This is a genomic window from Pseudoalteromonas sp. GB43 (assembly GCF_054923805.1).
The window spans coordinates 1-57,671 of record NZ_JBPCHJ010000002.1; the positions used below are offsets into that span (position 1 = coordinate 1).

Below are 57,671 nucleotides of genomic sequence, written 5' to 3' on the forward strand. Positions count from 1 at the left end.
TGCGAAGAACTGGCTAATTTCACGAAGAATATTATTAAAGCTACGTGTTTTATAACCTGAGCTCGCTTTCTCAGTATTACCATGCATTGGATCTGAGCTCCAAATAACTTTACGGCCTTCTTGTTGTACTTTACGTACTAGTGCCGGTAGTTTCTCTGGCAGTACATCAGCACCCATTCGCGTAATTAACGTTAAGCGACCTGGAATGTTATCTGGGTTAACTGCATCGATAAGTTTGATTAGCTCATCTGGGTCCATACCTGGCCCAACTTTAACACCAATTGGATTTTTAATACCTTTAAAGAATTCGATGTGTGCATGATCAAGTTGACGTGTACGTTCACCAATCCAAACAAAGTGTGCAGAACAATCGTACCAGTCACCTGATAAGTGGTCGCGGCGTGTTAGTGCTTCTTCGTAGCCTAATAATAATGCTTCGTGTGATGTAAATAAGTCTGTTTCTTTTAAGCTTGGTGCAACAGTTGAGTCGATACCGCACACTTCCATAAATTCAAGCGCATCTTGAATTCTGTCAGCTAGCTGTTGGTATTTCTCTTTAAGCGGATTTGCTGCAACAAAACCCATGTTCCAGCGGTTTACTTGATGTAAATCGGCTAAACCACCTTGCGCGAATGCGCGTAATAAATTTAGCGTTGCTGCACTGTGATGATATGCTGTCATCAAACGCTGTGGGTCGGGTACACGTGCTTGCTCAGTGAACTCGAAGTTATTGATGATATCACCACGGTACGAAGGCAGAGATACACCATCGATCGTTTCGTAATCTGATGAGCGAGGCTTAGCGTACTGACCTGCCATACGCGCAATTTTAACTACAGGGCATTTACCACCATAAGTTAAAACAACGGCCATTTGTAAAAGTGTTTTAAATGTATCGCGGATATTTGCTGCATTAAAGTCACTGAATGACTCTGCGCAATCACCACCCTGTAATAAGAAGGCTCTGCCTTCACATACAGCTTCTAGTTGTTTGTATAAGCTACGCGTCTCTTCGGCAAATACCAGAGGTGGTGCGCTTTTTAATTGCCCTTCAACTGATTTAAGGGCTTCTTGATCTGGGTACTCTGGCTGCTGAAGTATCGGCAGTTTTCTCCAGCTGTCTGGGTTCCACGATTGCATGTTGTTTCCTCATTCCTAACATAGACCATTTACGAAAACTAACTTATTGCACGTACTAAGTTCAAGGACAATATTCAGCTATTTACGATTATTTCGTTATTTGATAATCAGATTCGATATTAACTAGCAGATACTTAGCATCTTTCCATTTTGAAAGATGTGAGTTATAGAGCTTTTTTTGTTTTAACAATTAACCCAAAGGCCAAGAACACATCTTACCTAGATTAAGGCCTAGTGTAACCTCTGCTTTACACACTTATATTGAACAATTTATATCTAACATTGATCAAGTTGAAAACCTGTACTAAGTAGCATAATAGAGAACACATCATACTTAAATTAATTTATAAGTAAGGTCAGCATTGAAAAAAAATTTATCTATTAATTTTCAGAAGATAAGGTTAAAATTGAATAAACGTTAAGTAAGATGTGTTCCTATGAGTGCAAAGTTAGAGATACGCAGTCAGTTTGATTTAGTCAGTGAATTGACTCATTTGTTTTGTGAAAAATTAAAAGAAGTGGGTTTTGATAAGGCTTCATATTATCAACTGCCAGATATCGATGTAAACGACGAAAAGAAAGTTCCTTCTTCAATTAGTGTACATAAAATTGAAGGCGATGATGCTCATAAATTAATTCTAAATTCCTTTGGTGATTTTTATAAAAAGTCAGGATTAAGTAGTCGAGTATTAAAAAGGCATCCAGGCTTATTAGTTTTAAAAGATGTCGATAAGCAACATTTCATTGCAAGGATAAATCAATTAAATAAAGCAAAAGCTGATTTTAAAAATAGTGTTATAGCTATCGATAATAATGATGCGCGGTTTGAAGCTGTTCACAATGCTGTTCCAAATCTCATTACCCTTGCAGCATATCGTAAGATCCATTTTGAAACTGAATCGCCCTACTCTGTTCGTTTTACTTGGATGCACAAACACGCAACTAAAACGCTAACAAAAAAAATGGCCTTAGCAATGTTGGATAAATCGGCTAGTTATTCTAACCCAAGAATGATTGACCAACACGCTTGGCAAGCGCTAGTTGCACAAGAGCAAAGTCGTGTTGCAAGTTTAGGTGATAAAGAAAAATTGCGAATTCGTAGACCAACAAGAGTTAGCCCACAAGTTAATGTAAGATATACAGCTAAAAATCGATATCATGTTAGTGCTGCTTTACCTTTTATTTTGATAAACCCAGAACCAGATGTAAAACTGGGTACATTAACTGATTATCAAAAACCTGAAAGCCACCCTCGAAAAAGAGAATATGATTTCTTAGTTGATAGACTTTACTTAGAACAAGTGACAGATTGATTATGTTAAAAAGGCCACATATGTGGCCTTTTGTATATAGTAAGTATAAAAGAAATTAGTCTTCGACTATTTCTTCAATTTTATCTTCATCGATTAATACCGCATTCTCAACAATGCGTTTCCCACCTTGAATTTCGATTCGTTTATTATGCTTATTAAGCGTAAGAATCTCATCACAAAATTGATCAGATGGATGCATTTCATATGTGTAATCAATAATATTACCCGTTTTGTCATCTTTGACATTGGTAATGTTATATTCAGAGATTGCACCTTTCTCAATTAAGTCTTTCATTGTCGTAGTCATATCACGACGCAAAGCTTTTAATTTATTCTCGGTAATTTCGTCTGTTGAATAAATAGAGCCATATTTTTCCATAATCGATAATAGTCGGAAATGGTAGGTCTTACCCGGTGCCGCATAACGCCATAAATGATATAAACGAAGCATCATCCAACGAGATAAACCACGTTTTAATTCTTGAGCACTATTAAAGTAGTAACCTTTGTATTCAAGGTTATCGATCATGTTATGAACGAAGGCATTCAAACAAGCTACACATTTTACGTTACCACCTTGACCTTTTTTTCCACTAAAATGAAGTGACGATAAAAAGTTCATGTTTGATTCGTAAAATGAGTCATCAATATCAGAGTTACGCGTATCTGTTGCTGAATATTTAAAAGAAAGTTTAGAACCTTGTAATGCTTCTAATGATTCTTTGATTTGCGGATAAGGCATCGACTGACCAACAGCTTTCAGCTCTTGCGCTAATTCATTCATTGAAAAAACAACTGCGTATTGAATGCCAGACTTAAAATTGATTTTTACAATTTTACCTTTAGAGGCTAAACGAATTAAGGCACGTTCGACTTTTTCTTCTCGATCAGATGACCAAACAAGATATTCAACATCTTCACCATCTTTTCTTGTGCTTACTACCGCAGGTGTAATTTTGATTTCGCCATCATAAAGAATGCCGTCTACTTTTTCAGAGATTCTTCTTGTGACGATGGTTTTCTTTGGTGCTTCTTCAACCGGAAGCTTCTTATGACCAGAACGGACAAAACGTCCCCATAAATCATAATGATTAAATGTATTTGAGTAAGCTCTCAAACCATGTGCAGCATTTTCAATTGAAACACGCACATCTTTGTTGTCTGTAAATAGTGCAAGACTTTCATTATCTATTGCACTTTCCACCCCGTGGATTTGCCCGCGTAATGTATCGGGTAAGTTATCTACCGAGATGTTGACCTTTCGGCTCATTGTTCTTATTTCCAATTTTTCTTCGACAGTTAATAACAACACATAAAACTTCAAAAGTTAAATGTTTAAGTTAGTATAAACTTGATCCGATCATAATTTATTTCTTCGGATCAGTTTTATACTAACTGTTTCGTAATTGCTGATTTTCAGATCAGATTTTTACTAAGTTATAGTTGATAGGTCGCAATTTTACTAACTCAGTTCAATTTATGTCCTGTTAATCACCTTTTTAAAGCAAATTAACACGACAAAAATTGCTTTTTTAAAACAGCATGTGGATAAACAGCTCTTTAGTTAGCATAGATCTGATCTGTACCAACTATAGATTAGATCCATACCAACTTATTGAGCATTTTAGTTATCCTCTCAGTGTATAACTTTATAATTTAGTTAGTAAAAGTTTGATCTACACAAGCATTTTTGTGTGTAAAGCAGTGACTAAGCTGTGCATAAGTCGAAAGCTCATTTTTTGCTTAGTAATATGCTGATCTGCGAGTCATTATAGATCTGATCTTTACCAAGTAAAAACACGATCTGGCTTTTTAGTAAATATTCAATAAAATCAGTAATATATTTCACAATTTTATCATCTTAACCTTATATACCTATATACTTAACCGATATTAAACTTACTTATTTATACTTAGCATCAGTAAAGTTACAAATTTTTATTAAATGTCTTATAAATAAAAGGTATGTCGTCTTAAATACTTGTTTACAGCAATTTGAATGGACATTATACTTAAAGCATAACTTTGAGGAAGAAAGTATGTCTATCAATAATAATGCGCTAGCCACTTACAGGTTACTAAAAGCGACAGCAGAAGTTGCTGAAAAATCGCTAGAAGGACGTATTCAACATTATCGTGCCCATTTAAAGTCTGAAGAAAAAGAACTTCGTACTTACACGCAAAAAGCAGCCGCTGACTTATTAGGCTGTAATAATCGCACCTTGAAACGACGTCATGATAATGGTGACTTTGATGAACTAAATATCAAACGTGGTGCTAATGGTCACTACGCATATACCTTGGTAAATATTTTTGCTATGGCTGATATCATGGATATAAAGCCAGATCACCGTACCGTTGATGATAAATTACAAGTTATCGTTATTAACTCATTAAAAGGTGGTTGTGGTAAAACGACCAGCATGGTGAACATAGCCGCTGCACTTGCTACTACCAACATTAAACGATACAGAATTGGTATCATTGACCTTGATCCACAAGGTTCTTCATCAAGCTTTTTCCCGCCTAGTGAACCAGATCCAATCACTGTTGGTGACTTAATGCGTGACTGTATTGAACTCGATGAAAACGAAACCTGGGATGAGTTAGTAACTAACTCTTTCTTAGCTACTCATATACCTAATATCCGTATATTGCCTTCAGGCATGGATGACTTTTATTTTGAGCATGAAACAGCAACTTTATTAAAAGATAGCTCTAGTTACGATAAAACACGCCACTATCATAAATTGCTCGAAAAAGTAATTGAACCGGTAAAAGATCAATTCGATATTATTCTAATTGATACAGCCCCTTCTCTTAACTTTATGTTTTATAATGCATTAATGGCTTCTACCTCGATGCTTATTCCAGTTCATCCTGAAGCTGTAGACTTTGATGCAAACAATAAATACTTAAAACGATTAGGCGAGATTTACCATACAGTTGCTGCGCTTGGTCACCAAGGTTGGGATTTCATGCAATTCTTAGTGACTAATTATGTTAAGGGTAACCATTCACAGCGCGATATTGTTAAAGATGTTCGTAGTGCATTTGGTCGTCAAGTAATGAGTTACCCAATCAATCATAGTTCAGCCATTACCGCCAGCTCATCTTCTTTTAATACTATTTTTGATCAAAAAACGTCAGACAGCTTAGCTAGTCGTGAGTCACTACTTCGTGCGCAAGAAAATATCAAAGATGTGGTTGATGAACTAGAAATGTTGATCCGTTCTAATTGGCAGTCAACTCAATCAACGCTAAATTCAGCTAAGTAAGGTAATTAATAAAAATGGCTAAAAAACGTAAAAACGATACCAGCTTAGACCCTTTTTCAACGTCTATCGAAAGCAGTAGTTTAGATGCTTTGCTAGAACAGGCTTCTGCTGGTGATGTTATCAGTATGCCTGCTCCAAGTGATCCTACTCGTCAAATTACTTTGGTGTGTAAGGTTATCCCAAGTTCAGAAATTGAAGCTAAAACAAAAGTTTATGGTAAAAACCGCCGTGTGCAATCATTATTAAATGAAAAGTCAGTTGCCGATATCCTACCTGCAATTGCCGAAGACGGTCGTAATCAGCACCCTGCCCTATGTTGGGATAAAGGTGACGAAATGCTTGTATTAGCAGGCTCTCGTCGTCGTAAAGCATGTATTTTAAGCAATTCTGATTACTTAGTTTTAAGCTCGGAAGACTTTACAGATCAAGATGCTAAAATACTTGCTGTATCATCTGATCAATACATTGCCCCGAGCCTATGGGAGCTTGGTCAAGCGTATCAACAAACCCGTGATGAGCTTATTGCTGAAGGTAAAAAAGGCTCTTATCGTGAGATTGCGGCAATTGAGGGGGTATCACACACAGCTATTGCTGATGCTATCAAAGCGTATGAGAACCTACCTTCAGAGGTTTTAAGCCTTTACCCAACAGCAAATCATGTTGGCCGTGAAGTAGCTAAAAAGCTTATTAGTGCCAAAGAACGAGATGAGCAGTTGTTTACCAAGCTTGTAAATGACGTTAGTAGTGATAGCGAATTAGCGCAAATCAGCAGCGATGATAAACGCGCTCTGGCAATTACTAAGCTATTAACTGCTGAACCAGCAGCGCCTAGCCGTCGTGAAGCACTTATCGACAGTGAGTTTGTTAGCGTACAGCGTAATATTAAAAGCGGTGATTTATCTGTCAAAATCGATAATAAAGTGATGACAGACAAACGCTTAGAGCAGCTAACTAAATTGTTAAATAGCTTTAATTAGTTAGTAAAATAATAATCTCTCACGCTTTTACAGTTAGTAAAAGCGTGATCTCTCCTCCCCTTTCGTTAGTAAAATAGTGATCTTTGGTTGGCTAATTTGGTCATTCTTACACTCTCAGATCAGTTTTTTACCAACTAATCGCCCCTTTACAGTTCTGTTACCCTGTAAATTTGTTTGCTTAGTAAAAAATCGATCTGTAAAGCCCCTTCCTTGTTATTAACCTGTTTATATCTTGTGCGATTGTTGTTTGTTAAATGCTCAGTATGTCACTTTTCAACTTTGATTTTATTATAAAGCACTTTTTTACTAACTAATCAGCTCCAACCAGTCCAATATTGCCCAATAGTGCTTTAGCTCTGGGCCGATAGATTATATACTGGCAGAATTATTTTTTGTTTTTACTGTCAAAAGCGTTATGTCTGCTAACTTATCCAAAAATGACTTATTAGCTATCTTTGAAGAAATCAAACAAGAGCAAGAAACTCAGTTTCCTCTGTCTGAGCGCTTCATTAAACAGCTGTTTAAGCCACATGTGTTAAGTAAAGCAAAAGAGTATCACCAGAACGGCCAAATCAATTGGTTAGAACATAACAGTGATTTTAGTGTTATTGATGCATCTATGTTTGGTAACGAAGGAAATACCTTCACTCAGCATATTGAGATCAGCAAATTACCAAGTGGCTTTTCGGTCGATTCGCATTGTACTTGTGGCTCTAAAACCAAATGCCGTCATATTGCGGCTGTGCTCCTAAAGCTGAAAATTGAACATTCAGGTGACTATGGCGAAGATTACATCATTAATGATTGGTTTAGTGAGCTAAAAACGCTTAAGCAAGTTGCTAGTGACAATGCCAAACAGGTTTTATTATTCGTCCTTGATGTAGAGAAGTCTGTTGTAACCCTTACTCCTAAAATTGCTAATTACGATCCTGAGCATAACTATACGCTTGGTCGTAACCTTACCGAGCAGCAATTAAATAGTTTTGTAACCCCCACTGATTTATTAGAATCGGATTTTCGTTTATATAGCTGGATCCGTTCTCAAAATGCCCTTGGAAAACTGGAGCTTAAAGGTCAATGGGGCTTTGCAGCACTACAGCAATTAATTGCCACCCAGCGTTTGTTTTTAGGCCGTTCGCGCCAAGCAATTAAAGCTGACAGTATGCAAGCGTTAGAGTTTGATTGGAAACAAAACAAAGACTTAACATCATTGAGCATGACGCTTGCTGGTCAAGATAATTGGTTATTGTTAAAAACAACCCCCCCTACTTACCTTGACCCTGAAAAACTAAAAGTGGGCCGAATTCGTACTCCGTTAACAGCCGATGAAATAGCGTTACTAGCCAATATGCCTGCTATTCACACAGAGAACTTTGATCGCGTTTATCAACAGCTCAATGATAATTTTGGTGAAGGTGTGATCCCTCATGCATTTAAGGAAAGCAAAAAAAGCCTAGCTCGAACTGTATTCCCTGTCATCAGTATTAATAATGACGAGGGCACAATCCGCTTAGGATTGCAGTTTAATTATCAAAACTCTTTGTATGATTTAAGCCAGGCGCCAGCTGATATATTAAACCAGTCATTAGAAAACACCGTTGTAAATGAATTAACTAACCTTGGTTTTGAATTATGTAAAGGGGCTTTACAAACTGACTTTATCTTTAATAAACAATCAGTTATTCATGAGCACTGGTTAAAGTTTGAAATAATTCCAAACTTATTAAAACGCGGTTGGAAAATTAATGATGAGTTAGACGTAGGCAAAGTTCTAAAACAACTTTCACTGCAAGTTGAGCGAGGTAAAGGTCATCAGATAGTTAGTAAAATCGTGATCTCTGGTGTCAAAACTCAGCAATTGTTTGTCACTGATAACAATACCTATCAATCGCTTAATCGACAAAGTGAGCGCTTTTATTACTTTACTGTAGGAAAACGCTTTGCTGTGGTTGAAAAGGCCGCGATGATGCAGCTTAATGATTATCGTGAACGTTTTGAGCATATTAAAACCCGTGACGAAATCTTAATGCCTTTGTCGTTTTTGCCTAAGCTTATCGAGCAAAAAGCAATTAAGGTTAATATTGTTGACGATGCACTCGATGCTTATTTATCTGAACTGAATAGCTCGCAACAGCTTATTAAAAAGTCCGATATTCAAGGCTTAAATTCTGGTGTGCAATTACGTGAGTATCAACAACACGGTGTTGATTGGCTTAACTTTTTAAAACGTCATCAACTTGGTGGTATTTTGGCTGATGACATGGGGCTAGGTAAAACCTTACAAGTTATTGCCTTTTTAGCTAATGCTAAGCAATCACCACAAGCAGACCACGTTAATTGTTTGCCCAACCAGCTTGGTCGGTAATTGGCAAAGCGAAATCAATAAGTTTGCGAGCAACTTAAAAATCACCACCGTCTTCGGTGCTGCGCGCAGCGACCAATTACAACAGTTGTCGCAAGCAGATTGTATCTTAACCACGTACCCACTGTTGAAACGTGACATTGCCTTTTATTCGCCGCTGTATTTTGAAAACATCATTCTTGATGAAGCGCAATATATCAAAAACGATGCCGCGCAGGTTTCGCGGTTAGTTAAGCGCCTTAATGCTGACTTTAAGCTCTGCTTAAGCGGCACGCCTATTGAAAATAACTTATTTGAGCTTAAATCTTTGCTCGACTTTGCAATGCCCTCTTTGCTTGGTTCGCAAACACATTTTAAGAGTTATTTTCAAACGCCTATAGAGCGTGATAACGATGTTGTCCGTGCAGATGAACTTAAATCGTTGATCATGCCATTTATCTTGCGTCGTACTAAAGCTCAGGTAACGCAAGAGCTCCCAGAGAAGACTGAGCTAGTTAAAGAGTTTGAATTTGAGAGCAAACAAAAAGAAATTTACACCGGTATCACTGAATCTTTAGAACAGAAATTAGTTGACCTATTTGCGCAGCAAGGTGTGCAAAAAAGTAAGCTTGCCTTTTTAGATGCATTATTAAAGCTAAGACAAATCTGCTGTCATCCAAAATTGATCGATCCTAGTTCACAGGCTGGCAGTGCTAAGCTTGAGTGGTTATCAAAGCATTTGCCTATTATGCTTAGCGAAGGACGTAAGGTGATTATATTTAGTCAATTCACCATGGCACTTGATGTGATAGCTGAGCGATTAAATGAACTTGGCATCCGCTTTAGTATGCTTACAGGGCAAACGCGACATCGCGACCGTGTAATTGAAGAGTTTACTCAAGGTGATACATCCGTATTCTTAATCAGCCTTAAAGCCGGCGGCACCGGATTAAACCTAACTCAAGCCGATACAGTGATTCATTTTGATCCTTGGTGGAACCCTGCCGTTGAAAAACAGGCGACAGATCGTGCCTATCGTATTGGCCAAACTAACCCTGTGTTTGTTTATAAATTGATTATGGCTAACTCAATCGAACAAAAAGTATTTAAAATGCAGCAGCATAAACAAGCCCTTGTTGATGCATTATTTACCGAGAAATCAATGAGTTTTACTCAGTTTGATGAAGAGCAAATGCTTGCACTGATAAAAAATTAAATTTTTTTAAAGTTTTTTTGAACTAATCAAATTTTGGGGCGTCTATTATTATGCTTGTTGTTAAATTGCAGTTTACATAAGCATTATGTTGATTTCCCATTTGGTTACTAAATTTTAGTAATGTTAGAGCCAGCTCACCTTGAGCTGGCTTTTTTTATGCCTAAACCCCCTACTCTGCTGAGCGCTAATTCGTTATGATGATGTGTCTTTAAGTTATTGAGTTTTCATTATGATTACAGAGCTAATTGCACAGATTAATTGGCAAAGTGGTGTGCTTGGTGCTGCTGTAGGTGCTGTTGCAAGTGGTGTTATTTTTGCCCTACAAAATAGTCGCTTAAAAAATCAGTTAACCGAACTTCAAAATAGCCAGCAAATCCTGCAAAATCATTTAGAACAAAAGCAGCTGCAACTTGAACAAAGCCAGCTTACACTTTCGCAGTTACAGCAAGATTACGCAGAACAACGTGATGAGTCTCAACACTTTAAAACTCGCTTTGTAGAACAAGAAAAACAAGCACAACAATATAGTCAGTTTTGGCGCAAGGTCGAAGCTGAGCTTGCTGATACAAAAGCTGCACTTAATCAGCGCGATGTTGATTTAAGTACCTTACGAAGCACAGTTGAGCAAAAAGAACTGCATTTTAAAGAGCAGCTTAGCCATATCAAAGAAAGCAAAGAGCAACTCAAAAAAGAATTTGAAAATCTCGCTAATCAAATCCTTGAAGAAAAATCGCAACGTTTTAAAACCTTAAATCAAGAAAGTATTGAGCAACTATTAAAACCTGTTCAGGGTGAGCTAAAAGGCTTTCGCGATAAGATGGAATTGATCCACGTCGAAGATCTAAAGCAGCGTGCAGCGCTAAAAACTGAGTTATTGCATTTACAGGCTAAAAGCCAAGCTATCACTGAACAAGCCGATAGGCTGAGCACCGCATTACAAGGGCAAAAGAAAACCCAAGGTAATTGGGGTGAGTTAATGCTTGAAAATGTACTCGACAGCGCTGGGCTGCGTGCTGGAGTAGATTATCAGCGAGAAGTATCGTTTAACACCGAAGATGGCCGTTTACGACCAGATGTTGTGGTGTATTTGCCTCAGCAACGTCATTTAGTTATCGATGCTAAAACCTCTTTAAACGCGTATACACGCTATGTAAATGCCGATACAGAGCTTGAGGCGCAGCAAGCGCTAAAAGAGCATGTTATGGCGGTGCAATCACGTATAAACGAGTTAGCAAGCAAAGCCTACGACAGACTACCCGGTATTAACTCACCAGAAGTGGTGATCATGTTTGTACCCATAGAATCTGCATTTGTTGAAGCGCTTAAGTACCAGAGTGATATTTATCAGCAAGCAATCGAAAAAAATATCTTAGTTGCAACTCCAACGACCTTATTGACTAGCTTGAATATCGTAAAACAACTGTGGCGTTTTGAAGAGCAAACTAAATACTCAAAAGAGCTTGCCGCCCGTGCTGAGCGTTTTTACAACAAGCTCAATGGTTTCCTAACCAGTATGGAAGGGGTTGGTAAGCAGTTAGACCGCGCCAAAGAAAGCTATGATAAAGCGTTTTCTCAGCTGTACCGCGGTAAAGGAAACTTGATTAAGCAGGCCTCTGAGTTCAAAGAGTTGGGGGTTTCTGTTCAAAAAGAGTTACCCGCGGAAACTGTTGAAAAAGCCCAATTAGAGTTAGATTAATATGCAGGTTTTAAAGCGCATCGCGTTTGTTGTTTTGGCATCTGTATGTTTTGCAAGTAGTGTCAAAGCTGAAAATTATGATTACGACAGCCAACTTAATAAAGCGTTACACGCTAATAAACTCGTTGCGATTGGTGATGTTCATGGCAGCGAGCATGTTGTTACTAGGCTTATAAAATACTTAGATGAGCCTAGTAACTGGCAGCAGCTTGATGATCTTGTCGTTGAATTTGGCAATGCGCGGTATCAAGATTTAGCTGATCAATATTTGTTGAGCAAACAGAATATAAGCATTGATGACGTAAGGCACATTTGGCGCGACACCTTGTATTTTATGGCATGGCAATATGATGTTTATGAGCAATTAGTTTTAAAGTTAAAACAGCTTAATAGCACCCGTGAACATAAAGTTCGTCTCGTCCTTGCTGAGCCTGCAATGAACTGGCAAACCCTCTCTAAAGAGGATTGGCAAAAGCTAGAGCGTAGCCGTGAAACTGGCTATTTAGAGGCTATAAATCAGCATGTTGTCGCTAAGCAGCGCCGTGCAATCTTACTCTTTGGTGCATTTCACACGTTTAAAAAGCCGATAGTTATAAGCAATCAAGCTTCGCCTTTTAGTTCTGTTATTGCATTACTTGAGCAGCAAAAACCGGGCTCCACATACACTGTTTCGCGTTTGCGATGAAAAACGATGGTCTTGCATCATCATACCCTGCGGACAGCTTGATCCCTTTATCGGCTAATAGTTCGTTGAATAAGCCGTTAGCGTCAATGTCTAAACGCTTTGCTACAAGCAATAGTATTAGCCTTGCGGATGTTGCAGATGCCTATTATGTGCTAAAAAACACAGATAGAAATGCACCATTAAGTGATGCGGCTTTAAATGATCTGGCGTGGCATAAAGAGTTAAAACGTCGTGCTGAAATAGTGTCACCAAGAAGTGCTAAACAAATCCACTCTTGGCTTAGCCAACAAAACTAATAAAAAGCCAACGTCATGTTGGCTTTTTATTAGTTAATAAGTTCTGCTGAAACAATATCGTTGAGCATCAAAAAGTGGTTAAGTACAGACTCTTCAAGCTCGAATACCTGCGCGATTTTTTCACCACTTGCTGACATCCCCGTTTGCGCACCTGCAAACTCGATATGTAACCCTAAACGTTTCAGGGTTTGGGCGTCGTAACTATAAATAGCCGCATCACGTTTCTCGGTAATACCTGGCATCATCCCTATGATAGTAACCGCTTGTTCAACATTGATGATATCGAAAAATTGTCGCTCTGCAGTTTGCCATTTAGCTATATAACTAGCTACCTCGGGCGGCTGCTCCATGGGCACGTATAATGGCTGTAATGAGCCGCCATGCCAGCCAATAACGGCTTGTGCTTCAACGAGGACATGTGGACTTGCAGTAACGACATAATTGGCGCAGGAGGATGCACAAAGCTCACGCACTACAACATTGAGTTGATATTCATGAACTAAGCCTCCGAAATGGAGACCTGCCATCACATCACCACCTTGGCTATTAATTATTAAGGTGTTGATTTGTTGATCGCTATTTACTAATAATTGTTCAAACTTTTCAACATTTTGCTTTGATGTTTTGCCGTGAAAATAAATAGTGCCCGGCGATACTTCACTAATTTCAGCAACGCTTTGCTGTGTTGTTTTACAACCAACCAGCAGCACGCTCAATAATAATAAAAAACGCATTAACAATGCCTTGAAGTTTTGTTTGTATACAGTGCGCAATTTAATAATTTGTCATTAACGAACTGCAAAAATGGCATAGTACGTTTTTTTACTTGAGAAATAAATCCACATAATAGGAACAATTGTATGAATATTGGAATTTACATCTATGATGATGCCGAAGTGCTCGATTTCTCAGGTCCGTTTGAGGTGTTTAGTACGGCTAAGCGCCTAGCGAATAATGACTGGCAAGTGAGTTTAATTGCTGAAAATGATAGTCCTGTTCTTGCCCGCGGCGGTTATAGTGTAAACCCCCATTACAGCTTTGCTGACTGCCCTTTGCTTGATCTGCTTGTTGTGGTTGGGGGTGACCATACACGAGAGCTGGAAAAAGTAGAGGTTATTACTTGGTTAAAACACACAGTCACTAACACCAAGCGTGTTGCGAGTGTTTGTACGGGGGCGTTTTTGCTTGCTAAAACTGGGCTTTTAAGCGGTAAAAATGTCACGACTCATTGGCAAGATCAACCTGAGCTGGCTGCTATGTTTTCTGATCTCAACGTGATTGCAGAAACTCGTTGGGTCACCGACGGTAAGTTTATCAGCTCTGGGGGGATTTCTGCAGGCATTGATATGAGCCTAGCATTAGTCGCTGAGTTTATTAGTTACGAACACGCCCTACTAACTGCTAAACAGATGGAATATAAATGGCAGACGTTATAATTTCTCAGCCATGTAGTCGGTTATAAACTGTTTTAAACATACAGCCTTTTTACTCAGTAAACGTGCGCTTGACCAGATAGCATTAATGTCGCGGTTTTCCCCTCGCCAGTGTGGCAGTACTTGAACTAGCTGCTGAGATTTTAATTCATCTATAACCTCAAACCGAGGTAACAAGGCGATACCTTGCTCATCACAAACTAAGTATTTTACAAATCCAGTATCGTTAAAAGTACTAGCAAATCGGCACATGTGAGTATAAGTTGCATTCGTTTGTGTATTGGTTAGCTGCCACTTATTTCGCAACGTGGTACCAATTAATCTATGTTGTTTTAAATCAGCAGGCTCTTCTATGGCAGATGCCGAATTAAGGTATACTTTAGTGCTTACAAATAAGGTATCAACACTGCCTAACTTTTTCTGATGGAGCATAGAATCAGCCTGCGGCCCGACTCTTATTGCTAGATCAGCTTGGCTTTTACTCAGATCTTCAAGTTTATTATTAAGCAATAACTCAAGTTGAATATCAGGGTACTGTTTAGTAAATGCGAGCCACATCGGCTTTAAGAAACCATGACTAATATTCAGAGGTGCTAAAACTTTAAGCTTTCCTGATAATTGTGCTTTTTGATCATTGAGCTGGCGGTGAGTTTGTTCAAACTGCTCAATTAATTCAACATAACTTTGAAAATATACCTCTCCTGCTTGTGTTAACGTGCATTGCCTTGCTGAGCGATTTAAAAGCTGCTCGCCTAGGCGTTGCTCAAGCCGTTGCAAGCGCCTCGACACTGTCGCGGTAGGTAACGACAAGCTCTCAGCCGCATTACTTAGGCCGCCTTGTTTAACAATCTGTATGAATAGGGCAATATCGTCAATCATGTTCTCATTTATGCAATCATAGTTTGTTTATCTTGCTATTTTTAGCATTTTTGCAATTAGATATCATGTCTTTTATTAAATCATTTAAGAGCATCTAATTATGAGTGTTAATGATATTTATGTGATAACTTTTGTAGGCATAGCGGCGACTTTGTTCATTGATCTTTATGCTTTTCTGCTGGCTAAAGTGTTTAAGATACCGTCATTAAACCTTTGTTTAGTTGGCCGTTGGGGCTTGGGGTTATTAGCTGGAAAGTTTATGCACCAGAATATAACAAGCAGCCCTGCTAAGCATTTTGAGTGCGTGTTTGGCTGGTGTTTACACTACTTTATTGGTGTTTTATTTTCGTTTCTATTTATATTACTGGTCGGTATTGCTTGGCTTGAACAGCCCACCTTAATTGCTGCATGTATATTTGGATTAGCTAGTGTATCTATGCCATTTTTTGTTATGCAGCCCGCTTTAGGGATGGGGATAATGGCTACGAAAACAGCAAACCCACTTCAAGCCCGCTTAAAAAGTGCTGTAACTCACCTACTTTTTGGTGTCGGAATATATTTATCAGCTCAATTCATTCAATTTATTTAGGAGTAAGTAATGGACGCAAAGCATTGGCATCAACGTTGGGAAAATAACGAAATTGGTTTTCATGAAGGAGACGTTAACCGTTATCTAGATCAGTTTTTTACTAACTTAAATTTACAGCAAGGCGATACTGTTTTTGTGCCACTGTGCGGAAAAACTCACGACATTCATTATTTGCTCGCGCAAGGTATGCGTGTTGTTGGGGCAGAACTTAGTGAGATAGCCATTAAGCAGTTATTTGATGAGTTAAAGCTAGAACCCGAAATTAGCCAACACGGCGAACTATTACGTTATCAAGGCGCAAATCTAACCGTTTGGGTAGGTGATATTTTTGCACTTACCGCGAATGAACTTGGCACTATCAACGCGGTTTATGACCGTGCTGCCTTAGTTGCGCTGCCAAAGCCCATGCGCATTCGCTATACCCAGCATTTACTTGAATTAACCAATAGAGCTAAACAATTAGTGGTGGTCTTTGAGTATCAGCAAAGTGAGTTTTCGGGTCCGCCGTTTAGTGTGGTCGCCGATGAGCTACATCAGCACTACGATGCTTTTTATCAACTAACATTACTGTGCAAAGAACCTCTCGAAGGTGGCTTAAAAGGGCAAGTCCCGTCTATGAACGTAGCTTGGCATTTAAGTTAGTACTTACAAACTAGTGGTGTGTAAATTCACACCCTAGTTGTGCGTTTTTGTCGCTAGTTATTCTACCTCTGTGCGTGCACTATAGTGATTACTGCATTTAAGGAGTACATTTATGCAAAAGCCACGCGTTTTATTTGTTTCACATGGCGGCGGTCCTATGCCTTTACTTGGCGATCCAAGTCATGCTGATATGGTTACTTGTTTGCAGTCTATTGCTGCAAAAATTCAAAAGCCGTCAGCTATTTTGATGGTGAGTGCGCACTGGGAAGCGAACCCAATTAGCATCACTTCGAGCGCTGCTCCTGAGCTAATTTATGATTACTATGGTTTTCCTGAGCCTGCTTACAGTATTGAGTACCCAAGCCCAGGTGAACCAGCCCTTGCCGAAAAAGTACATCAAGCATTGGCAAAGGCTAATATCGATAGCACTTTAAACCCATCTCGTGGCTTTGATCACGGTATGTATGTGCCTTTGAAGATTATGTATCCAGAGGCAGATATACCTTGTGTGCAATTGTCGTTACATCCAAGCCTTGAGCCAAACTTACACCTAGCGATAGGTGAGGCTTTACAACAGCTTGATTACGATAATTTATTGATCATTGGTTCTGGCTTTACTTTTCATAATATGCGCGCATTTTTCACCCCTGAAACAGCTGAAATTAAAGCGCAAAATATGGCTTTTGAGCAATGGTTAGTCGATGTCTGTGGCAATACTGAGCTGAGTGAACAGCAGCGACAAGCTAAGTTATTAGAATGGCAAATGACCCTGCGGCGCGTTTTAGTCACCCTCGTGAAGAGCACTTATTGCCGTTACATGTTTGCTATGGTGCGGCGATACGCCCTTGTAGTGATATCTACGAACTACGTATTGCCAATAAGCAAGCCAGTATGTTCTTGTGGGACGATTAAGTTTAAGTTCAACCCCCCAGATAACACGATAAAGGCTCAGATTTTATTCATCTAATTTGGTACGCTAGGTAAGTTAAAACCTAGGAACAACAAAATGAACTTAATAAAAACATCAACCCTTGCGTTTGCTGTGGTTGCGGGTTTAGGTTTGCAAGCATGCTCAAGTACAGAGCAAGCGAGCACGCCATCAGCAACAGTGAACGCAACGGCTAATCCGCTCTCGCTTGAACAAATTTATAAAGAAAAAGACTTTAAAGCTGAGCGTAGCACCTATTTTACGTGGCTCGATGATGGTACTGGTTATACGGTACTTGAAGGTCGCGAAAGCGATAAAAACAACCAAGACGACAAAGCTAAAGACGATGAGCACGGCGTAAAAGGCAATGATATTGTGTTTTATAACGCCGATGGCACGGGTCGTAAGGTACTTGTTAGCTACGAAAAATTAATTCCCAAAGGTGATAAAGAGCCACTCACCGTTGAAAGCTACCAATGGTCTAAAGATGGTAAATGGCTGATGGTTTTTAGCAATGGCGAGCAAGTGTGGCGCTCACGTAGCCGTGGTGATTTTTGGCTTTTAAACCTCGAAACTGATTCGCTATATCAGTTAGGTGGCGAAAACATCGAAGCGAAAAAGCTGATGTTTGCTAAGTTCTCACCTGATAGCTCAAAAGTAGCTTACGTGCGTGATAACAATATCTACATGGAAAAAGTGGGTAGCAAGGCTGTGACTGCCTTAACCACTGATGGTAACGACACCATTGTTAATGGTAATTTTGACTGGGTATACGAAGAAGAATTTACTATTCGTGATGGTTTCCGCTGGAGTCCAGACAACAAATCAATTGCCTATTGGCAGCTTGATACCAGTGGCGTGAAATACTTCACCATGATCAATAACACCGATGATCTCTACCCTACCCTTAAAGAGTTTCCGTATCCAAAAGCCGGCGAGATGAACTCAGCGGTTAAAGTGGGTGTGGTTAGTCTTAATGACAAGAAAACCCGTTGGGCTGAACTAGGTGGTGATAATCGCGATCGTTATATTCCACGTATTAGCTGGGCAGGCACTGGTGAATCTTTGATGATCCAAGATCTTAACCGTCCGCAAAGCCACAACAAGGTTTGGTTATTCGACTGGCAAAAAAAGCAGCTGACTAAAATTCTTGAAGATAAAGACGATGCCTTTATTGAATGGTTTTATAAAGCAAACTGGTCAAAAGACGGTAAGTTCTTTATTTGGCACAGTGAGCGTGATGGCTGGCGCCATTTGTACCGTGTATCTCGCGATGGTAAAACGATAGTCGATTTAACACCGGGCGATTACGACATCATTGATATGTTAGCGCTCAACGAAGATAAAAACGTTATGTACTTTACTGCATCACCGGATGATCCAGGTCAGCGATATTTATTCCGTACCTCGCTTGATGGCAGCTCTAAACCGGTGCGCGTAACGCCAGCGTCATTTGATGGTTCAAACAGTTATTACATGTCTAAAGATACCTCTTGGGCAATGCATACTTTCTCTAAATTTGGCACCCCACCAATGAAAGAGATCATTAAAGTAAGCGATCACAGCAATGTGAAAACCTTAGTTGAGAACAAAGCATTAAAAGAGAAATTAGCGACTGAGCAATTACCGACTCACGAGTTCTTTACGGTTAATGCGCGCGATGGTGTTGAGCTTGATGGCTACATCATGTTCCCAGCGAATATGGATAAAAGTAAAAAATACCCAATCGTTTTCTATGTTTACGGTGAGCCGTGGGGCTCAACAGTACAAGATCGCTGGGAAGGTAACAGTTACTTATACAAGTCGTATCTAACTCAGCAAGGGTTTATTGTTGCCTCAGTTGATAACCGCGGCACGCGCGCACCAAAAGGCAGAGATTGGCGTAAGTCTATCTACAAAAAAATAGGCTCTATTACCGTACGTGACCAAGTTGACGCCCTTGATGCAATGGCAAAACGTTGGGATGTCATTGATACCGACCGTGTTGGTGTATGGGGTCACTCAGGTGGTGGTAGTTCAACGCTTAATTTGTTATTCCGCCACGGTGATAAATATAAAGTTGGGATTGCCTCAGCCCCAGTGCCAGATATTCGCTTGTACGATACTATCTACCAAGAGCGCTATGCAGGTAACCCAAATACCGATCCTGAAAGTTACGACAACACGTCTCCGATCAGCTTTGCAAAAGACCTGCAAGGTAAGTTGCTACTGATCCACGGTACAGGAGATGATAACGTTCACTACCAAGGCTCAGAGCGCTTAATTAACGAATTAGTTAAGCACAATAAACAGTTCGAGTTTTTCTCTTACCCGAACCGTTCTCACAGCCTACGAGAAGGTAAAGGCACTACCCTGCACTATCACACTATGATGGCTAACTTCTTCGAAAAGCATTTACTTAACAAGTAAATATGCTCTATAAAAAATACCGCAGCTTAGAGGTTAAGCTGCGGTTTTTTTATGCAAACTGTAAACCCCCGTTACACAAGATAGCGATTAGATGAAAGCTATCAAATGTTTAAAGTAAATTATCAGTGCTAGCAATGGTAGTTACGAGCTATTGGATTATCTAATGAATATCCTGTATTACAGTCAAGTCGGTGAAAGGAGTTAACTAATACTCTGTTACAATTGTCTTATTAACTAATTTTTGTAATTGAAGTAGTGTCATTAAGTTATTGATTAAGGCTATAAAATGGCATTACTAAAATTTAGATTTCAGTATTTAGCTTGGTTTATTACATTTGTTTTGCTAGCTACAGGCTTGTATTTCGCGGTGAAATACCAACAGCATTATAGCTCACGCTTTATTGATGTAGATATCAAGTCCAATGCGCTTTCAGAAATGCGCAGAGTTTTCATTCGCTTGCCCAAAAACTACAACCCTAACAAAGCTTATCCGCTCATAATTAAAACTGACGGCAACTTTAACCTTGATACTTGGGATGACGCTTTAAGTATTCTTGAAAGCACTGATGACATGCATGAGGTTATTCTAGTATCCATCCCGAACCTGTTTTGGCATGACACGCGAAATCGTGATTTAGTGCCACCTTACGCCCGTAAGGATGTGGCGATAGAAGCGCGCCCAATTAACCAAAATCAACGAGAAATATTTGGTAAAGCTGATGTGTTTTTAAAGTTTATTGAAACAGAGCTAATACCCTATTTAGAGGGAACATACCGTATTAGCGGGCAGCGCACGCTAACAGGTTTTTCAGCGGGAGGTAGCTTTGTGTTATATACCATGGTTACTAAACCAGAGTTATTTAATGCATACTTTGCTTTTAGCCCAGCGGCTTGGTATGACGATAATGTTGTTGTAAAACAGTTCAGTAAAAACTTACCTAATACAGTAGGCAACACTCACTATTTTTATGTCACATTAGGTGGTGATGAGAATCCAATCATAACTGGTGCATTCAATGCTTTAGTGAATGCTCTTCAAAAGCATGCACCAAACGACCTTATCTGGCAGCACCACATCAACAAAGGTGCTGACCATGAACAAAACGCAAAACAATCCGTTCGCAGTGCGCTAGATGGGGCTTTTAATCATTTTGATATGGCTCAGTAATGACGAAAAACAAAGCTACAAATAGGCGTTAAACCAATTAACTAACTCTGTTTCTAGCTGCTTTTTATGGTTCATTAAAAACTTTATAATTTAAATGATGTTTACTTTTACATTTTTAAGTTAGTAACCGCTCAAGCCATTCAATCACAGTCTTATGTGCTGATGTTTCGAAGCGAGATTTTTCGGGAATGTAGTAACACAGTTTTGATTCAACTTCTTGGTTATTAAACGATGTTAGTAACCCTGCATCTAGGTAAGGTTGTACTAAGGTTTTTGAGCAAAACACTACACCTTTATTGGCGAGCACCTGATTTATACCAAACAGCTCTTGATCGAATGTTTTTACCTTGAAACATGAATCACTTAGGTTATTTACTTTTAGCCACTGCGTTAATGGTGGGGCTGGTAGGGCATTATTTTTCCATTGGCTGGTGTATAAAGTAACCTGTTTATCAAGCCAAGGGGCACTTTGTTGCGCGTTTGCCGCAAACATATCAAAGCGCTCAAATTTGATGATATCTGCTTTGTTTACTTCCTCACTATTTCCTAGCCGAACAGGCAAGGTATGCAGTTGCTTATCTAAAGTTTCACTGGTTGATATATCGAGCTGTAAATGTGGTTTTTCGCTATTTAGCTCATCTAAAGCGGGTATTAACCTTAGGGCTGCTAGAGACGATGTTGTGGTGATGCGTACTTGATTATTTGCTTGGCTCAATTGTTCAATTGCCGTAAAAATAAGTTTAAAGCCGCTAGTTGTGTTTTGACTCAGGTACTCGCCTGATGGAGTTAAGGTAATCTTTCTCACTTCGCGATGAAATAAATCTGTATTCAAGCGGCTTTCTAGATTTGCAATGTGGTGCGATACCGCTGTAGGCGTAATCGCAAGCTCAGCGGCGGCTGCTTTAAAGCTACCTAATCGCGCAGCTGATTCAAAGGCTTTTAAAGCTTGTAATGATATATGCATAGTTGAACCCACCTAAATTTATAGATGAGTATAACTTACTTATAGTGAATAATAACTCGTTTGTTAAATAGCCTTCATTTATTGATGATACCAACACATTAACTAATGAGGTATTTACTTATGAGCACTCTATTACACATTGATGCTAGTGTACGTTCGGCTAAAAATGCAAACCCTAACCACGACTCAATCTCTAAAAATATTGCTAAGAAATTTGTAAATCACTTACAGCAAAATAATGCTATAGCTGAGTATATTTATCGTGACGTTGGAATGAATCCACCTTCATTTATTAATCAATCTTGGATTGGTGCTGTGTTTACGCCTGCCAATAAGTTAACGCTAGAGCAAAAAGAAGTACTGACCAATCAGATGAATTGATAAATGAGTTGGTTAAGGCTGATACCATCGTGATATCAACGCCTATGTATAACTATGGCATGCCTGCACAATTAAAAGCATGGTTTGATCAAATCGTTAGGATCAATAAAACGTTTGATTTTGACTTGCAGCGGGGAGATTTCCCTTTGCAACCCTTGTTAACTGGTAAACGTTTGCTGGTTATATCCTCAACGGGTGAGTTTGGCTTTGAGGCAGGTGGTATACGCGAGAGTATGAGCCATTTAGTGCCGCACATTAAAACCTTGAGTAAGTATTTAGGTGTTCAGCATATTGATGAAATAGCCTGTGAGTATCAAGAATTTAACGACCAAAGACACCAACGCTCTTTGACTAATGCCTATGCTAAAGCAGAGCAATTAGCGCTGAGATACGCCAATTAATATACACAACAAAGCCGCAACAAGCGGCTTATTTTGTAATGGGGCTTTACACTAAAAAATGGGTTTAGTGTTATTCAACCGAAATGAATACCTCAACTTCGTCACTGTTTTTATAAAACTCATAGTCAGTTTTATATGCTCGAATGTGCGGGCACTGTTCATTACTAAAGTACTGCCAAACTTGACCCCAAACATCGATAACGGTTTGTGGCATTGCCCCTTTGCCGCTAAAGCGAAGGTAGTTACCTGTGGCGAGTGTCGTTTGTTCTATCTCTGATGACGTGACTTGCAGATCAGTACACGCAAACACATCAAACTCCCCTGTGACATCAGATTCATAATGAGTGTAAACGCCATAAACTTGGCTAGATGGCGTTAAGTTTGGCGCTATGTCTGTGTAAAATTGCTGCCATAAGCCAGCGATTTTGGCACCTTCACCACTCATTTCATTCATATTACAGGTGCGAACTTTGAGGCCAAATAAGGTCGTAGGGTTGTCTATATTGATTTTCGTTACTTGCTGATCCATTGCATTTATCCTTGTTAGTTTGTTCCCGGTAAAATACCAGAGCATGTGTACTTTAACCTAGCCTTTTTAATTATTTATTTTAAAAAGACTATATTTTGTCAACGGCCTTTACAGCCTAAAAAACAGTCATGGCATCCTTATCTGCATCAGGTTAAGATGGGTAAAATAACAACAAAATCAGCAGGTGTTTAATGAATAAAATCAATGCGCTTATCTACTTTTTAGCCTTTAGTAGTGGCTTTTGTATTATGGGAATTGAGCTTTTAGGCGGACGAATTTTAGCGCCATATTTTGGTAGTAGTGTGCATATATGGGGCAGTATTATCACCGTCTTTATGTTGAGCTTATCTATCGGCTATTTACTTGGCGGCAAGCTCTCTACTCGCAATCCTTCGTTAACTAAATATGGACTCATTTTCTTTGTAGCAAGCATTATGGTGGTGCCAATTGTATTGTTTGCTGAGCCAATTATGACCTTTATTTTCACCCATATTGAAGACAGTCGCTACGGCTCGTTATTGGCATCAACGGCGTTGTTTTTTATTCCTACAACAATACTCGGCATGATCTCACCTTACTCAGTGCGATTATTGGTTACCGATCATGAAAAAAGTGGCCAGGTTGCCGGTGGTTTGTATTTTGTGAGCACCCTAGGAAGCGCCCTTGGCACGATTATTACCTCTTTTTATATGGTGCTAGCGTTTGATGTTAACGACATCATTAAAACCTTTGCAGCGGTATTAGGTGCGCTTGGTTTGCTTGCAATTGTTGTTAGTCAAATTAAAACAAAGGAGCGTGCTGTATGTTTAGAATCTTAATGCTTTGTTTGATCATGACCCTGCCCTTTAGCAGTTTGGCAGAAGTAATCCATAAAGAGCGCTCGCTTTATCGCAATATTTTAGTGGAGAAGTCTGGCGATTTACTATGCTTAAAATTCAACGAAAAAACGCGTAAAAGTACGCAAAGCTGTATGTATGAGAGTAAGCCTAAAAAGCTGGTGTTTAATTACACCAAAATGACGTTCGCAAGCTTACTATTTATTGATAACCCTCAAAATGTACTGATCATAGGTTTAGGGGGAGGTTCACTCTCTAATACCATTCATGAGCTTTACCCGAGTGCTCATATCGAAAATGTCGAAATTGATCCTGCGGTGATAAAAGTTGCCCGCGATTATTTTAACTTTATAGAAACCGATAACGTAACGTCTAAGGTGCAAGATGGGCGTATTTTCATTAAGCGCGCCGCACTTAAAAAACAAAAGTACGATTGGATTATTCTTGATGCCTTTAATGGCGATTATATCCCTGAACATCTACTCACTAAGGAATTTTTTGCAGAAGTAAAAAGTGTTTTAGCTGATGGCGGAATTGTCGCTGCAAATACCTTTTCATCAAGCAAGTTATACCAGCATGAGTCGGCAACTTACTTCGATGTGTTTGGTGACTTTGTGAATGTTGTGACCGATGAAAACTCTAATCGTATTATTTTAGCTGGCTTCGAGACTATGCCTAGCCAGCAACAGTTAACTGAGCGCGCCAACAAGCTAGCAAGTAAGTTAAGCCCTTACGACGTTGATTTGCAGTTACTCAGCGAGCATTTGTTTTATACTAAGGGTAATCAAGATTGACCAGCGGATACCAAGGTGCTCACTGACCAATATTCACCAGCGAACTTGTTAAATTATCAATGATCAAATACGCCTTAATTGCATTTCTTTTCATTACGAGCTCTGCTGCTAAGGCAGAGCGTCTTTCGAGCCCTCCTTTAGCTGCCAGCCAGCAGCAATTGTCTAAACTACTGAATCAATACAAAGGGCAAGTCGTGTTACTCGATTTCTGGGCGTCTTGGTGCAGCCCGTGTCGACGGTCGTTTCCTTGGTTTATAGCCATGCAGAGCAAGTATCAACAGCAAGGGCTTAAAGTGATTGCTGTAAACATTGATGTTGAGCGTAGTGATGCCGATGCTTTTTTAACTGAGTTTGCAGTGAACTTTAATATTATTTACGACCCAGACGCTGTTATTGGCAAGCAATATCAACTCAAAGGGATGCCGAGCAGCTTTTTAATCGATAAAGAAGGCATAGTACGGTTCCAACACACAGGTTTTGTTGCTGATAAATTAGACCTCTATGAAAGTCATATCAAAGAGTTAATCGCTAAATAGTGTTATCTAGCAGATAACTTTTGCAGTTGTTCGCTTTTATCGAACAAAGCTATCTATTTTATTAATTGCACTAATATTTACTTAGCATGCTAACTACACTAAAATACTTAGCATGCTAAGTAAATGGAGCGCATCATGTCTTCCACTCCCCCTTTTCACGAAACTCTTGATTTAACATTATGCGGCAGTATGGGCCGTGTGCATCGTTTATGTCGCGATGCTGTCACTTTGGCGGTTGAGCCTTTGGGGCTTACTCAATCTCGCTGGACCGCGATGATGCACCTGTTTCATCTAAACCAAGGTTGTACACAACAAGAGTTAGCAAATAGCTTAGGCATTGAAATGCCTTCACTCACTCGTACGATTAAGCAGCTTGAGCAACAAGAGATTATTGCTCGCAAAGCTGACGCTGAAGATAAACGCAGTAAACGTCTGTACTTCACTGAGCAAGGTCTACAATTGTTAGACACATTGCAGGTGATTATTGCCGATGTGAAACAGCATCTTTATGCCGACTTAACCACTGAGCAACTCGATACCATGGCGCATGGTTTAATTCAGATGGAACTGAATGCTCGTCAGTGTATCCGTCATTATTCAGGAGATAAGTAACGTTATGACACCAGATCAAAAATTTGCCCGTTACGTAAAAATCTCTTTAGCGGGTTTTATTGTTTTATTTTTATATTTTGTGATTGCCGATTTGTATATGCCTGTCACACCGCAGGCCCGTGTGTATCATCCGGTTGTACAAGTGACCCCGCAGGTAAGTGGTCGCGTGACTGACGTACTTGTCACCAATAATCAAGCTGTCGAAAAACAGCAAGCCTTGTTTAAGATTAACGACGAGCCTTTTGAGCTTGCCGTGCAACAAGCTGAACTTGCATATGATGATGCAAAACTACAAAACCAACGTTTAGATAGCAGTGTGAAGGCAATAGAAGCACAGCTTGCAGCTGCTCAAGCTAAGCTGCATGAGCAAACATTACTGTTTGAACGCGGTGAGTCGCTATTGAAAAAGCGCTCTATTTCAGAGCAAGAGTACGAAACAATTAATGCGAACTATCAATCAAGCAAAGCGAATGTAGCTGCAATTGAAGCCCAGCTTAGCGAGGCTAAATTAGCGCGCGGTAAAATAGGGGATGACAATTTAGCGCTTCGTCATGCTCAAAACCAGCTTGAACAAGCGAAACTAAACCTGTCGTACACCACAGTGACAGCCGATACCGACGGTAAAACAGCAAACTTACAGGTAACACCGGGTACTTATGCTAATAAGGGCCAACCGTTAATGGCGATAGTTGCTAATAAAGCTGATTTAGTGGCTGATTTTCGTGAAAAGTCTTTAGTTCACGTGCAAATTGGTAGTACTGCAAAAGTCAGCTTTGATGCGCTACCGGGCAAAGTGTTTACAGGCAAAATTGTTAGTTTTGAAGCGGGTGTGAGTGATGGTCCAGCTTAATGCTAACGGTTTACTCAGTGCCACTGAAAGCAGCAACCGTTGGGTACGAGATGCACAGCGTCAACGTATCCATATTCAGCTAGATGAACACCAGATGCTGGCAAAATTTCCAAGTGGTGCGCGTGCAACTGTGCAACTTCTGCCTGACTCAAGCATTGGTAGCTGGTTTGCAAGCATGCAAATTCGCTTCATTAGTGTTCTGCACTTTATTTACTAAAGCTGGGTGAGTTATGTCAGTATTGCAACTCGATGGTAATGGCTTGCGCCAAGCGCTACGTATTGCCACGGGCTCAGCACTAGGGTTTACACTGGCAAAATTGATGAACTGGCCTAATGGCATCTTTTTTACTGTTTACCCTATGCTATTGCTCGGTTTAGTGCCTGTGCTTAACATGCATATTATTCGTCAGTTTTATGCAGGCGCGGTGTTCAGTGCGCTGTTCGTATTGGTTGTACAAGGTTTGTTTTCACACCTGCCTGTTGTTATGACAATGATGTGCTTTATCGCATTTGCTTTTTTGTTTTATCAAATGAGCCGTGGCGCTAATTTTTTATTTGGCGCCACAACGGTGGTGAGTTTGTCTATTCAATTGCACTTTTCGACCTACACTGGCAGTGGAGTGAGTATTTATCCGTTGATCATTAGTAACGCTGTTGCCGTTGTGGTCACAGTGGTGTTCTCGATGCTAATGCATGGTTTATTTCCTGATGTAGCACCACGCCAAGGTCGGGTAATGCCAGAAAAAGCAAAAGAAAGTGTGCGTCATGAAGTATTACTTTGCTCAACTGTAGCTACCTTGTCATTCGTTGTTTTTCAGGTCTTTGATTTACAAGATTCAATCTCTGCTCAAGCGGCCTCGGTACTGATATTGTTTTCGTTGTGCTGGAAAGCGGCAGGTATGGCGGCATGGCAACGTGCTATAGGCACCTTAATTGGTTGTAACTTAGCGTTAGTGGCACAGTTATTTTTGTATAACCATACCGATATTTTAATATTTCCTGCGTTAATTCTGTGGATTTTGACCTTTATCTTTAGTCGTTATCACATAATTGGTGGCGGTATTCCGGGTGTTGGTTTTGGTATTATCACCACATTTGGTATTTTGTTTGGCCAGTCATTAGGGCCGGGGCAAGATCTGGTTTACAGCGCGCTGTATCGTTTTTCGTCGGTATCTGTGGCAATACTATTGAGCTTGTGTGCGGTGTATATAATGCATCACATCTTAAATCGCTTTGAAATGACAAGGCATCACACGTTTGAGTAAAGATTAAAAAAGGGAGTTAATCAGAACTCCCTTTTTTATTGTTATTTGATTCGAAAATGGTCGGTAAAGACTTTAATAAATCATCTTGTTTTTTTACGACACTCTGTACGCAGGTTTTTGAGGCGACATCTGCAACCCAAGCGCCCCATTGTGAACTACCTGGTTCTTCACCTGGAGTTGCCCACCATCTGGCTTTATAAAGAATTTCGTTGTAACAGGTTTCACTACCTTGCGGATACGCGTTACCGGCTTGCCATGAATCTACAGCAAAACTCGACATAGGCAAAGCTGACAGCGTTATCATTGCTGCAGCAACAATGCGTGATTTCTGGCCCATACGCGGCTCCTTCATTAATGGTGAGATTGTATGACTATTATAGACGCGGCAGGATTAACCATCAATTAACTTTGTTAACAAGTTACACTTCTTTACAGTTCTGCTTATTTTTGACACGATCTTCTGATGTGAAAGTTAGAATTTTACATTTTTTCTTAATACTTTTGTTTGTCCTCTTTTCGTTTTAGAGTCCATGCGTTTTCTCTGAGAGCTTTTGCTTGGTTTTGTCGCTCTTCGCGCCTTTTGTACTTGAGTGGCATTAAGAATTAATTCTTTCAAACGATTAAGCGCATCCTCTTTGTTCATCTCTTGCGTGCGATGACTTTGCGACTTAATAACAATAACGCCCTCTTTGGTAATTCGAGAATCATTCAAATTAAGTAAACGTTGTTTGTAAAAGTCAGGTAACTTTGAGCGTTTAATATCAAAGCGAAGGTGAATAGCTGTGGCCACTTTGTTGACATTCTGCCCGCCCGCGCCTTGCGAGCGGATCGCACTAAAGTCGAGTTCCCATTCATCAATTGTGACGGTATTAGAAATAATTAACATCAGGTTCAGTTAGCTATGGTAAAAAAGGTATTGTAACATTTGTAATTGGCTAAACATAATAGCTCGACTATTTGCGCCGGTTGCTAACCATTTTGAAAGAAAGGAGATCACGATGAAAGCACTACTTATTTCTATGAGTCTACTTGCGATGAGTTTTTCTAGCTTCGCAGAAGATATTTCTGAAAATCAGCTACAGCGTTACATTAAAGCCCTTCCTGCAGTCTTTAATTGGTCACAAAGCCAATCTGAGTTAGATACTGTAAACCTTGGTGGTATGCTAGGTAGTTCTGATGGTGTTGATAGTTCGTCAGTGATGTCAGCATTAGGTCACATCAAAGAGCATGAGCTTTATACTGAGTTTGCAGCCCTTACCAAACAATATGGTTTCACACCTGAGCAGTTAGTTACTGTTGGTACAGAGGTATCAATGGCGTATTTAGAAAACCTTAAAGCGGGTATGTCTGAAGAGAACAAGCAGCGTGTAAACCAAGCAATGAGTGGTTTACAAAGCCTTACAGCATCATCATCTGATGCGGGTACTCGCTCAATGGCTGGTGCTTTAGAAGGTATTAAAGCAAGTACTGCAACAGCAGATGTTAGCGAAAGTAACGTTAACTTAGTTAAGCAGTATATGCCGCAGTTAAAAGAATTGTTCGCAATGTTGCAGTAACTGCAAAACGAAAAGAAAGCGGCTAGGTAGCCGCTTTTTTTACGCTTACTCGAATACCACAGCGTTTTTTAGATGCAGCTTTTGTTCTGCAGTTGGTAAAAATCCAGTTTGTACAAACTCGCTAAGGCTTGGATGACGTTCAAAGTATAAAATATCAAGGGCGAAACGATTCATGCCGTACAAGCCCCGATGGATCATGTTTGCCGAAAATATCAGTAAGTCACCTTTTTTGAGTACCACACTTTTACCGCGAGTCAGTGAGTCACTATTTCGAGCGCCCTGCTGTTCTAATCTAACTGTTAACTCTTCATCTGAATCCCAGTTTTTATGGCTACCCGGTATTAGTTCTATTCCTGGTTCATCTTCAAAAGCAACGCGGCAATGTAGTACTTCAGGGCCGTTAAGAGCTACTTTTTGCGCATCAAGCTCTAAGTGATACTGCATATCTCGATGCCAATAGTTAGCTTGTTTGGGATTGTATGGGTTAAAGAATAGTTGAGTATTCATAAACTGAGGACCAGCAACAATACCTTTAACCTGTTTCAATAGTGTGTTGGCGCTGACAAACTTAAAAAGAGTAAACTTTTCCTCAGCACTTAAACATGCAGCGCCAGTCAAACCTGAGCTATTAATACCTCTAGATTGATAAAAAGATTGGTTTTCTTGCAACCAGTGTTGATGAAATTTATCGATAATTGGCCTTACTTTACTAAGCTCACTCTCTGTGTAAAGCCCCTTTACATGGTAGTAGCCGTTTTCAGCAAAAAAGTTATTTTTCATTTTCTACCTTGCTAAAATTGCACGCATTTTACTATTAAGCTCAGGCAATACTTGTTGCTCAAACCACGGATTTTTCTTTAGCCAGATATTATTGCGAGGGCTTGGGTGAGGAAGTGGCAAGTAATTTGGCCAATATTCACGCCACGATTTTACTAACTCAGTTAAGGGCAGCTGCTTAGTGTGGGGTAAATGATATGCCTGCGCGTATTTACCTAAGATAATGGTGAGCTCAATATTATTTAGTTGCGCTAAGAGCTTTTCACGCCATGCAGTCGCGCACTCTTTTCTTGGCGGTAAATCACCTGATTTTCCTTTGCCCGGGTAACAAAAGCCCATCGGCAAGATAGCAAAATTGTGGTCATCGTAAAACTCATCACTCGTAACACCAAGCCAAGAGCGAAGCCTTTGCCCGCTTGCATCATTAAAAGGTTTGCCACTTTCATGCACTTTAATCCCCGGCGCTTGACCGGCAATTAAAATACGAGCCTGTGGATTAAACTGAATAACGGGCCGCGCTCCGAGTGGTAAATGAGGTTCGCAGATCACGCATTTACTAACTTGTTCTAATAATGATTGAGTACTCATGAGTTAGTAAAAATATGATCTATGCTTGTTTTGACCAAACTGCTAACTCGTTACCACTTGGCTCTGTGAAGTGAAACCGACAGCCTCCAGGAAAATCAAACAAGGGCTTAATAATTGTTCCACCATGTTTTTCTACCTGCGCTTGCGTCTCTTTAATATTATTTGAATAAAGCACCAGTAGCGCGCCGCCATTATTGGTTAAGCTAGCTAATGGGGCTTGATAAAACCCGCCATCAAGCCCCGCAGATTCAGCGCTAAAGGCCGTGTATTCAGGGCCATAGTCGGTAAATTGCCATTTAAAAACCTGATGAAAAAATGCTTTTGTTGCGGCTAAATCTTTAGCAGCAAATTCAACATAATTTAGGCTATGGTGGTTCGACATGGTAAGCTCCTAATTTAAACTATTCTCAAGCGCCATCGCGCAGTGAAGAGCAGTACTATCAAGTAATGGAATCGATGTATCTGCTTGTTGAACTAATAAGGCTATTTCGGTGCAACCAAGAATAATGGCTTCAGCACCTTGCTGAGTTAGATTATCAATAATGGTTAAATACTCGGCTTTAGATTCTTCCTTGATAACGCCTTTACATAGTTCATCATAAATCACACGATGCACTGTTTCACGCCCCTGTGCATCAGGGATTAATACGTCTATGGCGAATTTATCTGCTAAACGCTGCTTGTAAAAGTCTTGTTCCATAGTGAATTGGGTGCCCAACAAAGCCACTTTTTTAAAGCTATGCTGGATCAGGTTTTCACCAACTGCATCTGCAATGTGTAATAAAGGAATTGTAACCGCAGCTTGTACTTGCTCAGCTAGTTTATGCATCGTGTTGGTACAAATTAATAAATAATCCGCGCCCGCGGCTTCAACTTGCTTAGCGGCCTTAATGAGTATCTCGGCCATCTGTGGCCAATCTTGTTGCTGTTGAAGCATAGCTATTTCGGCAAAATCGAGGCTAACGAGTACTATCTTGGCACTATGCAGCCCCCCAAGTTTGTTTTTAATGCCTTGATTTAAAAGCTGGTAGTAACTTTGTGTAGACTCCCAACTCATGCCACCGATTAAGCCTATTGTTTTCATTGCAGCTCCCTTTTATTTACTTAACACCATATGATATTGCACAGAACAAAGCTAGCAGATCATTATTTTACTAACAGATCGACTTAGTTGGTTCAGTTTCACTATTTAATACGTGCATGCAAATGATAACTACTATCTTTTCTGTTTGTCGGAGATATAATACGGGGTTTTCTTCTCGTGTTATTTTTTAAGGGATTATCATGCATTCTCAATCATTAGATGCAGTGACGACCAATCGCCCTAAAAATACAGCTAAAAAGCGCTCTGTGAGCCTATCTTATCGTGTTGCTGTGTTTTTGCGTTTCGTTGCAGCCATCATTGGTGGTTACGCCTTTACCAGTGTGCTTATTTCATTACTAGCTGTGTTATTACCACTTAATAAACTCGACAGCGTGCTGTTAACCACGACTCTATCGGTATTTTTTTACTGTTGTGTGTTTATTTGGGTGTTTGCAGTTAAGTCTTTAAAGACTGTTTGGATCACTATTTTACTAACAACTGGTGGGCAATTACTGGCCCTTTCATTAATTAAGGGATGGTTATGAAAGAGAGCTTTTTCCGCTCAATGACTTGGCTTCATACCTGGGTTGGCTTACTAGTATGCTGGTTATTGTTCTTAATATTCTTTGCTGGCACCATCAGCTTTTTTAAAGATGAAATCACTATTTGGGCTAAACCCGAAACACACAATGTGCAGCATCAAGCACAACGGGTTCAGTCTCAAGCCGAGCAAATTAATTATGTGTTTGCGCAATTACAGCAACAGGCACCTAATTCATTATCTTGGCGGATAAACTTACCTGAGCCACGTAACCCTGTTTTAAGCTATGGGTTTGCTGAGCCTAAACAGCCAAACAGCGCCGAGCACCTTTCAACTACTCACATTTAGACCCTAATACCTTAGAGCAATTACCCGAACTTCGGGAAACTAAGGGGGGTAACTTTTTCTATCGCTTACACTTTGATTTACATTACATAGATGTATTTACTGCACGGATAATTGTTTGTTTAGCCTCATTATTTATGTTGGTAGCGCTTATAACAGGCATCGTGATCCACAAACGTATTTTTAAAGATATGTTTAGCTTCAGAGCAAACAAAGGTAGTCGAAGTTGGCTTGATGCACATAATGTTTCGTCAGTGCTGGCATTACCATTTCATATCATGATCACCTACACGGGTATTATTACACTGATTTTTATGCTGTTCCCCTACCCTGCCGAGACTGTATATGAAAATGGCTTAAGGCAAATGTTTGATGAGGCATTGCCTATTAATAAACGTGCAAAGCCCAGTGAAGAGCAGCGCCCTATGGTGGCAATCAAAGATGTGTTAGATCAGATTTATACTAAGTCACCGAATGCTGATATTAGCTACGTGTTTGTAAGAAATGCGAATACTGCTTCCTCACAAATCGTGGTTTATTTGGCAACCGGCAAAGAGGTTGTAGATAACGGACCACGCTACTTATTCAATGGTGTAACGGGCGAGCTTGAAGCGAGTTCTGGCGAAGATTGGAGCGCTTCGGCGCAGTTTTATGACTCAATGACGGCATTGCATAGCGGTCGTTTAGCCGAGCCGTTGCTGCGTTGGTTGTATTTTTTCTGTGGCGTAGCTGGCTGTGCCATGATCGCTACAGGCTGCATTATGTGGGCAAAACGCTTACGCGAGAGGCTCAAAGCAGAGCAAAAACCAAGCTTTGGTTTAAAGCTTGTTGAAAGTCTTAATTTAATAACTTTAATGGGCTTGCCGCTAGCAACTTCAGCGTTCTTCATTGCTAATCGTTTATTGCCTTTAGAGTTAGCTGGGCGTGCCGATAAAGAAATACTCGTGTTTTTCTTAACTTGGCTTGCGGTGGCGCTTTCGGCTGTGAGCAGTATAGAAAAACGCCATTGGCGCTATAATGCATGGCTCAATGCAATAGCTTGCTTTCTCGTGCCCGTGGTAAATGCACTGACAACAGATGGTAATTGGATCACGTATTTACTAACTAATCAATGGGCCTTATTCGGTGTTGATAGTGCGTTTATTTGTGCTGGCGTGTTGTTTTTACTACAAAGCAAAAAAATAGCTAGTCACACAGCTGTTATTAACAAGGCAAAACCAAGTAAAAATAGGGTGTTAAAGGAGCAACAAGGATGATGGAGTTACTGCAATTTAGTCTCTGCTTTTTAGGTTTTAATTGTTTTGCGCTGGCAAAATTCAATCATTTTCGTGATGTATTTAAAAAGAAATTAACCGAAAAACAACGAAATAGCTTTTTAGCCAGTGGCTGGATCAGTATTTTACTAAGTTTGGTACTTTGTGTGCTGTCTGATGCTGGGTACGGCGCATTGCTGTTTTGCGGCTATATGGCTTTAAGTGTGCTTATGCTCATGATTTTATACAGTTTTACTGTTTCATGGGTGAAGCATGTCAGTGTATTTACTATGTCTATTTTACTGTTGAGTGGCTTTTCGGTGATGATTTTGTAGTTTAGTTAGTAAAAAACTGATCTGATAGCAATTTGCAATAATGCTTAATTGAGCAAATTTGTTTAAAAAAATGGGTAGGCAATGCCTACCCTAGCAGGGGATTAAATTGGGGGATCACATGTTGCTTCAATTTAACGACGCTAAGTTTGCCTAGCATCCATTACAGTTGTGTTGCACATTCGTGATAGTTTAAAGACAGTTGTAAAGCCCCTTTACGCCCTTGAAAACTTTAAACCCCTGTTTTACATTGATTTTTTAAGCTTCTCTACTTTTGAGGGGTCATCGAGGGTCCATTCTGGTTTCGCATCTGGTATGAACTTACCGTACGTCTTGCGAATCATTGAAACATTACTATGACCTAAATGCGCTGCGACGGAGGCTTCAGGTTCGCCAGCCTTGAGCATCCAGCTCGCAAAGCTGTGTCGGGTTATGTACCTTTTCTTGTAGCCTACGCCCGCAGCTTCAAGAGTTCTTCGCCACGCCTTCATGCTCATGATGTCCGACTTCTTGAACGGTAGCCCCCGCTCCGTCAGCCATACCCTCTCGGAATCGTGCGTTAGCAATTGCTGTTCTAAGACTGATCTCGCGGAAGATGGAAGGTAAATCTTCCTCGCGAGGCCACTCTTCGGCGTCTGAATCGTTCCGTACTTTGTTAAAGTGCGTTTCACAGTGATATATGGTAGACATACGTCCTCTCTCCTTAGTGCCAATGCTTCACCCGGTCTGAGACCAGACCAGAACATAAAAGTTATTAATCGTTTTCGTTGTTCGCTTTTCGTGGCTTCTACTATCCTTTCCGCTTCTTCGATAGTAAATACACTACTTTCGGACAACGCCGCCTCATCTTCTTCGCCTCTCGTCACGGCTTTTGACTTGCGCTCTACGTTGTCTAAGAGTGGACCGAACGGGTCAGCCTCTAAGTCAAGCTCGATAACGGCTCGGCGGACAGCGATCTTAATAGCCCATAGCCTCCTGTTAGCCAAGTACACCGACGGGGCTGTATCTATAACCCTAACTCTAAACTGTTTAGCTTCTTTGGGGCTAAGTTTACTAATGTCCCAATCGCCTACAGCTTCGAGTAGCGGACGAACTAGGTGCTTGTAAACGCGAACAGTGGAGTCCTTGACACGCCCGACGCTTGCGTCAATGAAGTGCTTCTGCAAAATGTGCGATAGCATCTTCTCGTCTTTCTTTAGGCTCGGATCATTGGGGAAATAATCAGCTAAATTGAACTGGCCTAGGCTAATGTCACGCCTAATTGAGTTAAGCATTTGCTCTGCGGCCTTGATGTTCGCTTTAGTTGGTGGTATTCCTAGTGACCGTTTCCATTGTTGCTTTTCATTTGGTGGGCGAAAAGCGATGCGCAGTTTTCCTCTGTGCATTGTTATACCCTTGGGTAAATCAAAATCACTCATGGTTGCTCCTGATGTGATTCACCCCCCACTATTAGATTAAAGTACGGGGATCAGCGTGTCTATAAAATTGGCATAAAAAAAGCCCCCGTTCAATTAAGAGCGGGGGTTTTGTTTTTGTAGTACGATCAACGCATTACTTCAGGGCTTCTTCAGCCAGCTTGTGTAACTTGTCATCCCACTTGTTCTCTGTCTTAGTCGTCAAATACTCTGACGCAAGAAGGAACACCTTTGTTAAGAACTTAGTCGTCATGAAACGAGTAAGAAGGAACGCTGCGAATTTACTCACTCTCAGTGCTCTCCGTCTTTGGGGCTAGTGCGCTAACTGCGGCGATTAAGCCTTCAAGGTCTTGGCCTTGGTAGTTAACCGCTTGAGCTACAGCGCCCAGTGCTTCGTTTGCTTGTCGCGTAGCGTCCATTGAGTCAAGGACACGTGCTTTTAGTTGTGTTACTTGTGCTTGTAACTGTTGAACTTCTTGCTGCATTACTCAACCACCTTAATTACTTCGCGTTTGCAGTGTTCTTCCGCGGCCTGCTCTGCCGTTAAGCCTTTATACACATCAACGGGTAATGTGTAGTCGGCGAAGTCCATGCTGTACGTAGCTGGGTCGATTAGGATATATGGCGCACTGCCAGAGTCCTTCGCTTCTTGCGTAGGCCAGTAAGCCATGCGGTAATTCAACGAGAAGTTCGCGCTGTCCGCAGGGATTGTCCCTTGGCCTTCATCAACGCTGTACGTGAATGTCTCGCTAGTGTTCGCGCTGAACTCTGAACGTAATACTTGGAATACTGCTGCTTCGTGCGCTGTACCCTGTGGGTCTGTAAATGCTGTTGTAAACATTACTGCTACCTTTTTGTTATTGTGAGCTGAGATTATAACGCGGCACTACTACAATTAATAGTAGTGCTACTGTTAATTGATTACACGCCGACGCAACGAACTTTTACCTGTGCGCTTGTAGACAGCGTTTTTGTTGGGAAGTCCTTGTGCCTAGCGTACATTGTGACTGTGCATGTGACAAAGAACTCTTCACGTTTCCTGCCGTACACTGTGACATGCACCGACTTGTTCGCACTCGACCAAGTACCAGGGTTGCCCGAAATAGAGCTGAGCACTGGCTTTTTAAAGGGGCTTGTCGTGCCGTACCCCCTGTGGAACGTATAGTCGAGCGTGTATCTAAACTCGGCATTGTCCTTGATGAACTTGCTGTAACCTAAGTCCCAGTCGTCGGCCTCCCCCGTCCAAATGTTCCAGCCTACACCGGTACTTTGATCACCATACTGGGTGAGCATTAGCCTTGTGTCTCTGTCCCTCGGGTGTAGAGCTATAAAAAACGCTGTCGCTGCCCCTCGGAAGTCCGTAAGCCTTATACTGCCTGACGTCGGAATGCCCGAGTTGGCGGGCATGTCGGGTACATTTCGCCCTTTTCTGAAGTAGTCACGCAGATTACCCGCACCGCCGAAGAAACCCTTAACGTCCAGTAGGCTAAGCTCCCCAGAAGTATGACCGAAGTTGATTACATGATGGTTTGCGGGCACAAGCTCGGTGCTAGTGCTCAGTGTGACGGTGTGGACTCTTGAACCTATACGGACAGTAGACGTTTTGCTCTCTAGCGACCCCGTCGGCGCGCGGAACGCTATTTGGAAATTTCTGCGGAACGTTGAGTTCATAAAGAAATCTGTAACCCAGTTACCGTAGAAGTCTTCTTCATGGCGGTTTGACGCGTACTCAACGAGCCTGAAGCGAACTTCTGGATCATCACTTCTCAGGTGTACTATTGTGTACGACTCAGTTTGCAGGCGGTAGACCTGACTGACGACAAATTCATTCGCATTAAGGCCTGAGTAGCTACTAGTTATAGTTGGGCCTAAGTAGTACGGGTTTGGCTTGTCAATTGACGGCACAACCTCAATGGTGAACGGGTGCTTAGAGCCGTCCACTGGGTCATTTACCCGTAGTGTACTTTTGCCGTAAGGTGCGTTTGATTTGATGTAGTAGACATCGTCCTTGCCGAGTTCGAGTACGGCGTTGTTCGTCTTCGTCCAATACGTTGACTCAAAGCCTGTGATGTTTACTGAGCTGCTTGCGCTGGTGCTAGAGAAAAGGACTTTCGTCCCTCTCTCTACTTTGATGTTGTCCGGAACATCAACCAGCCCATCACGACTTGCTTGAATCTTGATGGTGTCTGCCACTATCTTGCCTCCAATACTTTTACTTTTGCTGTTAGTTCTTTAACGGCCTCAACGAGCATTGCAACAACACCGTTGTATGACACGCGTTTTACGTCGTCTTCCTCGACAACGGCTTCAGGTAGAACGGCCTCAACCTCTTGTGCAATAACGCCCGTTGATGCAGTGTTTTCTAGGTCGGTTCTTATGTAGGTATTACCTGACAGCTTCATGACTTTGTCTAGCGCATTTTCAATCGGTTTGATGTCGGCCTTGATACGGCGATCCGATGTAGCAACGAAATCCGCAGCATAAATTTTCTTCGCGAACGTAGCGCTTCCTTGGAAACCGATACGAGTATATATAGTCCCGCCGTTCTTGAACGTGATGCTGTGCTCTGTTCTACCGCCAACACCGCTGCCGAACTTATAGCCCATACCGTAGTGGGTACTGTGCGTTCGCCAGTCTGTGCCGATAGTCCATATCATTTGTTCTACGCCAGTGCCCAGCTCTTTGTAGTTGCCGACAATACCACCCTCGCCCGTTGGGTTTGGGTTATAGAGCTGGTGCTTGAATCGAATACCGCCATCGGTGTTTATCGACTTTAGAGTATCGGTGCTAGAAGAGTAGAACGCCTTACCTGCGTACGTCCTAACCCACGTGCTGTCCGTCATGTGCAGACCGCCACCGTGCGTAGTGAAGTAGATACCTTCATCGCCGTGCGCCCGATACCAAGTATTCTCGCCGTTTATAACCTCTTTATTGTCAGGGCCGACTGACATACCTTTGACAACGGCAAGTTTACCGTCTGTCCTTACAGGCCAACGACTGTAGATTTCTCCACGCACGTTGCTTGTGTTCGTCCGTGGCGCAAAATTTGAGCCATTTGACGCTGTGTACGTTCCAATGTGAGCAGTGGCATCAAGCTGATTGCCCGCTTCGCTGTGAATCCTGTAAACCGCGCCACCGCCACGCAGCCAGACAACTAGACCGCTTGTAGCGAGCACCATGCCGCCGACCATCGTAGTGTATGTTTCTGAGAACTGGATAACTCGAAGGTCATGGTCGTTGCCACCCCAGCCAGAGTCACCAGACCAGTAAAAGTCGAACGTTAGACCGCCCTTATGTGACGCTGTATTCCAACTATCAGGCGCAACGTCGTTATATCCTCGGTTAATCGAGAAGTGACCGAACATGTACTTTACGCTACCTGTGATCAACACAGGGTAGTAAGTGTTCGCGTCGCCACCGACAGTAATGTTCTTATAGTTAGTGAGTTTAAGGCCGCGAAGCGTAGAGTCATTACCGGTATGCCATGCTTTGTTTTTGCCCAAACCGATGTAGGCTTCTTCCGTCGTCACCTCAAGCATGTTTCTATCGCTTGTCGAGCGGATAGAGAAAGGTGATTCAGCGCCAGTGCCACTGCCACCAACTCTTAGTCTTGGCGCATTATTGTCCCAACCTAAGCTCACACCCGCGCTGTGGTTAAGCGGGTTGTTGGCAGTAACCAATTGCTTCGAAGATATTTCACCCGAAGCTGTGATCGACCCTGTACCACCGATTACAACACTTACTCCACCCTCTGTCTCATGACCATTGCTACCTTTAACAAACCGCGCGATGTCACCACTGCCGAACTGGTTTACGTACAACGTAGCCGCTGAAGAGCTACGGCGGACGAATAGGTAATTGTTCGGAGGACTAGTCGTGCCGATGCGTGCGAAGTTCGTAGCGTGTAGGCCATCCAGTTTGTCTGCGTCAAGGCCTGAGCCTGACCCATCGTTTCCTGCTGTCCAGATCTTATGTCCAGCCACGGTCGCGCCCGCCTGACTCAGATCAATACTGCCGTCTACCTTTGCGACAAATACGTTCGAACTGTTCGATTTAACGACAAGTGCGTTTTCATTGCCTGAACCTGTGCCACGATACTCAATATCGTAGAAGTACGTCGCGTTACCTATTCTGATGTGACCGTCAGCGTTATCGTACGAGCCGTCACCGCCGATCAACAATGCAGTGCCTGTTTTCCTTAACGTTAGGCCTCCATTTATCGTGTTGTTCTGGTCTTTTCGCACATAGCGACCGTCACTCTCGTTTTTAGAGTAGACGCCGACGAACTTACGAACTGCGCTCATGTCATTGCAGAATCGGATATAGTTATCTGATGTACTAACCCGATACGCAATACCACCGCTTATCGAAGTTTGGTTCTGGTAGGTCGAGCGGAACAATCGAGAATACATATCGCCGCTGCCGTTGCGAACCGCCACTGTGTTTGCTGCGCCTGACTGCGACGTTTGGAATCCATCTACCTTATCCGCGTCAAGGCCTGAGCCTGCACCGTCATTCGCTGAGTGCCAAGCTGTGCCGTCACCGATTTTTATTTTTTCCGCAACGCCGAAAGTACCACCGAACCCGCCTAATCCGCTGACCTCCGTCCCTGTGGTCGAATAACCACTTGGCAGGTTTTCTAGCACAGGCTTAACGCCATTGATTGTCCCGTCGAAGCCGCTCAAGGCATGGTTATCCTTGACGATTACACGGTACGCCGACGCTGTTGAAACATAGACCTGTAGCTTCTTGCGCCCATACGTATTGTCCGAGCTACGAATCCAACGTGCGGCCGTGATGCGCTGCTGGTGTCCACCGCTGTTTACCACCGTAAGCCCTTGGTCTTGGTAGCTTCTAAATACGTCCATGTGTATGAAGGCGTGATCGCCACTCTCTGTGTCCCACACGTAGACACTCGCATAGCCGCGACTTCCAGACGACTCTGCGACCGTTACCCAGCCTGCGCCCGCGGTCGAAACTTTGTAGTCCTCAAACTGAGAAATCACGGGCTTTTCTTTAACATCACCCCAGCGAACATCAGTGATGAAGCCCCCACTTGACTTAGTCGGCTCACTAGCTGACATTGATACAGTTAGTCTTGACGCGTAGTTGCCGTGGCCTGACGCAAAATCAGGGTTCGAGATTACCATGTGGTATGTGTAGTTCTCGCCTGAAGTCGGGGCTGGCAAGATGATACGGTCTTCGAATTTGAATGACGTGCTGTATCTTGTGTATTTGAAATCACCCCCGTCTACTTCCGCACCGCTAATAGACGAAGATAGCTTAAGTGTAGACTTCCCATTAGAGAAGTTGAACGGTACACCATTCAGATAAAGCGTAACGTCAAACTGGATGTCTTTTAAGCCACTCTCATTATCCGACAAACGAGATTGTCAGCACTTGAGCGCTACCGCCCGATTTAAGTGTCGGTAGGTCGAAACGTTTATTGTTCCAAACACCTTTAGACGACATCGACTCAGTACCACCTAGGATCTCTGCATCTGGGTTAACACGAACAAGGCCGTCTTTGAACGCTGGGTCAATCATGTAGTCTTGGATTGTACCCGCTGGCATTGTTAGGTCTGAGCTAAGCAACGAGATACCGTCAACGGCTAAGTTACCACTGTCGATTGTCTCTGCTGATAATGCTTTGATCACCGCTTCGTCTAGGTACATGTACTTGCGGTCTTCAGTGAAGTAGAACGGGAACTGCTTTTTATCCTGCTCTGTGCTCGGATTCCAGTTAGGCGGGACAATAGCAATCTCGTCCGCTTGGAAGTACATCTTACCGCCTGCCTCTGCACCGCTGCCGTCAGCAAGTAGGTGGACGCCCGATACGCGACCATTGGCTTCAGCCTTGATTACTCGTTCAGCTTTAAGCACACCTGTTTCAGAATCAGTGTAGGCTTTTGCCGTATCAAGTGCAGAGGCGATAGCATTGCCCTGAGTCGTATTAACCGTTTCGATACGGCTCGCATTGTTTGCTGTGGCGCTCTCTAACGTGCTTACCTTACTTGCGTTATTGTTGGCCTTACTTTCCACCGAGCTAAGACGTGAAGCGTGGCTGCTGCTCGTACTCTCCAACGTGCCGACACGGTTTGAATTGCTCTTCGATTTAGTCTCGACGCTGCTCAATCTGCTCGCATGGTTGTCGCTAGTGCTTTCCAGTGTTCTAACAGCCGAACCTACGTCGCCACCACGGATTTGGAGCGCCCTTGTGCTGCCGCCATCACCAGACACAGACCAAACGGCTATCTCATTATCACCCTCGACCACATCAATTAGGTAGTAAAACCACTCGACTGCGTTGTTTTTGGAAACTCTTGGCGCTACGCCTAGGTTGACACCATTCACAGCGATGCGGATCGCACCTTCAGGGTCGTGCATCTGGGCGCATAGGGCTGCTTTCCCCGTGTACTCACTCTGTAGGGTGAAACGTGAAGAACCCGCGTAGTCTGTACTTTGGACGAAACCTACAGAACCTTTCCACTCACTTTGGATCTTAGCGCCTTTCAACTGGTCTAGGTTGACGGTTTCGACAAGATCTAAACGACTCGCGTGTTTTGTACTTGTGCTTTCCAGTGTACCGACGCGGTTTGAAACGCTCGAAACACCCGAATTAGCAGTATTTGCCGAAGACTGTGCCGCATTAGCTTTACTTACGGCTGTTGTAGCTTTAGTTTCTACGCTATTCAGCCTACTAGCGTGCGATGAGCTTGTACTTTCAAGCGTGCCCACGCGGTTAGTTACCGAATTGACCTTACTGTTCGCCGTGTCCGCATCGCTCTGGGCTGCGTTCGCTTTGTTGACTGCTGAAGTAGCTTTAGTTTCAACTGAGCTTAAACGGCTTGCATGTGAAGAACTTGTGCTTTCAAGCGTGCCTACGCGGTTAGTTACCGAATTGACCTTGCTGTTCGCTGTGTCCGCATCATCCTGCGCCGCATCAGCTTTGTTGACTGCTGTGGTAGCTTTCGTTTCTACGTTTGTCAGTCTACTTGCGTGCGTTGAACTTGTTTCTTCTAGTGAAGTGACGCGACTCGCGTTAGCGTTTGCCTTAGTGTCCGCTTCATTCGCTAATGCTTCAGCCTTACGCGCAAGGCCGTCGATAGTGCTTAGGACAATCTCAATTGGCATTTCTGTGCCGTCAACTACTTCAAGTCTCGGCTCTGCGAAGAACTGGCGGGCGTCCTTGACCGATTCGTAGTAATAGTACGCACGGTGTCTTACTCCGGTCGCATTTGGTCGGAATTTGAAGTCTCGCGCCGCTGCCACTTTAATGCCACGGCTATTATAGACGCCAGTGTCAGGGTGATCACCGCCCGTGTAGTCATGCGGGTGCATGTGGCCTACGATACAGTACCACTCGCCATGCTCAATACCCCATGAGTCCAGCGTCGAAGTCGAAAAGCTCATGTAGTACGGGTTCGTGTTGGATTCACCGCTGAGCGTGATACAAGATTGAGCACCTAAGTACGATGAACCAACGCCTCGCGCCGATGCGTCGTCGCGCTTGTACCAGCATGTAGAGCGATAAGTTTTGTTGCGATCGGCGCTAATATCGATCGACCAACCACCGCTGGCATCGCGACTGCCAGTGCTTCGGGACGCCCAGAGGACAGTGTTCCCGTAAGGGCCGACACCGTTAATGCGCTCGTTCTCGCTTATGTCGCCATTCTTGCCGAAGCGGCCAGCCGAACCCTTTGTTTGCGGCTTCCACTCACTGAGCGGCAGCAAGTTGGTACTCTGGTCAACACTTCGCGTGCGAAGGTCTGCCAGATCTGCTGCGGCCTGTGCTGCTGCGGCGTCAGCAACTGCGTCATTCGCCTTTGTTTCAACGTTCGTCAGCCTAGATGCGTGCGTCGTACTTGTCGATTCTAGCGTTCCGACACGGTTTGTGACCGAGTTAACGCCACTCTGAGCTGTGTTAGCCTTGTTTACTGCGGTTGTCGCTTTGGTTTCTACGCTGCTTAAACGTGAAGCGTGCGTTGAACTAGTTTCTTCTAGCGTACCGACACGGTTTGTGACGGAATTGACACCAGCCTGCGCTGCATCTGCGTCCTTTTGGGCTGCGTTCGCTTTGCTAACTGCCGAAGTAGCCTTGGTTTCTACCTTCGTGAGCCTTGAAGCGTGCGTTGTACTCGTTTCTTCTAGCGTGCCGACACGGTTTGTGACGGAATCGACACCAGTCTGTGCGGCATCTGCATCCTTTTGGGCTGCGTTAGCCTTGTTTACTGCGGTTGTCGCTTTGGTTTCTACGTTCGTCAACCTTGAAGCGTGCGCCGTGCTTGTCGATTCCAGTGTACCGACACGGTTTGTAACAGAGTTAACGTCGGCCTGTGCAGCATCTGCATCTTTTTGGGCAGCGTTCGCTTTGCTAACTGCGGTAGTCGCTTTGGTTTCTACGTTGGTCAGGCGACTAGCGTGTGATGTGCTGGTTGATTCCAGCGTGTTAACACGGTTCGTGACAGAGTTAACTTTACTGTTCGCAGAGTCCGCGTCGGCCTGCGCCGCGTCTGCATCCTTTTGGGCTGCGTTCGCTTTGCTAACTGCGGTGGTCGCTTTAGTTTCCACATTCGTTAAACGTGAAGCATGAGTGTCGCTGGTTTCTTCGAGCGTTGTCACACGGTTCGATACAGCAGTTGCACGGGCATTAGCTGTGTTCGCGTCGCCCTGTGCTCGCGCTGCATCATCAACACCTTTCTGTGCTGTGGTTTCTACAGTGGTTAGTCTGCCTGCATGGTTGTTGCTGGCTGTCTCTAGTGACTTAACCGCTGAGCCTACATCACCGCCTCGGATCTGAACACCTTTTAGCGTGCCGCCATCTGGACTAGCTTGCCAGAACACAATGCTGTTAGAACCTTTCTTGATGTCAACGAGGTAGTCAAACCACAGTGTCGCTCCGTCTGCGCCCTTTGGCCTAGGCAGTTCAACACCATTGAGCTTGAACGCTAAACCGCCCTCTGCATCATACAGGCGCAGGCGAAGCGCTGCCTTCCCCGCGTAGTCTGATTCGAGCGTTAGTTCCTTTGTATCGCTCGTAACGCTTGTAGAACCTGACCACTCAGCGATGATGTTGGCTGTCGCAAGCTGCTCAAGGTTAACTGACTCAACCTGCGTAATACGTTGCGCTTGGTCTGTAGTCGTGCTTTCCAGCGTGCTAACACGGTTTAAGTTGCTGTTCGCCTTAGAGTTGGCGCTATTGGCTAGTGTCTCTACGTTCGTTAGACGGTTGGCGTGAGTTGAACTTGTGCTCTCAAGCGTTGACACCCGGTTAGAAACCGTCGAAACATCTGTATTTGCCTTGTCTGCGTCAGCTTGTGCTGCATCTGCATCCTTTTGGGCTGCGTTCGCTTTGTTTACTGCGGTAGTGGCCTTTGTCTCAACGTTCGTTAGTCTTGAAGCATGAGCGCCGCTAGTTTCTTCTAGATCTGTTACTCGGTTCGTGACTGTTGATACATCAGTGTTGGCCTTGTCTGCGTCAGCTTGTGCTGCATCAGCCTTAGATACTGCTGTGGTGGCTTTGCTTTCTACATTCGTAAGACGACTAGCGTGAGTGCCCGTAGTCTTTTCGAGCGTTGTAACCTTGCTTGCTGTGTTGTTGGCCTTGCTTTCTACGTTCGTTAGGCGCGAAGCATGTTTCGCTGAAGTCGATTCTAACGTGCTTACTCGGTTTTGGGCATTGGTTGCCTTGGTCTCTACATTAGAAAGGCGTGTGGCGTGCGTAGCGTCCGTTTCTTCAAGTGTTGTGATACGGCTTTCTGACTCATCGCCGCGTGCTTCTAACGTACGAATACTTTGCGCATTGTCTGCGTCTGCTTGTTCAAGGCTCGTGATTACTGAATAGTTCTCACCGTTCCAAACACCTAAGCTTGATAGACGACTAGCGTGCGCGCCAGTAGTTGTTTCAAGTGAAGCTATGCGTGATCTGTTTTTGCCGTCGCTAGTCTCAAGGATAGACACGCGCTGCGCCTGTTCGTCGCTCTCTGTCTCAAGGTTAGCAATCTTTGAGCCTTGACCATTCGTTAGCGTGACTAGGCCTGTAACATCATCTTTTACACCGCCCAAGTCTAAAGCAACTGAGTCAATCGACGCGTTCGCAGCGCTTAGGCCGTCTGTTGCTCGTTTATCTACAGCGCTGATTGATGCTGTGACATCAGTGTTTACTGTGTCGATGCGACCGTTCGCCTGAGTGATAGCCTCGTCAATACGGGTTACATCAAGGTTTACGTTCGTTTTTAGGCTGGCAAGACGTGAGTCTACGTCATCCAGTGATAGCGATAGATTTTTGTTAGCGTTGGCGAGCGCTGCATCGGCGGCTTTTAGGCGTGACTCTGCATCAGTTAGGTCTTTCTCAAAACCTGTCTGCTTGTCGAGAATGTCATTAAGAACTGTCTCGTCTACGTCCTGTCCATCCTGTCCGTCTTGACCTTTGATTAGTGACCAATCGAAGATTGAAGGGTCTGACAAGTCAGGCTGTTCGGTGCGTTGGCCTGTGCTGAAGCCAATGTATTCTTTGTTGGTTGGGTCAAGGCTAATGCCTGTTCCCTGCGCGTCATCAGCGTATGCTTTCCATACGTGATAAGCTGGTCCAAGTGGGACTGCGCCTAAGTCGATTAAGTGCCAAGCACCCTCTAACTTAGCGTAAACGGCGCTATGGTCTACCCATGCGCCGCCTTTCTTTACTTTGATAGCCGAGACTCGTTGCCAAGTCCCGTTAATTTTTATAGCCGACATGCGGTTTTACCATTAGGAATCTGCGACAATCCAAATGTCACCATCACGACCTTGGCCTGCACTTGGGGCAGTAGTCGAGACAGTAACGCGATTACCTAGTTTCTCTAATGTGTCACTCACCTGTGCTGCTAGGCGAGTATTTGTGGTTGCAGACACGCTGCGCATAATACCATATTTCGCGTTAACTTTAGTAGCTAAGTCATACGCTTCGTCTATTTTAATTTCGGTATCGCTCACTACTTCGACAACCTCATAAATTCGGTTAGTCAGTGCGAACATATCACCCGCTACAGGCTTGTTGACAGCCGATGCCCAGTACGTGCCGACACCTGTTACAACGTCGCTGCCCTTGGTCAATGTGACCTTACCTGTTCTATACCATTTACTCATTTTTACACCTTGTTAGTATAGGCCTCTCACGTTTGTTAACGTGCTGCCTGATTTGAATATGTCAGCAACGATTGCTGATTGTTGAACTAGAATGTTGTCGTTCACATCTGGCCTTAGCTGGACAGAGAACGAATGTGATGCTTTGCCCTTGGGGATCACACAGCCGAGCTGCACTGTCACCGAGCCTTCTTCGCCCACGTTCTTCGACCTGAAGACTTGCTTCACCTCACCATCTAGGTACAGAGTCACAATGAAGTTACTTGATGAACCACCGCCCCCTTGGTGGTCGAGCGCTATGCCGCTGACGACAAGGTTACGATCATTGGTTTCGCCAAGGATTCCCGCTTCGATTGTCCCTGAGATAAGCGTGTAAGTTTCGAGTGCGCCCACGGTGTACTCTTCGTTAACGACGACAACCGCACGGTCAACAATGTCGCCCTCGACGTTCGTAGCCTTCAATGTACCTTTGACCTCGCACGACTCGTCGATAACAACGTTCTGTAGTCGGCCTGCATTTGCGTTTACCTGACCACTGAAGAACGCATTTTTAGCCGTTAGTACACCTTGGTTGTTGACCAAGAAGTTCGTACCAATCTCCAGCGTAGAACCCTTGATGCTACCGCCCTCGATGGCTGGTGATTTGAAGCTAGTGCCCGCCCTGATTTTCTCTGCGGTAACGTTCTGTGCCACTAGGCTGAAGATTTCTGCTGTGTTGATCACCGCTGCATCAATGACCGTCTTGCCGTCTTTAATGATGAACGGGGCTACCGTGTCATTGCCGCCAGTGACAGCGAACGTCTGTGCATCGACAACAAAGCTCGTTTCAGTGCCGTCATTGAAGAAGCCCACGCCGCCCTGTAGGTCTTGCACGTTGGTCTTCACGCCCCATTGAGCTTGATACCCTGAACTAGCGGACGCAGAGGCCGAGGCTAACTGCTGTAAACTCGCCGACTCGCCGTTGTAATCCACACGGAAGTCTCTGATCGCTTGAGCAAGTGCGCCCTCTTGGTTAGTAAGGACAGTCTCAAACTCTTCGATTTTCGAGTTGATAACGTCGCCTAGGTCGTTTTCCCATCGAGCCTCAAGGTTCTGAATACGCATGACATAGGCTTCATCAGCATTGACCGCTGCGTGTATTCCGCCTGCCAGCCGTGCGTAGTTCTTCGCAAACTGCTTTTGGATTGTCTCGCCTTGCGTGTGCTTCGAGATAGCGTCACTCATGGCTTGGTCTGCAAGAAGGTCACTAACCGAGCTGTTTTCGCTGAGTAGCTTAGATAGGCTAGTGTCGCCGAAGCCATTGCCCTGTAGAGCACGGTTCAACGCATCAATAGCGCCAAGTTCCGACTGCAACCAATCGTAGTTTTCGCCGTTGAACACTTGCTCGCTGTAGTCCTCAAGCACTTGCTCTGGATTGTCTTTAGTCGTCACGCGCACACCGTTCGCATTGCTCGGCGCACCCGCTTGATAGTCACGGTTTAAGTGTCTGATCCAATATACATAGGTACTCGAACCATTGACCGAATCCGAGTAGAACCCGCTAGTTGACGAGCCGACGAACAACGCTTCAGCGAATGTCGGGGTCGCATCTGGTGTCTCAGTGATGTCCACACGGAACACCTCAGTCAATGCGTACCAGTCGCCCGCTGGCCTATCCCATTTGAGACCTACCGCAGTGAACATCGCGTACACGTCTAGGCCTGTAGGCTGTGGCGGAATTGGATCACCAAAACCGCCTTTGTCACCTTCAGCCGACGAATTTACAGCGAGCCTGCGCAAGTCCGTTGTGCCAGTACCGACCTTTAGGTCACGGAATGTAACAGCCCTGTCTAAGTGGTTGCCGCGCCCCATGCCCGACTGCACCTGAACAGTCTCACGCAATGCCGTTAGGAAATGCGAGACTGAACGTGGTACGTCCTTCGGTACTGGTGGCAACGCTGTTTTTGCCATTAGATAAATTCCTCTGGTGATTGAGCTAACTGCACGTCACGAACTTCAAGCGGTGCTGCTTGGCTGATAGAGTCAACCTTCACTCGCCATCTGTGAGCACGGGCGTTGAACGGCAGATAGAAGAACATAGGGCTATCGACTAGCTTGGTGTATGTCTTCTCTTCGCCTGTCAGCGCATGGTCATAGGCCACCGTCACGCTCACTGGGAAGCGGTTAGCACGTACCTTCGCGATGTTGAACGCTACAGGGTCATTGAACAGGTATGTCTTCGATTGCCAATTGGCCTGTAGCCACGCATCATCCGACGAGTCGAACTGCATTAGCTCTTGTGTGTCTACATCGACGTACGCCAAGTCATTAGTTGACTCAAGCTGCACGAAGCAAGACGCGTTTAAATCTAGTGTGCGAACCCCTGCGTTTCTGTCTAACGCGTCAAACACCAATGTCTTGCGAGTCGCTGGACTATGCACAAACACCTTGTTGTCGTAGTTGGACAGCTTCAACGTTGACGGGTCTAAGTCGCGCCATTGTTTATTCGATAGGAAACCTTCGCTTACGTTTGAGATCGAATAGTCATCAATGCGGTGTAGGCCTGTATCACTTGTGAAATACACAGCGCCCGCTACCTCAGTGACACCATGCTCGCTTGAACAAGGAACTGGATCAGATAAGCGTGTTGCGTCCATCGAATCAGGGTGAACACCTTGAACCACGTACGGCACGCCTGTTGTTAAGACAACTAGGTTCGCTCCCGCTGGTTGGATGGTCACAATGTCTTCTTGGAACACCTTGTAGTATTTAACAGGCCAAGCGTAGAAGGCTTCAGGTTCGGCGAAACACAGTATGCGCTTGTTGTGGCCTACCAGAATATCCGCGCCCATAACCGCTACTTTCTTCATTGAACCACTTGGGTACAACTCAGTGTTGGTGTCTGGTGCGCCAGTCCAGTCTTCATTGAGTGGTGAATCAAGCAAGTCGCCGCTGTATGTCGTATCAACGTACGTTTTTTCGTTAATGCCAATTTCAGCCACGAACTGGTATTCACCTGTACCACTGGCTGCTGTATTGGTGCGAAATATACGAATCTTGCCGTCGGTATTGCGAAGTGGGTCGGTCGCCATTACACCCTCTGCAAGCTCTGGGAACGTGAGCGTCACAGCCGTAGTGTTTGTGTACTGGTATTCCTTAATCTCGACTAGTTCTGACGGGTTAGACAGCTCACTTAGTCTGCCCCACGCATCGACGTAGCAATACGCGTAAGCAACTTCTGTCACATCGTATTCAACGTCTTCTGGTGCGACAAATGGCATGATTCCGACGATACCATCACCGTTTAAGTCTTCGGTGGCTGCGCTTTGGCCGTGGGTAGGGACAACCTTCTCCGAGCCGTCATACTGCAGCGTAGGTTCTTGGTGCCAATATTCCGCGACTGCTGTTTCAATTGATACGAAGTCAGGTGGCTTAGGGACATTCAGTGGGTATGCTACCGAAGGATATGGACCAGCCCCAGACTCCGCGTTCAGGTTGTACGCGACCTGTGGGTCTTTGCCGTGGCCTGCGATAACAACGTAGTCATAGGCGTCGTTCTTCAATGGAGCACGGACAGCGTAAGTTGGTTCAGCCCAGCTAAACCACTCATTGTTGTACTTGAACATTGACTGCGTATCAGCACGGCCTGTTGCGCCAAGCGATGACGGCAGCGACCAAGGCTCAAGGATGCCACGTTCAGATTTAGTATTGTGTGACAGTACAGCGTAGCCGTCTGGTACTTGTTCATCATCGTACTTTGGAGCTGTACCTAGGAAGCCTGTGAACTGGATATTCATTAGTTGTAGTCCCAGCTAGTAGCTTCGTTCTGCATACGGAAGTCGATGTGCAAGAACGTCTTACCGAAGCCGAAGCCTTTAGCGCCAAGCTTTAGAGCTTCTTCGATGATACGCATACGCAATCTGCCGTACGGAACACGAATGTCAAAAGCTACGCCCTTATGATGCGTGCCTGGTTTTTCCTTTTTTGCTTCGTCTGGATGGTTCGCACAGCGGTAGGCGCTGTTTAGGACTAGAGGGACACCGACACGCGTACGTAAGGTTTGCAGCATACGCAGCGCATACGGGTCACACTCATTGGGAACTTGACGGTCACATTCATCGCATTTGCAACGAAGTTCGACCGCCTTAAAGTCCTTAGTGCTAGGTTCTGTCATGTAATGCCCTATTCTTATTGTTTTTACTTATAGAGCATTATAACAGTAACACTGTTTTATTTAATCAAGTTTTTGACGTTGTCATCTACCAGCTCGCGGAAGAACGGGTGTTGGTTGGCAACAGGTACGAATCGACTAGGGTTCGCCTCAAGCGTTGCGACGTCCACCGCCAGTTGAGCAATTGGTCCTGCTGCCGCAACCAGTGGGTGATTGCCGTATGACGTACCACGGTAGACAGACTCGGCTATTGCAACTGGCCCCGCTCCGCCTGTAGCCATTAGCGTGCTGCCGATCCAGTCGGCGATATCACGCTCGCCCTGCCATTCAGGACGGCCTAATGGGTACTTGATATACTCACGGATGACTTCAGCCATTAGCGCCATTGGTAGGGCTACAGCCGCAGTGATGGCGATAGTCTTCAACGGGTTCTCACCATTAGCACGCTTAGTGTTGAAATTCTTGACCAGCCCCTTATGCACATTGTCATAGAAACCGTAGAAGAACTTTTTAAGCGTAGTCACAAGTAAGAACCTTGGATCATTCGCGATCAACGGTAACTGAGTAGAACGTGGGTTCGTCACAGCCTCGTTAACGAACTTGTGTACTGCGTCACGGTACTTACGGCCTGCGATGCTGTTTAGGTCGCGGTTCTTGTTGAACTGTAGGACGTGGTGCGCCTCAACGCCTAGTTCTGCCAGCTTCACATTGTCGCCATCTTCTACAGCACGAGCAAGGTAGCGCTCTGCGGCTTTAGTGGCTACAGCTCGCGTCATCTTGGTCACGTAGTTCTGACCGTTATACTTGAACATGGTAGCCTGAATCTTCTGTGATACACGTCCCATCGTCATGTCGTTCATGTTATACATTTCTTGCAATGAGTGCTCGATAACATCGTCCGTGATGATGTCGAAGTCACGGGCAACTCTAACCATCTCTCTTCGGCCTGACATTGACATGATTGCACGCGCATCGCTAAGCATACCGTCTGTTTCGCCACGCATACGGGCGTAGACAGCAGCGACCTCTGGAATACTCGCAATGCCTGAGAACATAAGCACTGTCGCAGACTGAAGGGCAAGCATTGCCGAGTTGAACGTACGCATCTTAGGAGACATGTTGATACCCAATCGGCCTGTAACGCCTTGGTACAGCTTCGCGTACGACTGTCTGTTCGTTGGGTGAACTTCACTTTCCATTCGTTTGAACTCGGCGTTGCTGTCCCACTTGCCGTTGACCTTACCGCCGTGCGTTGCGTTCCAAGCAGCCCAGCTCATTGACGCATTTACAAGTCGGATCAAATGACGTGGCGCGTCTGTATCTGCGAAGCCGCCAGCCTTCAACTGTTCGTACATGCTGTCGAGCACTCTACGTCCGCCGCGTGGTGGGTTCGTAAGCTCTGGCCTGATAGCGAACTCTGGGTAGCCGTTGCCCTCTAGAATAGACTCAAGCATCTGCTCTGGGTTCTTCACCTTGCCTTCGCGTAGGATCGACAGGAAGCCTTCACGGTTGCGTTCAACCTTGTGTAAGTCTAAATGCACTTTAGCGATTACAGGTTCAAAGTTTGGATCAGCTTTACGAACATGTTTTGACAAGTTAGCCAAGAACGCTTCGTACTTCTTGCTCGCGTCGCTCTTAACACCGTTGATACTGTCTTCGTAGCCTTGTTGGATGAAGGCTGAATCACCAATGTCCTTACCAATGCGCGATGCAAAATACTCAGTATCGTTACGGCGAATCGCAGTGTAATCGTCTGAACGGGCAGCGGCCTCTGGGTGGATTCGCTTAAGTCGTGTCTTGGTCATTTCAAGTAGGCGGTAGAACGGCTCACGTACAGCACCACGGCGGCGCTTCATGACTTTGACCACCTTACGTTCAAGCTGAATCTTACGGCCTTTGCTCAGGTCAGTACCTTCGTAGCTATCCTTGATGGCCTGCTGGGTTTTAGCCGCCACTTCAGCCTGTGCCTCTACGTCTTTGATTCGTGCATCAAGTTGGGCTTTAACCTCTGGGTCGCTCGGCGTTTTAATGGCCTTAAGCTTTGACAAGCGCTCGTTGGCGGTCTTTAGGTCTTTGTCGGCATTGCGCAAGGCTTCTTTCTTGTCCTGCTTCTGCTTCTTCTTGACCTTGTGTAGCACGTCACGACTGCCTAGGTCTTGGTTCTCACGGTTAGCAAACTCGTCGTCGATTCGGGTCTCACGGATAGCCAGCTCACCGCCGTCCTTGTCTTCCTGTGCAAACTCCCGGTCAAACGCTGAGAACTCGGCCTCAGTCTGCAAATCTTCTGCCTGATCCTCGGTTAGCTTGCCCGTACGGACAGCCTCGTCAAGATAGTCTCTGTAATCTGCCAGCGTTAAGTCGTCACGGTAGACATTACCCAAATCACCGTCTGCAACGTCCGTTAATTTTGGATCAGAATTTGACTTACTCGTGGGGCGTTTTCTGCCTTTCTGGTAGATACTGCTGCGAACTGAGCCAAGCGTCACTGAAGCACGCTTGTCGCCTGCCATGCGGTAGACAACGACATCATCGCCGATGGTGTTTACATCGAAGCTGTAGGCTGGTGAAACGCCATCATCTAGCTTGAGTGATTGCAGTGCCGAGATGCCAGACAGCACAGACGAACCAAGCTCTGCGATAAACTCGTCACCGGCATTTTGTCCGTCGAAGTCTGTATCGTTCTCACGCAATGCCCAACGCGTCACTGCATCCATGTCCACCATGTAGCGCTTGCCTGAGTCATTATCTCGGACTACTAGGCCTTTTGTACTGCGGTTCTTTGGCGTCACTTCACGTACTCGCTTCATGTTGCCGAACGAAGACTTAACGATGCGGTGCAAGCGGTCTTCAGGGCTTAGCTGTACGCCGAAATCGCCTACAAAGTCAGGCTTCAGGACATTGATTGACGTTAAGTAGTCTTTAATCTTATCGTGATCACCTTCGTCGAACAGGTCGCGAATACGCTTGACAGTGCGAGCGTTCAAGTGGCGCACGCCGTCTTGCTTCTCTTCAGTACCTTGCGTAAAGGCCTTCTTCGGCGCATCAGCACCCGCGATACCACCTGTTAAGCCTAGGCCATACTCTTGACCTTTAAGCTTCTCAGCCTTGCTGTTGGTCGCTCTGCCGCGCTTAAGTTTGATACCTGTTGACTGCTCTACTTCGTTCGGCTTGATCAGCTCACGTGCGAAGTCAGCAAGTTTTTTACCGTCGATGCCTTTGATACGTCGAAGCGAGTGGAACGCATGTTCTAGCTGCTCCGTTCGTTTAGTGTAGTTAGCCGCAATCTCACGGTTAGACGGTGGCGCATCAGTAGTGCTCTGCGTGTCGCCTAGGCTGCGCTCTGAGCCGTTTTCGTCAACTTCTGCACCCTCATGTCGTAAATCATCTTTGAAGCCTCTCTCACGTGAAATAGCCTCGTTTTCGACCTCATTAAACAACTGGTCTACGGCTTTAGGGTACGACTTCAGTAACTCATAGTGATAGATTTTATCTTCTAGGTCTTCAATCGCTTTGACAACGGCCTTGTTTCCTTGCTTCTCGTACATAGCTTTATTGGCAATTGCCTGCTTGTGCGCTGCTGACAGGTCGGCTGGGTTAAACAGGTCAGTTCGAGTCTTGGCCTTCTCGTAGTCCTCGCGACCTTTGATTAGCTGGCCTACCTGACCATCCGAACCGTTACGCGTGCCAAGTTCGTTCTTGATGTAGTCGAGCTTACCGTCCATCGTTGTCGGGCGCTTAGACTTCTTAGGTTTCTCACCTAACACCTGTTTTGTGAGCGACTTAACGCCTTCTTTGTCTTCGATGTTTGGCTTACCGTCTGGCGTGTGCTGCGTTTTGCTAATCTTGGCGACTAGTGCGCGTCTATCGGCCTCGAAGTTGCCAACACCTTCGAACTCGTATTGCTTGGCGATTGGCGCAAGCGCTTTGCGGTCTTTAGCCACGGCTGCTTGGAACACGGCTTTCGCTTTAGGGCTTTTCTTACCCTCTTTGGCAATGATAGTCTTCACCGTCAGGCCGAGTGTCTTATCCGCTTTCTGAAGACTTGCCATGCCTTCCGCAAGCTCTTCTTTGGTCGGCTCTCGGCCTTCCTTCATCCAATTAGGCGCATCATCACGGACAGGCTTAGGCTTTTGCGCTGGTGCATCACCTTCAGGGACAGTCGGTTCTTGCTTGGCCTTCTCAGGCTCTGGCTTAGGGTCAGCTTCGCGCTTCATGCGTTCTTGAGTCTTGAATCTGTCGCTTTTAATCTTTGCATAGTCACGGAACATTGCACGACCGTCGAACGAGTTAGCATGACGATACACAATGTCTGTTAGGCGCGGATTGACAGAAGTTAGCGCATTACGGATCGCCGTGTCAGTGCCTTCATCCTCTGCGGCCTGTAGCTTATCTCGTTGTGAATCAGTCATCTTGATTCGACCTTCGCGAGACAAGTCGATGACACGATTGAAAGTGAAGCGTAGTGCTTCCTCGCCTTTCGCTGAGTCATAGCCACCGCTCACCGGTGTTTTGCGACCATAGTGCGAGTCCGCTGCATAGCTGGCGAGTTCTTCGTTCGTTAGTTCGCCTTGGTCAATCAGCTTACCTATAGTGCCGATGTCCACGGGCTTACCGTTTGGCTCAAGCTTGGCCTTAAGTTCATTGTATCGAGCGCTAGGTAGGTTAGGTACGTCTTTGGCTGTCATAGCATCGAACTGGCCTTGGCCTGCTACTTCCATGCTATCAGTTTCTTTGAACGTCTTAGGGGCAGCCGATTTAGCCTTTTTGCTGAACGTTGCACGGGCTACACGGTCAATGCTCTTGCCTATGCCTTCGCCTAACTGGACAGGCTCATAGTCATCGCCATTAGCACGGAACACTTGTTCTTCCTCGACTTCCTCGTCGGTTTTCCAGCCTTCAGCATCAATCTTCTGGCCTTCAGCATCCACATCTTGTGCAGCTTTGCTATATTCGCGCATGAAGCCGATAGTGTTACCTGTAGCAGAGGCCGCACCACCGATTACACCACCGCCGATTACAGCTCTAAGGCCTGCCTCGACTGCGTCTTTCGTTTCCAGACTCCAATCATCACCGCCCATTTCTGTCGCGATAACTTCATTGATGACCGTCTGCGCAACCTCTGTAGAGCCTTCAGCCAATGCACCAACCTGTGTCGTGATGCCAACGTCCTTTAGACGCTTCATGACAGACGGTTTAGCAAGTGTGTCCATGACAGGTTTAAGGGCGGCATCTGATACGCCTGACGCTTTCATTGAACGGCCTAGAACAGCAATGAATGGTAAAGCGTTAGCTGCTGCACCTACAAGGCCAGCGCTTAGTGTTGCGTCCGAGTGGTCTTCGCTACCGGTCTCGTCTAGTCTGTTCTCCATTGAACCCGCAGATTGAGCGAAACCCGACAAGGCTGGACCTGCATATAGGCCAGCTTTCGCGCCTTTCATTAGGCTTCTAGTAGCTGTCATTCGCATTACCGACATTAAGCCCGCGCCTGCTACTGCACCCGTGCCGCCTGTGGCTGCGCCTAGTGCAACCGTACCCGCTGTGGCTACCGCATCAACAATAAGACCAGGGGCGGCTTCACCTAATGTTTCGACGACATAATCTACCGCATCTGAGAAGTTATTAACGTCCTCGTATGAACCGAACTCACGTTTGTTCAGCGCTGCATCTACGCCGTGTCTGCGGGCTATCTCGCGTCCTTCGCGCACCCATTCTTCATTGCCAAGCGCTTCACCGATGTAATTCAATGCGCCACCTAACGACGCCTTAGTCTCGTCCGTGCCACGCTGGAACGCTTTTTCGAACGTACTACGGCGATCATACACACCGCTTTCGAGAATGGCGTTTTCCCACGGTTTAAACTCGTCATTAACCGCTCGGTTCTTAGCGCCTACGGCGTTCATTTTCTCATTGTCTGACGATTGGTAGCCGAGCGCACGACGGGCGATGCCTGTCATTTCGTCTTGTGAAGCCTGTTCGCTGCGGTCTGGTGCTGCTGCGCCTGACATGACCATATCACGGCTAATCTCTCGACCGTGCCTGTCACGTGCTCTCGACAATAGGCGACCATACGCGCCGCGTTCTGTGCCCCGCTCAATGTACCCGCCGTCATCGAGAATATCTTGCGTTAGCGCTTGTGCATCGCCTGAGTTTGGGTGTGCATCGTTTCGCCACTCATGCTCTTTCTCGCCAGTGTTGAAGCCCTTTAAACGAACATCACCTTGCTCAGTTCGTCCGCTATCTCCATCAGCAAGCTCTATGTCTTGCGACGTGATAGCGCTTTCGGGCTTTACGTTCTCCGCTTCTCGACGCTGTGCGTTCTCGATTAGCGATGAATACGAATTATCACTCATA

At 44.2% G+C, this 57,671-nt stretch carries 43 protein-coding genes and 4 pseudogenes; 24 read left to right on the forward strand and 23 right to left on the reverse strand.

Annotation, left to right across the window (positions count from 1 at the left end):
• Positions 1-1,140: 3-deoxy-7-phosphoheptulonate synthase class II (locus ACRWSG_RS17275; RefSeq protein ID WP_462166977.1), on the reverse strand; the 1,140-nt coding region annotated here is incomplete at its 3' end.
• A 437-nt stretch (positions 1,141-1,577) separates the two neighbouring features.
• Between ACRWSG_RS17275 and ACRWSG_RS17280 the strand changes: the two genes are divergently transcribed.
• On the forward strand, positions 1,578-2,453 hold the full coding sequence (locus ACRWSG_RS17280) for a DNA replication terminus site-binding protein (protein WP_462166978.1): 876 nt from the start codon (positions 1,578-1,580) through the stop codon (positions 2,451-2,453).
• Positions 2,454-2,508: 55 nt separating this feature from the next.
• Here the strand turns inward: ACRWSG_RS17280 and ACRWSG_RS17285 are convergent, their stop codons facing one another.
• Positions 2,509-3,723 carry a replication protein A gene (locus ACRWSG_RS17285; protein ID WP_462166980.1) on the reverse strand — a complete coding sequence of 405 codons (1,215 nt, stop codon included), beginning with the start codon at positions 3,721-3,723 and terminating at the stop codon, positions 2,509-2,511.
• Between the two features lie 769 nt (positions 3,724-4,492).
• On the opposite strand from ACRWSG_RS17285, the gene ACRWSG_RS17290 reads away from it, so the two are divergent.
• The 6 genes and pseudogenes from ACRWSG_RS17290 to ACRWSG_RS17315 all read left to right on the forward strand — a co-directional run bounded on the left by ACRWSG_RS17290 (position 4,493) and on the right by ACRWSG_RS17315 (position 12,942).
• Positions 4,493-5,731 carry an AAA family ATPase gene (locus tag ACRWSG_RS17290; RefSeq protein ID WP_199528876.1) on the forward strand — a complete coding sequence of 413 codons (1,239 nt, stop codon included), beginning with the start codon at positions 4,493-4,495 and terminating at the stop codon, positions 5,729-5,731.
• Positions 5,732-5,745: 14 nt separating this feature from the next.
• Positions 5,746-6,708 carry a transcriptional regulator gene (locus ACRWSG_RS17295; RefSeq protein ID WP_138617231.1) on the forward strand — a complete coding sequence of 321 codons (963 nt, stop codon included), beginning with the start codon at positions 5,746-5,748 and terminating at the stop codon, positions 6,706-6,708.
• A 415-nt stretch (positions 6,709-7,123) separates the two neighbouring features.
• Positions 7,124-10,265, forward strand: a pseudogene (locus ACRWSG_RS17300) (DEAD/DEAH box helicase).
• Positions 10,266-10,494: 229 nt separating this feature from the next.
• The gene (locus ACRWSG_RS17305) at positions 10,495-11,961 is read left to right on the forward strand and encodes a DNA recombination protein RmuC (protein WP_138599771.1); all 1,467 of its coding nucleotides are present in this window, start codon (positions 10,495-10,497) and stop codon (positions 11,959-11,961) included.
• Between the two features lies 1 nt (position 11,962).
• A complete protein-coding gene (locus ACRWSG_RS17310; protein WP_462166981.1) occupies positions 11,963-12,646 on the forward strand; it encodes a hypothetical protein in 684 nt (227 codons plus the stop codon).
• On the forward strand, positions 12,643-12,942 hold the full coding sequence (locus ACRWSG_RS17315) for a hypothetical protein (RefSeq protein WP_300361829.1): 300 nt from the start codon (positions 12,643-12,645) through the stop codon (positions 12,940-12,942). The genes ACRWSG_RS17310 and ACRWSG_RS17315 overlap by 4 nt, the downstream gene beginning before the upstream one ends.
• 29 nt (positions 12,943-12,971) lie before the next feature.
• Here the strand turns inward: ACRWSG_RS17315 and ACRWSG_RS17320 are convergent, their stop codons facing one another.
• Positions 12,972-13,676 carry a hypothetical protein gene (locus ACRWSG_RS17320; protein WP_199528872.1) on the reverse strand — a complete coding sequence of 235 codons (705 nt, stop codon included), beginning with the start codon at positions 13,674-13,676 and terminating at the stop codon, positions 12,972-12,974.
• A gap of 126 nt (positions 13,677-13,802) precedes the next feature.
• Here ACRWSG_RS17320 and ACRWSG_RS17325 point away from each other — a divergent pair, with 126 nt between their 5' ends.
• Positions 13,803-14,378 (forward strand): DJ-1/PfpI family protein, encoded by a 576-nt coding sequence (locus ACRWSG_RS17325; protein ID WP_199528871.1) that lies wholly within the window; start codon positions 13,803-13,805, stop codon positions 14,376-14,378.
• Here ACRWSG_RS17325 and ACRWSG_RS17330 read toward each other — a convergent pair.
• Positions 14,373-15,254: a LysR family transcriptional regulator gene (locus ACRWSG_RS17330; protein WP_462166983.1), complete on the reverse strand. Its 882-nt coding sequence runs from the start codon at positions 15,252-15,254 to the stop codon at positions 14,373-14,375. The two genes, ACRWSG_RS17325 and ACRWSG_RS17330, sit on opposite strands and share 6 nt — an antisense overlap.
• 100 nt (positions 15,255-15,354) lie before the next feature.
• On the opposite strand from ACRWSG_RS17330, the gene ACRWSG_RS17335 reads away from it, so the two are divergent.
• From ACRWSG_RS17335 to ACRWSG_RS17355, 5 genes are all read left to right on the forward strand, one after another.
• Positions 15,355-15,843, forward strand: a complete 489-nt coding sequence (locus tag ACRWSG_RS17335; protein WP_199528869.1) for a DUF2938 family protein — start codon at positions 15,355-15,357, stop codon at positions 15,841-15,843.
• 9 nt (positions 15,844-15,852) lie between these two features.
• The gene (tmpT, locus tag ACRWSG_RS17340) at positions 15,853-16,485 is read left to right on the forward strand and encodes a thiopurine S-methyltransferase (protein WP_462166985.1); all 633 of its coding nucleotides are present in this window, start codon (positions 15,853-15,855) and stop codon (positions 16,483-16,485) included.
• 112 nt (positions 16,486-16,597) lie between these two features.
• Complete coding sequence (locus tag ACRWSG_RS17345) at positions 16,598-17,452, forward strand: DODA-type extradiol aromatic ring-opening family dioxygenase (RefSeq protein ID WP_462166986.1); 855 nt, start codon at positions 16,598-16,600, stop codon at positions 17,450-17,452.
• 39 nt (positions 17,453-17,491) lie between these two features.
• Positions 17,492-19,822 (forward strand): S9 family peptidase, encoded by a 2,331-nt coding sequence (locus ACRWSG_RS17350; protein WP_199528867.1) that lies wholly within the window; start codon positions 17,492-17,494, stop codon positions 19,820-19,822.
• Between the two features lie 286 nt (positions 19,823-20,108).
• Positions 20,109-20,990, forward strand: a complete 882-nt coding sequence (locus ACRWSG_RS17355; RefSeq protein WP_199528866.1) for an alpha/beta hydrolase — start codon at positions 20,109-20,111, stop codon at positions 20,988-20,990.
• A 115-nt stretch (positions 20,991-21,105) separates the two neighbouring features.
• Here the strand turns inward: ACRWSG_RS17355 and ACRWSG_RS17360 are convergent, their stop codons facing one another.
• Entirely contained in the window at positions 21,106-21,954 is an 849-nt protein-coding gene (locus ACRWSG_RS17360; RefSeq protein WP_199528865.1) for a LysR family transcriptional regulator, read from the reverse strand.
• 120 nt (positions 21,955-22,074) lie between these two features.
• Between ACRWSG_RS17360 and ACRWSG_RS17365 the strand changes: the two are divergent.
• Positions 22,075-22,736, forward strand: a pseudogene (locus ACRWSG_RS17365) (FMN-dependent NADH-azoreductase).
• A gap of 70 nt (positions 22,737-22,806) precedes the next feature.
• Here ACRWSG_RS17365 and ACRWSG_RS17370 read toward each other — a convergent pair.
• Positions 22,807-23,265 carry a GyrI-like domain-containing protein gene (locus ACRWSG_RS17370; protein ID WP_199528863.1) on the reverse strand — a complete coding sequence of 153 codons (459 nt, stop codon included), beginning with the start codon at positions 23,263-23,265 and terminating at the stop codon, positions 22,807-22,809.
• Positions 23,266-23,456: 191 nt separating this feature from the next.
• On the opposite strand from ACRWSG_RS17370, the gene ACRWSG_RS17375 reads away from it, so the two are divergent.
• The 6 genes and pseudogenes from ACRWSG_RS17375 to ACRWSG_RS17400 all read left to right on the forward strand — a co-directional run bounded on the left by ACRWSG_RS17375 (position 23,457) and on the right by ACRWSG_RS17400 (position 28,158).
• Positions 23,457-24,083: a fused MFS/spermidine synthase gene (locus ACRWSG_RS17375; RefSeq protein WP_054553353.1), complete on the forward strand. Its 627-nt coding sequence runs from the start codon at positions 23,457-23,459 to the stop codon at positions 24,081-24,083.
• Entirely contained in the window at positions 24,068-24,895 is an 828-nt protein-coding gene (locus ACRWSG_RS17380; RefSeq protein ID WP_462166987.1) for a spermidine synthase, read from the forward strand. Before ACRWSG_RS17375 ends, ACRWSG_RS17380 begins: the two co-directional genes overlap by 16 nt.
• A gap of 59 nt (positions 24,896-24,954) precedes the next feature.
• Positions 24,955-25,431, forward strand: a complete 477-nt coding sequence (locus ACRWSG_RS17385; protein ID WP_082389267.1) for a TlpA disulfide reductase family protein — start codon at positions 24,955-24,957, stop codon at positions 25,429-25,431.
• Positions 25,432-25,566: 135 nt separating this feature from the next.
• Positions 25,567-26,043: a MarR family winged helix-turn-helix transcriptional regulator gene (locus tag ACRWSG_RS17390; protein WP_199528861.1), complete on the forward strand. Its 477-nt coding sequence runs from the start codon at positions 25,567-25,569 to the stop codon at positions 26,041-26,043.
• A 4-nt stretch (positions 26,044-26,047) separates the two neighbouring features.
• Positions 26,048-27,110, forward strand: a pseudogene (locus ACRWSG_RS17395) (HlyD family secretion protein).
• 13 nt (positions 27,111-27,123) lie between these two features.
• Complete coding sequence (locus ACRWSG_RS17400; protein ID WP_138599757.1) at positions 27,124-28,158, forward strand: DUF2955 domain-containing protein; 1,035 nt, start codon at positions 27,124-27,126, stop codon at positions 28,156-28,158.
• Positions 28,159-28,174: 16 nt separating this feature from the next.
• On the opposite strand, the gene ACRWSG_RS17405 is transcribed toward ACRWSG_RS17400, so the two are convergent.
• Both ACRWSG_RS17405 and arfB read right to left on the reverse strand, forming a co-directional pair.
• Positions 28,175-28,495, reverse strand: a complete 321-nt coding sequence (locus tag ACRWSG_RS17405; protein WP_138617196.1) for a hypothetical protein — start codon at positions 28,493-28,495, stop codon at positions 28,175-28,177.
• Between the two features lie 135 nt (positions 28,496-28,630).
• Entirely contained in the window at positions 28,631-29,044 is a 414-nt protein-coding gene (arfB, locus tag ACRWSG_RS17410; protein WP_138617194.1) for an alternative ribosome rescue aminoacyl-tRNA hydrolase ArfB, read from the reverse strand.
• A 112-nt stretch (positions 29,045-29,156) separates the two neighbouring features.
• On the opposite strand from arfB, the gene ACRWSG_RS17415 reads away from it, so the two are divergent.
• Positions 29,157-29,714 carry a short-chain dehydrogenase gene (locus tag ACRWSG_RS17415; RefSeq protein ID WP_235373190.1) on the forward strand — a complete coding sequence of 186 codons (558 nt, stop codon included), beginning with the start codon at positions 29,157-29,159 and terminating at the stop codon, positions 29,712-29,714.
• Between the two features lie 45 nt (positions 29,715-29,759).
• Here ACRWSG_RS17415 and ACRWSG_RS17420 read toward each other — a convergent pair whose 3' ends face one another.
• Genes ACRWSG_RS17420 through ACRWSG_RS17435 form a run of 4 tightly spaced genes read right to left on the reverse strand, consistent with a single transcriptional unit; the run spans position 29,760 to position 32,163 of the window.
• On the reverse strand, positions 29,760-30,494 hold the full coding sequence (locus ACRWSG_RS17420) for a phytanoyl-CoA dioxygenase family protein (protein WP_199528859.1): 735 nt from the start codon (positions 30,492-30,494) through the stop codon (positions 29,760-29,762).
• Between the two features lie 3 nt (positions 30,495-30,497).
• Positions 30,498-31,079 carry a uracil-DNA glycosylase family protein gene (locus tag ACRWSG_RS17425; RefSeq protein WP_187489696.1) on the reverse strand — a complete coding sequence of 194 codons (582 nt, stop codon included), beginning with the start codon at positions 31,077-31,079 and terminating at the stop codon, positions 30,498-30,500.
• Between the two features lie 19 nt (positions 31,080-31,098).
• Positions 31,099-31,461, reverse strand: coding sequence for a VOC family protein (locus ACRWSG_RS17430; RefSeq protein WP_054553363.1), 363 nt, complete (start codon positions 31,459-31,461; stop codon positions 31,099-31,101).
• A 9-nt stretch (positions 31,462-31,470) separates the two neighbouring features.
• Positions 31,471-32,163 carry an aspartate/glutamate racemase family protein gene (locus tag ACRWSG_RS17435; RefSeq protein WP_199528858.1) on the reverse strand — a complete coding sequence of 231 codons (693 nt, stop codon included), beginning with the start codon at positions 32,161-32,163 and terminating at the stop codon, positions 31,471-31,473.
• Between the two features lie 200 nt (positions 32,164-32,363).
• Here ACRWSG_RS17435 and ACRWSG_RS17440 point away from each other — a divergent pair, with 200 nt between their 5' ends.
• The 3 genes and pseudogenes from ACRWSG_RS17440 (at position 32,364) to ACRWSG_RS17450 (ending at position 34,637) form a co-directional block, all read left to right on the forward strand.
• Entirely contained in the window at positions 32,364-32,708 is a 345-nt protein-coding gene (locus tag ACRWSG_RS17440; RefSeq protein ID WP_206769705.1) for a hypothetical protein, read from the forward strand.
• Positions 32,705-34,305, forward strand: a pseudogene (locus ACRWSG_RS17445) (PepSY-associated TM helix domain-containing protein). The gene ACRWSG_RS17440 and the pseudogene ACRWSG_RS17445 overlap by 4 nt, the downstream one beginning before the upstream one ends.
• A complete protein-coding gene (locus ACRWSG_RS17450; protein ID WP_054553366.1) occupies positions 34,302-34,637 on the forward strand; it encodes a DUF3325 domain-containing protein in 336 nt (111 codons plus the stop codon). The pseudogene ACRWSG_RS17445 and the gene ACRWSG_RS17450 overlap by 4 nt, the downstream one beginning before the upstream one ends.
• Before the next feature lie 242 nt (positions 34,638-34,879).
• On the opposite strand, the gene ACRWSG_RS17455 is transcribed toward ACRWSG_RS17450, so the two are convergent.
• The 11 genes from ACRWSG_RS17455 to ACRWSG_RS17505 form a co-directional block, all read right to left on the reverse strand.
• Entirely contained in the window at positions 34,880-36,052 is a 1,173-nt protein-coding gene (locus ACRWSG_RS17455; RefSeq protein WP_462166990.1) for an Arm DNA-binding domain-containing protein, read from the reverse strand.
• A 278-nt stretch (positions 36,053-36,330) separates the two neighbouring features.
• Positions 36,331-36,534, reverse strand: a complete 204-nt coding sequence (locus tag ACRWSG_RS17460) for a hypothetical protein (protein WP_250660517.1) — start codon at positions 36,532-36,534, stop codon at positions 36,331-36,333.
• Positions 36,534-36,890 carry a hypothetical protein gene (locus ACRWSG_RS17465; RefSeq protein ID WP_462166991.1) on the reverse strand — a complete coding sequence of 119 codons (357 nt, stop codon included), beginning with the start codon at positions 36,888-36,890 and terminating at the stop codon, positions 36,534-36,536. The genes ACRWSG_RS17460 and ACRWSG_RS17465 overlap by 1 nt, the downstream gene beginning before the upstream one ends.
• A gap of 80 nt (positions 36,891-36,970) precedes the next feature.
• Positions 36,971-38,242, reverse strand: coding sequence for a hypothetical protein (locus ACRWSG_RS17470; RefSeq protein WP_462166993.1), 1,272 nt, complete (start codon positions 38,240-38,242; stop codon positions 36,971-36,973).
• Positions 38,242-40,032: a tail fiber domain-containing protein gene (locus ACRWSG_RS17475; protein ID WP_462166994.1), complete on the reverse strand. Its 1,791-nt coding sequence runs from the start codon at positions 40,030-40,032 to the stop codon at positions 38,242-38,244. Before ACRWSG_RS17475 ends, ACRWSG_RS17470 begins: the two co-directional genes overlap by 1 nt.
• A gap of 1,390 nt (positions 40,033-41,422) precedes the next feature.
• Positions 41,423-46,783, reverse strand: a complete 5,361-nt coding sequence (locus tag ACRWSG_RS17480) for a hypothetical protein (RefSeq protein ID WP_462166996.1) — start codon at positions 46,781-46,783, stop codon at positions 41,423-41,425.
• Between the two features lie 12 nt (positions 46,784-46,795).
• Complete coding sequence (locus ACRWSG_RS17485; RefSeq protein ID WP_462166997.1) at positions 46,796-47,173, reverse strand: hypothetical protein; 378 nt, start codon at positions 47,171-47,173, stop codon at positions 46,796-46,798.
• Positions 47,174-47,185: 12 nt separating this feature from the next.
• Positions 47,186-49,120, reverse strand: coding sequence for a phage tail tip fiber protein (locus ACRWSG_RS17490; protein ID WP_462166999.1), 1,935 nt, complete (start codon positions 49,118-49,120; stop codon positions 47,186-47,188).
• On the reverse strand, positions 49,120-50,946 hold the full coding sequence (locus ACRWSG_RS17495; RefSeq protein ID WP_462167001.1) for a hypothetical protein: 1,827 nt from the start codon (positions 50,944-50,946) through the stop codon (positions 49,120-49,122). Before ACRWSG_RS17495 ends, ACRWSG_RS17490 begins: the two co-directional genes overlap by 1 nt.
• A complete protein-coding gene (locus ACRWSG_RS17500; protein ID WP_462167002.1) occupies positions 50,946-51,323 on the reverse strand; it encodes a D-Ala-D-Ala carboxypeptidase family metallohydrolase in 378 nt (125 codons plus the stop codon). Before ACRWSG_RS17500 ends, ACRWSG_RS17495 begins: the two co-directional genes overlap by 1 nt.
• A 56-nt stretch (positions 51,324-51,379) precedes the next feature.
• A complete protein-coding gene (locus tag ACRWSG_RS17505; protein WP_462167004.1) occupies positions 51,380-57,670 on the reverse strand; it encodes a hypothetical protein in 6,291 nt (2,096 codons plus the stop codon).
• Position 57,671: the final 1 nt, after the last annotated feature.

What these genes read in the sequence shown, in the direction of transcription:
- ACRWSG_RS17280 (WP_462166978.1), top strand. Translation starts at nt 1,578, where the DNA reads ATGAGTGCAAAGTTAGAGATACGCAGTCAGTTTGATTTAGTCAGTGAA.
- ACRWSG_RS17285 (WP_462166980.1), bottom strand. Translation starts at nt 3,723, where the DNA reads ATGAGCCGAAAGGTCAACATCTCGGTAGATAACTTACCCGATACATTA.
- ACRWSG_RS17290 (WP_199528876.1), top strand. Translation starts at nt 4,493, where the DNA reads ATGTCTATCAATAATAATGCGCTAGCCACTTACAGGTTACTAAAAGCG.
- ACRWSG_RS17295 (WP_138617231.1), top strand. Translation starts at nt 5,746, where the DNA reads ATGGCTAAAAAACGTAAAAACGATACCAGCTTAGACCCTTTTTCAACG.
- ACRWSG_RS17305 (WP_138599771.1), top strand. Translation starts at nt 10,495, where the DNA reads ATGATTACAGAGCTAATTGCACAGATTAATTGGCAAAGTGGTGTGCTT.
- ACRWSG_RS17310 (WP_462166981.1), top strand. Translation starts at nt 11,963, where the DNA reads ATGCAGGTTTTAAAGCGCATCGCGTTTGTTGTTTTGGCATCTGTATGT.
- ACRWSG_RS17315 (WP_300361829.1), top strand. Translation starts at nt 12,643, where the DNA reads ATGAAAAACGATGGTCTTGCATCATCATACCCTGCGGACAGCTTGATC.
- ACRWSG_RS17320 (WP_199528872.1), bottom strand. Translation starts at nt 13,676, where the DNA reads ATGCGTTTTTTATTATTATTGAGCGTGCTGCTGGTTGGTTGTAAAACA.
- ACRWSG_RS17325 (WP_199528871.1), top strand. Translation starts at nt 13,803, where the DNA reads ATGAATATTGGAATTTACATCTATGATGATGCCGAAGTGCTCGATTTC.
- ACRWSG_RS17330 (WP_462166983.1), bottom strand. Translation starts at nt 15,254, where the DNA reads ATGATTGACGATATTGCCCTATTCATACAGATTGTTAAACAAGGCGGC.
- ACRWSG_RS17335 (WP_199528869.1), top strand. Translation starts at nt 15,355, where the DNA reads ATGAGTGTTAATGATATTTATGTGATAACTTTTGTAGGCATAGCGGCG.
- tmpT (WP_462166985.1), top strand. Translation starts at nt 15,853, where the DNA reads ATGGACGCAAAGCATTGGCATCAACGTTGGGAAAATAACGAAATTGGT.
- ACRWSG_RS17345 (WP_462166986.1), top strand. Translation starts at nt 16,598, where the DNA reads ATGCAAAAGCCACGCGTTTTATTTGTTTCACATGGCGGCGGTCCTATG.
- ACRWSG_RS17350 (WP_199528867.1), top strand. Translation starts at nt 17,492, where the DNA reads ATGAACTTAATAAAAACATCAACCCTTGCGTTTGCTGTGGTTGCGGGT.
- ACRWSG_RS17355 (WP_199528866.1), top strand. Translation starts at nt 20,109, where the DNA reads ATGGCATTACTAAAATTTAGATTTCAGTATTTAGCTTGGTTTATTACA.
- ACRWSG_RS17360 (WP_199528865.1), bottom strand. Translation starts at nt 21,954, where the DNA reads ATGCATATATCATTACAAGCTTTAAAAGCCTTTGAATCAGCTGCGCGA.
- ACRWSG_RS17370 (WP_199528863.1), bottom strand. Translation starts at nt 23,265, where the DNA reads ATGGATCAGCAAGTAACGAAAATCAATATAGACAACCCTACGACCTTA.
- ACRWSG_RS17375 (WP_054553353.1), top strand. Translation starts at nt 23,457, where the DNA reads ATGAATAAAATCAATGCGCTTATCTACTTTTTAGCCTTTAGTAGTGGC.
- ACRWSG_RS17380 (WP_462166987.1), top strand. Translation starts at nt 24,068, where the DNA reads ATGTTTAGAATCTTAATGCTTTGTTTGATCATGACCCTGCCCTTTAGC.
- ACRWSG_RS17385 (WP_082389267.1), top strand. Translation starts at nt 24,955, where the DNA reads ATGATCAAATACGCCTTAATTGCATTTCTTTTCATTACGAGCTCTGCT.
- ACRWSG_RS17390 (WP_199528861.1), top strand. Translation starts at nt 25,567, where the DNA reads ATGTCTTCCACTCCCCCTTTTCACGAAACTCTTGATTTAACATTATGC.
- ACRWSG_RS17400 (WP_138599757.1), top strand. Translation starts at nt 27,124, where the DNA reads ATGTCAGTATTGCAACTCGATGGTAATGGCTTGCGCCAAGCGCTACGT.
- ACRWSG_RS17405 (WP_138617196.1), bottom strand. Translation starts at nt 28,495, where the DNA reads ATGGGCCAGAAATCACGCATTGTTGCTGCAGCAATGATAACGCTGTCA.
- arfB (WP_138617194.1), bottom strand. Translation starts at nt 29,044, where the DNA reads ATGTTAATTATTTCTAATACCGTCACAATTGATGAATGGGAACTCGAC.
- ACRWSG_RS17415 (WP_235373190.1), top strand. Translation starts at nt 29,157, where the DNA reads ATGAAAGCACTACTTATTTCTATGAGTCTACTTGCGATGAGTTTTTCT.
- ACRWSG_RS17420 (WP_199528859.1), bottom strand. Translation starts at nt 30,494, where the DNA reads ATGAAAAATAACTTTTTTGCTGAAAACGGCTACTACCATGTAAAGGGG.
- ACRWSG_RS17425 (WP_187489696.1), bottom strand. Translation starts at nt 31,079, where the DNA reads ATGAGTACTCAATCATTATTAGAACAAGTTAGTAAATGCGTGATCTGC.
- ACRWSG_RS17430 (WP_054553363.1), bottom strand. Translation starts at nt 31,461, where the DNA reads ATGTCGAACCACCATAGCCTAAATTATGTTGAATTTGCTGCTAAAGAT.
- ACRWSG_RS17435 (WP_199528858.1), bottom strand. Translation starts at nt 32,163, where the DNA reads ATGAAAACAATAGGCTTAATCGGTGGCATGAGTTGGGAGTCTACACAA.
- ACRWSG_RS17440 (WP_206769705.1), top strand. Translation starts at nt 32,364, where the DNA reads ATGCATTCTCAATCATTAGATGCAGTGACGACCAATCGCCCTAAAAAT.
- ACRWSG_RS17450 (WP_054553366.1), top strand. Translation starts at nt 34,302, where the DNA reads ATGATGGAGTTACTGCAATTTAGTCTCTGCTTTTTAGGTTTTAATTGT.
- ACRWSG_RS17455 (WP_462166990.1), bottom strand. Translation starts at nt 36,052, where the DNA reads ATGAGTGATTTTGATTTACCCAAGGGTATAACAATGCACAGAGGAAAA.
- ACRWSG_RS17460 (WP_250660517.1), bottom strand. Translation starts at nt 36,534, where the DNA reads ATGCAGCAAGAAGTTCAACAGTTACAAGCACAAGTAACACAACTAAAA.
- ACRWSG_RS17465 (WP_462166991.1), bottom strand. Translation starts at nt 36,890, where the DNA reads ATGTTTACAACAGCATTTACAGACCCACAGGGTACAGCGCACGAAGCA.
- ACRWSG_RS17480 (WP_462166996.1), bottom strand. Translation starts at nt 46,783, where the DNA reads ATGTCGGCTATAAAAATTAACGGGACTTGGCAACGAGTCTCGGCTATC.
- ACRWSG_RS17485 (WP_462166997.1), bottom strand. Translation starts at nt 47,173, where the DNA reads ATGAGTAAATGGTATAGAACAGGTAAGGTCACATTGACCAAGGGCAGC.
- ACRWSG_RS17490 (WP_462166999.1), bottom strand. Translation starts at nt 49,120, where the DNA reads ATGGCAAAAACAGCGTTGCCACCAGTACCGAAGGACGTACCACGTTCA.
- ACRWSG_RS17495 (WP_462167001.1), bottom strand. Translation starts at nt 50,946, where the DNA reads ATGAATATCCAGTTCACAGGCTTCCTAGGTACAGCTCCAAAGTACGAT.
- ACRWSG_RS17500 (WP_462167002.1), bottom strand. Translation starts at nt 51,323, where the DNA reads ATGACAGAACCTAGCACTAAGGACTTTAAGGCGGTCGAACTTCGTTGC.
- ACRWSG_RS17505 (WP_462167004.1), bottom strand. Translation starts at nt 57,670, where the DNA reads ATGAGTGATAATTCGTATTCATCGCTAATCGAGAACGCACAGCGTCGA.